Genomic DNA, 44,365 nt, shown 5'->3' with positions numbered 1-44,365 from the left:
GGCGAGGACCCCGGCCGGGGCTTCCTCCCCGCCCCCGGCACCGTCACCACCTTCGCCCCGCCGTCCGGCCCCGGCGTCCGCCTCGACGCGGGCGTGGAGTCCGGCTCGGTCATCGGCCCGGCGTGGGACTCGCTCCTGGCCAAGCTGATCGTCACGGGTGCCACCCGTGAGCAGGCGCTCCAGCGGGCCGCCCGCGCCCTCGCGGAGTTCACCGTCGAGGGCATGGCGACCGCCATCCCGTTCCACCGCGCGGTGGTGACGGACCCGGCGTTCGCCCCCGAACTGACCGGTTCCACCGACCCGTTCACGGTCCACACCCGTTGGATCGAGACCGAGTTCGTCAACGAGATCCAGCCCTTCGTCGCCCCCTCGGACATCGAGGCGGAGGAGGAGCCGGACCGCGAGACGGTTGTCGTCGAGGTCGGCGGCAAGCGTCTGGAGGTCTCGCTCCCGTCCTCGCTGGGCATGTCCCTGGCTCGCACCGGGCTCGCGGCGGGCGCCAAGCCCAAGCGCCGCGCCGCCAAGAAGTCCGGCCCGGTCGCCTCCGGCGACACCCTCGCCTCACCCATGCAGGGCACCATCGTCAAGGTCGCCGTCGAAGAGGGCCAGGAGGTCAACGAGGGCGACCTCATCGTGGTCCTCGAGGCCATGAAGATGGAACAGCCTCTCAACGCCCACCGCTCCGGGACCATCAAGGGCCTGAGCGCGGAGGTCGGCGCGTCCGTCACGTCGGGCGCCCCGATCTGCGAGATCAAGGACTGAGACTCGGTCGTACGACATCCGAGGCGCCCGACGGACTGGAGCAGTCAGTCCGCCGGGCGCTTCGTTTCCCCCGTACAGCAGGGGCACGCCGAGCGGACTCGCCCCGACGACGTGCGTCAGGCGTTCCAGCAGCACCAGCACGCCGGTGGTCGGCGTCAGCGCCGACGCATGTCCGCCACCCGCGCCCGCTCTCCCGGGGACTGCTCGCCCAGGACGGTGGCGCTGCGCAACTGCGGTCCCGCGCCGGGCACCTGGCCGCGTCGCGGACCGGGAAGCGGCGGCATGTCCCGGCGTGGCTGTTGGCGCCCCGCCGGGGCCGTATCGCCTCCCGCACCGCCTCCCGACGGCCCGGCCACCGCGATCTGCACCCCCTGGTCCGCCAGGGCCTGCAGTTCGGTGACCGCCCGGTCGTCGTGCGTGGGCGGCTCGTCCGTCACCAGGCGGGTGATCAGATCGGTCGGCACCGTCTGGAACATGGTGTCGGTGCCGAGTTTGGTGTGGTCGGCGAGGACGACGACCTCCGCGGCGGCCTGCACCAACGCGCGGTCGACGGACGCCGACAGCATGTTGGAGGTGGACAGCCCGCGCTCGGCGGTGAGCCCGCTGCCCGACAGGAAGGCCCGGGAGACCCGCAGCCCCTGGAGGGACTGCTCGGCCCCGGAGCCGACCAGGGCGTAGTTGGAACCGCGCAGGGTGCCGCCGGTCATCACGACCTCCACACGGTTGGCATGGGCCAACGCCTGGGCCACCAGCAGGGAGTTGGTGACGACGGTCAGCCCGGGTACCCGCGCGAGCCGGCGTGCCAGCTCCTGCGTGGTGGTGCCCGCCCCCACCACAATGGCCTCGCCTTCTTCGACGAGACCCGCGGCGAGATCGGCGATGGCCGTCTTCTCGGCGGTCGCGAGATGCGATTTCTGCGGAAAGCCGGACTCCCGCGTAAACCCGCCCGGCAATACCGCACCGCCGTGCCGGCGGTCGAGGAGTCCTTCTGCCTCCAGTGCGCGCACGTCCCGCCGTACGGTCACTTCGGAGGTCTGGACGACGCGGGCGAGCTCACGGAGCGACACGGCCCCGTTCGCTCGCACCATTTCGAGGATCAATTGGCGACGTTCTGCAGCGAACACGAAACTGACAGTAACCCCAACGACCGTCTGCTTTCAGCAGTTTGCGCCGAATAGCAGAAGTTGTTCGCATGGCAGCGTACGAAGTGGTATACGCGCCTACTCGCGCCGCTTATGCCGACGAATGGTCGCACGCATGGTCGGCAACTCCCCTTGACCAGCGGGAAGTCGCCGTGTGCCGTCAGCCCTCGCCCGATGTCTTCCGGGTGTGCAACTGCCGGGCGACCTCGGCGATCGAGCCCGAAAGGGAGGGGTACACGGTGAACGCGTTCGCGATCTGTTCGACCGTCAGATTGTTGTCGACCGCGATCGAGATGGGATGGATCAGTTCCGAAGCACGCGGAGCGACGACCACACCGCCCACCACGATGCCGGTGCCCGGACGGCAGAAGATCTTCACGAAGCCGTCCCGGATGCCCTGCATCTTGGCGCGCGGGTTGCGCAGCAGCGGCAGCTTGACGGCGACGGCCTCGATCTTGCCGGCATCGACGTCGGCCTGGGTGTAGCCGACGGTGGCGATCTCGGGGTCGGTGAAGACGTTCGAGGACACGGTCTTGAGGTTCAGCGGGGCCACCGCGTCACCGAGGAAGTGGTACATGGCGATGCGTCCCTGCATCGCCGCGACGGACGCGAGGGCGAAGACACCGGTCACGTCACCGGCGGCGTACACGCCGGGGGCGGTCGTCCTGGAGACCTTGTCGGTCCAGATGTGCCCGGAGTCCCTGACCTTGACCCCGGCCTCCTCCAGGCCCATCCCGCTGCTGTTCGGAATGGCGCCGACGGCCATCAGGCAGTGCGAGCCACTGATGACCCGGCCGTCGGAGAGCGCGACCTCGACCCGGTCGCCGACCCGCTTGGCGGACTCGGCGCGGGAGCGGGCCATGACGTTCATGCCACGGCGCCGGAAGACGTCCTCCAGCACCGCCGCGGCGTCCGGGTCCTCGCCGGGCAGCACGCGGTCGCGGCTGGAGACGAGGGTGACGCGCGATCCGAGCGCCTGGTAGGCCCCCGCGAACTCGGCGCCGGTGACACCGGAGCCGACGACGATGAGCTCGTCGGGCAACTCGTCGAGGTCGTACACCTGGGTCCAGTTCAGGATCCGCTCGCCGTCGGGCTGGGCGTCGGGCAGCTCACGGGGATGCCCGCCGGTCGCGATCAGCACGGCATCGGCGACGAGCGTCTCCTCGCTGCCGTCGGCGGCCCGCACGACGACCTTGCGGGACCCGTCCAGCGCCTGCATGCCCTCGAGCCGCCCACGCCCGCGCAGCACCCGCGCCCCGGCCCGGGTCACGGACGCCGTGATGTCGTGCGACTGGGCCAGCGCCAGCCGCTTCACCCGGCGGTTGACCTTGCCGAGGTCGACCCCGACGACCCGTGCGGGCGCGTCGATGTGCGGGGTGTCATCGGCGACGATGATCCCCAGCTCTTCGTACGAGGAGTCGAAGGTGGTCATCACCTCGGCCGTAGCGATAAGGGTCTTCGACGGCACGCAGTCGGTGAGCACCGACGCCCCGCCCAGACCGTCGCAGTCGACGACGGTCACCTCCGCGCCGAGCTGCGCGGCAACCAGCGCCGCCTCGTACCCGCCGGGTCCGCCACCAATGATCACGATCCGAGTCACGTACTCCATTGTCCCGCACGCTTCAAGGTGCTTCCGCCCGGGGGGCCGCGCCCCGCGTATCCGAGCTCCATCTGTTACGCGAGAGGCGTCTGTGTTCGCTGCCGTACCCTCGACCCCATGTCGCTCTACGCCGCGTACGCCGGCAATCTCGACCCGCGGCTCATGACGCGCCGCGCACCGCACTCGCCGCTGCGCGCCACCGGCTGGCTGAACGGCTGGCGGCTGACCTTCGGGGGCGAGCACATGGGCTGGGAAGGCGCGCTGGCCACCCTCGTCGAGGCGCCCCGCTCGCAGGTCTTCGTGGCGCTGTACGACGTCGCGCCCCTGGACGAGGACTCCCTGGACCGCTGGGAGGGCGTGGGCCTCGACATCTACCGCCGGATGCGGGTCCGTGTGCACACCCTCGAGGGCGAGGAGCCCGCGTGGGTCTACGTCCTGAACGGGTACGAGGGCGGACTCCCCTCCGCGCGCTACCTCGGCGAGATCGCCGACGCGGCGGAGTCGGCGGGGGCACCCCACGACTATGTGATGGAGCTCCGCAAGCGGCCTTGCTGAGGCCGGTGGTCCACCCGTTGTCGGAAACGACGGGCGGCCCCTTCGTTGGAAACGACAAGACAACGATCGCAAGACCGTGAGCTCTGTCATCTACGCGCGTAGGCCTGGACCGGCTACCCTCATGCGCGTGAACGCATCTCTTCTTCCGGACGACATCCAGGGCGACCCCCACGCCGCCGCCGACGCCGCCGCCACCCGCCTGCGGGAGCTCACGGGCGCCGAGACCCACGACGTCGCGCTCGTGATGGGCTCCGGCTGGGCACCGGCCGTGGACGCCCTCGGCTCCCCCGAGGCCGAGTTCCCGGTCACCGAGCTGCCCGGGTTCCCCCCGCCGGCGGTCGAGGGGCACGGCGGCAAGATCCGGTCGTACCGGATCGGCGACAAGCGGGCCCTGGTCTTCCTGGGCCGCACCCATTACTACGAGGGCCGCGGGGTCGCCGCCGTCGCGCACGGCGTCCGTACGGCCGTCGCGGCGGGCTGCAAGACCATCGTGCTCACCAACGGCTGCGGTGGTCTGCGCGCGGACATGCGCCCCGGTCAGCCGGTGCTGATCAGTGACCACATCAACCTGACGGCCACCTCCCCGATCGTCGGGGCGAACTTCGTCGACCTCACCGACCTGTACTCGCCGCGGCTGCGCGCCCTGTGCAAGGAGATCGACCCCAGCCTGGAGGAGGGCGTCTACGCCCAGTTCACCGGGCCGCACTACGAGACGCCGGCCGAGATCCGGATGGCTCGCGTCATCGGGGCGGATCTGGTGGGCATGTCGACGGTCCTCGAGGCGATCGCCGCGCGCGAGGCGGGGGCGGAGGTGCTCGGTATCTCCCTCGTCACCAACCTCGCCGCCGGGATGACGGGCGAGCCCCTCAACCATGAGGAGGTCCTCCAGGCGGGCCGCGACTCGGCGACCCGCATGGGCGCGCTCCTCACCCAGGTCCTGGACCGGCTGTAGGGTTCTCGCCCCCGCCGCCCCTACCCGTCCCATCCCTGGGGGCTGCCGCCCCCAGCCCCCGTTCGGACTGAACGGCCTCGTCCTCAAACGCCGGACGGGCTGAGATGCCCAGGGGCACGGGGCTGTGACATTGTGCGGCTCCGCCGCGTGGGCGCGCCCGGCCCCCACCGCCCCGCAGCCAAAGAACCACCGCCGGGGGTCTGGGGGCGCAGCCCCCAGGAACGGATGGGACGGGTAGGGGCGGCGGGGGCGAGACAACCCCCACCCCACCCCCAGGCTCACCGCAAGCCACCACCAACCAGAGAGGTTCACCCGACGTGCAGGACGAACTCATCGCACGGGCCGAGGCGTGGCTGGCCGAGGACCCCGACACGGACACCCGTGAGGAACTCGCGAGGCTCATCGACGCCAAGGACGTCACCGAGCTCGCCGCACGCTTCAGCGGCACCCTCCAGTTCGGCACCGCGGGTCTGCGCGGCGAACTCGGCGCGGGCCCGATGCGCATGAACCGCGCGGTGGTCATCCGCGCCGCCGCCGGCCTGGCCGCGTACCTGAAGAAGAAGGGCGAGACGGACGGCCTCGTCGTCATCGGCTACGACGCCCGCCACAAGTCCGCCGACTTCGCCCGCGACACGGCCGCGGTGATGACGGGCGCGGGCCTGAAGGCCGCCGTACTCCCCCGCCCCCTCCCCACTCCCGTCCTGGCCTACGCCATCAGGCACCTCGGCGCCGTCGCGGGCGTGGAGGTCACCGCCAGCCACAACCCGCCCCGCGACAACGGCTACAAGGTCTACCTCGGCGACGGCTCCCAGATCGTCCCCCCGGCCGATGCCGAGATCGCCGCGGAGATCGACGCCATCACGAGCCTCACCACCGTCCCCCGCCCGGACGACGGCTGGGAAACCCTCGACGAGGGCGTTTTGAACGCCTACCTGGCCCGCACGGACGCCGTACTCGCCAAGGACTCCCCCCGCACCGCCCGCACGGTCTACACGGCGATGCACGGCGTCGGCACGGAAACCCTGCTGGCCGCCTTCGCCCGCGCCGGCTTCCCGCAGCCCGTGCTCGTCGCCGAGCAGGCCGACCCGGACCCGGACTTCCCCACCGTCGCCTTCCCGAACCCGGAAGAGCCCGGTGCGATGGACCTCGCCTTCGCGAAGGCCCGCGAGACGAACCCGGACCTGATCATCGCCAACGACCCGGATGCCGACCGCTGCGCCGCGGCCGTCAAGGACGGCGCCGACTGGCGCATGCTCCGGGGCGACGAGGTGGGCGCGCTGCTGGCCACCCACCTGGTCCGCCGCGGAGCGCGGGGCACGTTCGCCGAGTCGATCGTCTCCTCCTCCCTCCTCGGCCGGATCGCCGAGAAGGCGGGAGTCCCGTACGAGGAGACCCTGACCGGCTTCAAGTGGATCGCCCGCGTGGAAGGCCTGCGGTACGGCTACGAGGAGGCGCTCGGTTACTGCGTCGACCCCGACGGCGTACGCGACAAGGACGGCATCACGGCGGCGCTCCTCATCACGGAGCTGGCCTCCGAGCTGAAGGCGCAGGGCCGCACGCTCCTCGACCTGCTCGACGACATCGCCGTGGAGCACGGTCTGCACGCCACGGACCAGCTCTCCGTCCGCGTGGAGGACCTCGCGCTGATCGCGAACGCGATGCGGCGCCTGCGCGAGCAGCCCCCGACCCACCTGGCGGGCCTGCCCATCACCAGCTCCGAGGACCTGACGAAGGGTACGGACAAGCTCCCGCCGACGGACGGTCTGCGCTACACGCTGGACGGCGCCCGTGTCATCGTCCGCCCCAGCGGCACGGAGCCGAAGCTGAAGTGCTACCTGGAGGTCGTGGTCCCGGTCGGCTCGCACGCCGGACTGGCCGCGGCCCACGCGAAGGCCGCCGAACTGCTGGCGGCGATCAAGCGGGACCTGTCGGCGGCGGCCGGCATCTGACACCGCCGTCGCCCCCCTTCACACCGGGCGGGATGCCGAACGGGGGCCGGGCCCGGTGGCTCAGTCCCTCAGGAGGTGGTGACCTTCGTGCCGACGGGCAGGATCGCGAACCGGTCGAAGCCACAGCAGCCGTGGCCGACGCGCACGGCGATACGCATGTCGTGTCCGTTCTCGGTGCCGCAGGCGGTGATGTTCGCCTGCGGCACCCCGTCGCACAGCGGTCGCGCGGACTGATCAGTGGGGCGGTGGGTCAGTGGGTCAGCACCACGACCGCCGCCCACGCCACCGTGCCCACCACGGCGAGCGGCCACAGCGGACGCCCGCGCTCCCGCTCACCGCTCTCGCCCGTCGGCCGCAGCAATGGGTCCTGCCACATGGCGGTGATCTCCGCCGCCGTCTTCTCGTACGGGTGGACCAGGTTCAACTTCCGCTCCAGCCAGGGCCATCGCGGGCCGTGCACCGTCCATGCGTCGAAGCTCGCGCGGTGGCTGTCCACCTTCAGCTCGGATCCCTTGCACCGGACGACCCGTATGTGGTCCCAGTCGACGTGCCGGGACCCGCGCAGCCCGTTGACCCACAGCCCGGAGCTGTCGGCGGTGACGCGCCACGCGGCCATACCGGGCAGCGACAGCACACCGACGAGGCCGACCACGACACCCAGCGGATACCGCCAGCAAGCCGCTGGACGGGCGGGCGGAGTGTGGCCCCTATTTAGACCGACCGGCAAATGGGGCGCGACGCCGCCCCCCATTTGCCGGTCGGTCTTACCCGAGAAAGCTGTGAATCCGGTCGGCGGTGCCGCCGCCACCGCACAGGTACCAGAAAAACCGTGAACACTTTCCGCGAAAGTGTTCACGGTTTCCGAGGAAGGTCCCCGGGGGGCCGGGTCAGCCCATCGCCAGCAGCACCGCGAGCAGCACCGCCCCGGCGACCGCGGCCCCCATCACCTCGTACGCCCACCGCACACTGACCTCGCCCTGCGCTCCCTCGGCGGCCCCCCGGGCCTCGGCCAGCTGACGCAGGTCCTCCATGATCTGGTCGCTTTGAGCGCGCGACGGCTCGGCCGTCGCCGGGGGCGTACGCCCGCCGCTCTTGGCCGTAACCCCCCGGGCCTGCCGCCCGGCCGCGCGCTTGCGGGCCCGCAGCGAGACGGGGATCGCCCACAGTTGGTACTTCGTGCCGGAGGTGTCGACGACCTCGTTGGAGTAACTGGACCGCAGCGTGGCGACCGTGCTCCAGGGCAGCACGATGACGCGGAACGGGTTGCGGATGCGCAGCCGGTCCTCGTTCGCGTAGACGGCGGGGCGCAGGGTGAAGGCACCCACCAGCGGCACCAGGAGCAGCAGCGCGGCGAGCGCCACCCATGGCGTGCGGCCGTGCCCTGAGATCACCGCGTCGATACCGAGCCAGCCGGCGAGGGCGAGCAGCAGTACGCCGCCCGCGATGCCTGCGGGTGACCGGTAGACCCGATCCTTCGACTCGGGTCGCGAGGCGTCCGGCACGGGTGACTGATGGTCCGGGGTCGTCATGCCCCCGATTCTGCCCGACGCCTCACGGCGGGTTCCCTCGCCCCCGCCGCCTCTACCCGTCCCATCACCCTTGGGGGCTCCGCCCTGCTCGAGCGAAGCCGAGAGCTTGGGGGAGGGTAGGGGCGGCGGGGGCGAAAAGCCTCGGCCCGCACACCCACCCCCAGGGGTGTACAGCCGCTACGCGCGTAGATATGCTCGGCTGGTGACCATGCCCACCACTGCACCCGCTGCACCCGCACTCGGCGACGTAACCGCCTCCGACAGCACGCTGCGCCGCTTCCTCCACGGGCTCCCCGGCGTAGACGCGGTCGGCCTGGAGGCGCGCGCCGCCTCGCTCGGCACCCGTTCCATCAAGACCACCGCGAAGGCGTACGCCATCGACCTCGCGATTTCGATGGTCGACCTGACGACGCTGGAAGGCGCGGACACCCCGGGCAAGGTCCGGGCGCTCGGCGCCAAGGCGGTCCACCCGGACCCGACGGACCGCACGACACCCACGACCGCCGCCGTCTGCGTCTACCCCGACATGGTGGCCACCGCAAAGGCGGCCGTCGCCGGCTCGGGCGTGAAGGTCGCCTCCGTCGCCACCGCGTTCCCCGCGGGCCGCGCCGCGCTCGACGTGAAGCTCGCCGACGTCCGCGACGCGGTCTCCGCGGGCGCCGACGAGATCGACATGGTCATCGACCGCGGCGCGTTCCTCGCGGGCAAGTACATGAAGGTGTACGACGAGATCGTCGCCGTGAAGGAGGCCTCCGGCGAGGCCCGCCTCAAGGTCATCTTCGAGACCGGCGAGCTGTCGACGTACGACAACATCCGTCGCGCGAGCTGGCTCGGCATGCTGGCCGGGGCGGACTTCATCAAGACCTCCACCGGCAAGGTCGCCGTCAACGCGACACCCGCGAACACGCTCCTCATGCTGGAAGCCGTCCGTGACTTCCGCGCCCAGACCGGCATCCAGGTCGGTGTGAAGCCCGCCGGCGGCATCCGCACCACCAAGGACGCCGTCAAGTTCCTGGTCCTGGTCAACGAGACCGCGGGCGAGGACTGGCTGGACAACCACTGGTTCCGCTTCGGCGCGTCCTCGCTCCTGAACGACCTGCTGATGCAGCGTCAGAAGCTGGCCACCGGCCGCTACTCCGGCCCCGACTACGTGACGGTGGACTGATCCATCATGGCTTTTGAGTACGCACCCGCACCGGAATCCCGCTCCGTCGTCGACATCGCGCCGTCGTACGGCCTGTTCATCGACGGCGAGTTCACCGAGGCCGCCGACGGCAAGGTCTTCAAGACCATCAGCCCCTCCACCGAAGAGGTCCTCTCCGAGGTCGCCCAGGCGGGCGCGGCAGACGTGGACCGCGCCGTGCAGGCTGCCCGTAAGGCCTTCGAGAAGTGGTCGGCACTGCCCGGCTCCGAGCGCGCCAAGTACCTGTTCCGCATCGCTCGGATCATCCAGGAGCGCTCCCGCGAGCTCGCCGTCCTCGAGACCCTCGACAACGGCAAGCCCATCAAGGAGACGAGGGACGCCGACCTCCCCCTCGTAGCCGCGCACTTCTTCTACCACGCGGGCTGGGCCGACAAGCTCGACCACGCAGGCTTCGGCGCGAACCCGCAGCCGCTGGGCGTCGCCGGCCAGGTCATCCCCTGGAACTTCCCCCTCCTGATGCTGGCGTGGAAGATCGCCCCGGCGCTGGCGACCGGCAACACGGTCGTGCTCAAGCCCGCCGAGACGACTCCCCTGTCCGCACTCTTCTTCGCGGACATCTGCCGCCAGGCGGGCCTCCCCAAGGGCGTCGTCAACATCCTTCCGGGGTACGGCGACACGGGCGCCGCGCTCGTCGCGCACCCGGACGTCAACAAGGTCGCCTTCACGGGATCGACGGCCGTCGGCAAGGAGATCGCGCGGATCGTCGCGGGCAGCCGCAAGAAGCTGACCCTCGAACTCGGCGGCAAGGGCGCGAACATCGTCTTCGACGACGCCCCCATCGACCAGGCCGTCGAGGGCATCGTCACCGGCATCTTCTTCAACCAGGGCCAGGTCTGCTGCGCGGGCAGCCGTCTCCTCGTACAGGAGTCGATCCAGGACGAGCTCCTGGACTCGCTCAAGCGGCGCCTGTCGACCCTCCGCCTCGGCGACCCCCTCGACAAGAACACGGACATCGGCGCGATCAACTCCGCCGAGCAGCTCGCACGCATCACCGCGCTCACCGAGCAGGGCGAGGCGGAGGGCGCCGAGCGCTGGTCCCCGGCCTGCGAACTCCCCTCCTCCGGCTACTGGTTCGCCCCGACGCTCTTCACGAACGTCACCCAGGCGCACACCGTCGCCCGCGACGAGATCTTCGGCCCGGTGCTGTCCGTCCTCTCCTTCCGCACCCCGGACGAGGCCGTCGCCAAGGCCAACAACTCCCAGTACGGCCTCTCGGCGGGGATCTGGACGGAGAAGGGCTCCCGGATCCTGGCCGTCGCGAGCAAGCTGCGCGCGGGCGTCATCTGGTCCAACACGTTCAACAAGTTCGACCCGACCTCGCCGTTCGGCGGGTACAAGGAGTCGGGCTTCGGCCGCGAGGGCGGCCGCCACGGCCTGGAGGCGTACCTCGATGTCTGATCGACTCTCAGTCTTCAAGACCTACAAGCTGTACGTCGGCGGGAAGTTCCCGCGTTCGGAGAGCGGCCGGGTGTACGAGGTGACCACAGCAACATCAGCCGCTGACGCGGCGGGCAAGGGCAAGTGGCTGGCGAACGCCCCCCTCTCCTCCCGCAAGGACGCCCGTGACGCCGTAGTGGCGGCCCGCAAGGCGTTCGGCGGCTGGTCCGGCGCGACGGCGTACAACCGCGGCCAGATCCTCTACCGCGTCGCGGAGATGCTGGAGGGCCGCAAGGAGCAGTTCGTACGCGAGGTCGCGGACGCGGAGGGCCTGTCAAAGTCGAAGGCGGCCACCGTCGTCGACGCGGCGATCGACCGCTGGGTCTGGTACGCGGGCTGGACCGACAAGATCGCCCAGGTGGTCGGTGGCGCCAACCCGGTGGCGGGCCCGTACTTCAACCTCTCCTCCCCGGAGCCGACGGGCGTCGTCACCGTCCTCGCCCCCCAGGAGTCGTCGTTCCTGGGCCTGGTCTCGGTGATCGCCCCGGTGATCGCGACCGGCAACACGGTCATCGTGATCGCGAGCGAGAAGTCCCCGCTCCCCGCGCTGTCGCTGGGCGAGGTGCTGGCCACCTCCGACGTCCCCGGCGGCGTGGTCAACGTCCTCTCCGGCAGGACGGCGGAGCTCGCGGCCCCGCTGGCCTCCCACCAGGACGTCAACGCGATCGACCTCGCGGGCGCGGACGACGTACTGGCGAAGGAACTGGAGATCGCGGCGGCGGACAACCTGAAGCGAGTCCTTCGTCCACAGCCTGTGGATTACTTCGCGACTCCCGGCATCGAGCGCCTGACCGCCTTCCTGGAAACGAAGACGGTCTGGCACCCGACGGGCGCACTGGGCGCGTCGGGCTCGTCGTACTGAGGTTTCGGGCTTTCGCGCCCCCGTCAACGAGAGAGCCGCGCATCCCCTCCGTCCAGGGGAAGCGCGGCTCTCTTCCCGTTCCGTCAGCGCAGGAGCCCCGTCGCCTGGCCCAGCACCGGAACGCTGCCCACCGACGGGGCCTGCGCCACCGGTCGCGTCAGGGCCTGCGACGACAGGGGCTTGAAGTCGGCGATCTGAGTGCCCACCCCGTTGTCGAGCGGGTCGGCCCCGGTGCCCGCGAGCGGGTTGGGCTTGAGGCCCTCGATCGGACCGGTGACATGTCCCACCGTGCCGGTGGGCGCCTGCCGACCCGCCTGCGGGTCGGCAGGCGCCCGGTGAATGAGGCCGGGTGCGCATCACGTCCACGGTGGGGTCCGCGTTCGCGACGGCCGGCGTGGCCGCGGCCGCCACACCGGCAGCGACCACACCGACCGCAGCGGCAATGCGCACGGTCGTACGGGTCATGGTGGTCTGCTGGGCCGGGCGTCGCGCCATCGGGTTTCCTCTTCGGAGAGCGGAGAGCAACTGATTCCGCACGCACGGTAGTTGCCCGGCTTCCGCTCCGGGCGGTCCGGGCGACGGATTCGCTCGTACGGGTCAACAGGCATGCGGACCGTAGGCCGGACAATCGTCAGGGCAACGGATGGGCAGGGGGATTCGGGCAGGAGATAATGTCCGGAGGCTTGCCGATGAACGGCGAGGCGAAATCGAGTCACAGAAGGTACAGAGAATTGGGTTCCCATCCCCCGATACCCACCCGCGTGGTGCTGCTCTGCGGCCCCTCCGGCTCTGGAAAGTCCCTTCTCGCGGCCGAATCCGGGCTTCCCGTGCTCCGCCTCGACGACTTCTACAAAGAGGGCACCGACCCGACGCTGCCCCAGGTGGCGGGCAGCTCCGACATCGACTGGGACCATCCGCAGTCGTGGGACGCGGACACCGCGGTCGCCGCGCTCGAGGAGCTGTGCCGCACGGGTCGTACGACCGTCCCCGTGTACGACATCTCCCTCAGCGCCCGTACCGGCGCGGAGGCGCTGCACATCGAGCGGACGCCGCTGTTCATCGCGGAGGGCATCTTCGCCGCCGAGATCGTCGAGCGCTGCCGCGAGCTGGGATTGCTGGCCGACGCGCTGTGTCTGAGTCGCGGCCCCGTCACGACGTTCCGCCGCCGCTTCCTGCGGGATCTGCGGGAAGGCCGCAAGTCGGTGCCGTTCCTGCTGCGCCGCGGCTGGCGCCTGATGCGTGCCGAACGCTCGATCGTCGCGCGCCAGACCGCGCTGGGCGCGCACGCGTGCGACAAGGCCGAGGCCCTGGGCCGCCTGGCCGCGGCGGCCGCGGGACGCCGCGCCACACCGCGCACGACCGCGGTGTAGCCACGGCCGCCGGCCCCCGGCCGCGTCCGCGCAACGAAACGTCCGCACAACGAAAACATCCGCACAACGAAAAGAGGCCCAGGCGGACCCCCCGTCCGCCCGGACCTTTTCTCGTTTCCCCCCGTGGTCCCCCGTGACCCCGTTCCCCCCAGACCCTCAGGCGACAAGCTCCCCGAAGGACTCCTCCTCGTCACGGCCGAAGCTGAGGACCTCGTCCTCACGCATCCGGCGCAGCGACCGCCAGATGCTCGACTTCACCGTGCCGACACTGATGTCGAGGATCTCCGCGATCTCCGGGTCCGTGCGGCCCTCGTAGTAACGAAGGACCAGCATCGTGCGCTGGAGTTCGGGCAGCCGGGCGAGCGCCTGCCACAGCACGGCGCGCAGCTCGGTGCCGCGCATCGCGTCCGTGTCACCGGCGGTCTCCGGCACTTCCTCGGTCGGGTACTCGTTCAGCTTGCGGCGGCGCCACGCGCTGATGTGCAGATTGGTCATGGTGCGGCGGAGATAACCCCCGACCGCGGCCTTGTCACTGATCCGGTCCCAGGCCCTGTACGTCGAGAACAGCGCGCTCTGCAGCAGGTCCTCGGCCTCGAAGCGGTCCCCGGTCAGGTGGTAGGCAGTTGCGTACAGGGAGGCGCGGCGCTCCTGGACGTAGGCGGTAAACGCCGCTTCGGCATCTACAGTCTCCGACACCGAGCGACGCTCCCCCGTGCCCTCCCCGTACGCGGCTCCCCCGTGAGCCTTCCCCCCGGTGTTGCTTTCCCCCGTGTTGCTTTCCCCCGTGAAAGCGTCAACCACCGTCATGTAACCGGTGTGCTGACGCCCGGTGCCGCGAGCGCACCCCCGCCCGCTCACGGCACCGGACTTCTCCGTGCCCCGGGTGACATCGTGCAGACGCGTGACAACTGCGCTAGCGCTGGTGCTGGTGCTGTGCAGCGTGTTCATCTCGCGCCCCCCGTCGTGGAGTCCCGGTTCTTCGGTTCGTTCCGTCGTGCTTCCTTGCTTGTGTCGAAAAGCTTGCCCGGGCCACTTCATGGCCGTGTCCGCCGACTGTCACAGACCTGTCACAGGGCCCCTCCGCAGGCGCGTCACAGCGTGATCACAGAGAAGGGCGGTAGCACACGCACATGCCCGTCAGGTGGCCCCTTCTGTGCGAGAGATGGATGGGAGCGCTCCAACTGTCGAAAGACTCCCCCGCCATGGGCCAGAATGACGTTCGTGCCTTCCCTGTTGCTGATCGAGGACGACGACGCCATCCGTACGGCCCTGGAGCTCTCTTTGACCCGCCAGGGACACCGTGTGGCCACCGCTGCCACCGGCGAGGACGGTCTGAAACTACTGCGTGAGCAGCGGCCGGATCTGATCGTGCTGGACGTGATGCTGCCCGGCATCGACGGGTTCGAGGTGTGCCGACGCATCCGGCGCACGGACCAACTGCCGATCATTCTGCTGACCGCGCGCAGCGACGACATCGACATCGTGGTCGGGCTCGAGTCCGGCGCCGACGACTATGTCGTGAAACCCGTGCAGGGCCGGGTGCTCGACGCCCGTATCAGGGCCGTCCTGCGACGCGGGGAACGCGAGGCCACCGACTCGGCGACCTTCGGCTCCCTCGTCATCGACCGCGCGGCGATGACGGTCACCAAGAACGGCGAGGATCTGCAACTGACGCCCACCGAGCTGCGGCTGCTCCTCGAGCTGAGCCGGCGGCCCGGACAGGCCCTGTCCCGGCAGCAGTTGCTGCGCCTGGTCTGGGAGCACGACTACCTGGGCGACTCACGCCTGGTGGACGCGTGTGTCCAGCGCCTGCGCGCGAAGATCGAGGACGTCCCCTCCTCGCCCACCCTGATCCGCACGGTCCGCGGGGTCGGCTACCGACTGGACTCTCCTCAGTGACCAAACCGCACGACAAGCTCCACGGCTGGGCCGCGGCACGCAAGGCGCTACTGGCGGGTCTGCGCTTCACCAGTCTGCGGCTGCGCCTGGTCGTGGTGTTCGGCCTCGTCGCGCTCACGGCCGCGGTATCGGCGTCGGGCATCGCCTACTGGCTCAACCGCGAGGCTGTGCTGACGCGTACGCAGGACGCGGTGCTGCGCGACTTCGAGCAGGAGATGCGCAATCACGCGAGCCTGCTGCCGGTGCACCCGGCACAGGACGAACTGCAGCGCACGGCCGGACAGATGGCGAGCAGCAGCCAGCGCTTCAGCGTGCTGCTGATCGCCGAGGACGAGAGCGGCAAGACCGTCGTCGGCAACTCCGAGTTGGACAGCTTCACGCTGGAGGACGTACCCAAGTCCCTCCAGAAGGCGGTGAACAAGAAGCAGCCGCTCACCTCGAACAACAAGTCCGCTCATCACCTGTACTGGCAGCGGATCACCGACCACGACAAGCCGTACCTCGTGGGCGGCGCGAAGGTGATCGGTGGCACGACGACCGGATACATGCTCAAGTCGCTGGAGCCCGAGGCCAAGGACCTCAACTCCCTGGCCTGGTCGCTCGGTATCGCCACCGGCCTGGCGCTGATCGGCTCGGCGCTGCTGGCCCAGGCCGCCGCGACGACGGTCCTCAAGCCGGTGCACCGCCTGGGCACCGCCGCCCGCCGCCTCGGCGAGGGCAGGCTCGACACCCGGCTGCGGGTGTCGGGGACCGATGAACTCGCCGACCTCTCCCGCACGTTCAACCGGGCGGCAGAAGCCCTGGAGAAGCGGGTGGCGGACATGAGCGCGCGGGACGAGGCCTCCCGCCGCTTCGTGGCGGACATGTCGCACGAACTCCGTACTCCCCTGACGGCGATCACCGCCGCCACCGAAATCCTCGAAGAGGAACTGGACGCGGAGACGGGCAGCATCGACCCGATGATCGAACCGGCCGTACGGATCGTCGTCAGCGCGACCCGCCGGCTGGGCGACCTCGTCGAGAACCTCATGGAGGTCACCCGCTTCGACGCGGGCACCGCCCGACTCGTCCTGGACGACGTGGACATCGCCGACCAGATCACCGCGTGCATCGACGCACGCGCCTGGCTGGACGCGGTGGAACTGGACGCGGAGCGGGGCATCATGGCGCGCCTCGACCCGCGCCGCCTGGACGTGATCCTGGCGAACCTGATCGGCAACGCGCTCAAGCACGGCGGCAGTCCGGTCCGCGTGTCGGTCCGTATGGAAACGGACGACCTGGTCATCGAGGTGCAGGACCACGGGCCCGGTATCCCCGAGGACGTCCTCCCGCACGTCTTCGACCGCTTCTACAAGGCGAGCGCGTCGCGCCCCCGCTCGGAGGGCAGCGGTCTCGGCCTGTCCATCGCGCTGGAGAACGCACACATCCACGGCGGCGAGATCACCGCGGCGAACGCGCCCAAGGGGGGCGCGGTCTTCACGCTCCGGCTCCCGCAGGACACGTCGGAGCTGCTCGCCGACGACGAGCGCGAGCGGAACGGAAACGGGACCGGGACCGGGACCGGGACCGGGACCGGGACCGCAAGCGGGACCGGGAAAGGGACCGGGAAGGGGACCGGGAAGGGGACCGGGAAGGGGACCGGGAAGGGGACCGGGAAGGGGACCGGGAAGGGGAAGGGAACGGAGGGCACCGCCGGATGACGACCGTACGACGTCCACTTTGGCCGACCGCCGCACTGCCGGTCACGGTGCCGGTCGCGCTGCTGGTCGCACTGCTCGCGGGCTGCGGCATCCGCTCCACCCAGGTCCCGACGGACTTCGGCCCGGCGCCCTCCCGGGTGCCGTGTGCCCTGTCCGGCCAGGACATCTCCACGCAGACCTCGCACGGCGTCCCGGTCCAGGTCTTCCTGCTCTGCTCCGAACAACTGGTGACGGTCGACCGGTCCGTGAGCGTTCCCGACGGTACGGCGGAGGCGGCGCGGCGTGTTCTGGTGGCACAGGGGCTCCTCGACGAGCTCGCCGAAACACCCTCCACGCCCGAGCAGCAGGCGGGCTACACGACGGACGTGCGCGGCGGCATGACGGTGAGCGGTCCCCGGCCCAAGGACCCGGAGGGCACGCTCCGGCTGAGCACCCCTCCCCAGGACCTGACGCCCGCCGCCCTCGCCCAGATCGTCTGCACCTTCTCCGACTCCGCCGCCGCCCAGGAAGACGGCTCGGTCGTCCTCGGCCCCGACACGGGCCCCCTGCGGCGCTACGAGTGCACCACCGACGTCCGCTCCGCCCCCGCGACGAAGTCCCCGCCGTCCACGACGGTCGACGGCACCTGAGGGTTCTCGCCCCCGCCGCCCCTACCCGTCCCATCCGTTCCTGGGGGCTCCGCCCCCAGACCCCCGGCGGTGGTTCTTTGACTGCGGGGCGGTGGGGGCCGGGCGCGCCCACGCGGCGGAGCCGCACCATGTCACAGCCCCGTACCCCTGGGCATCTCAGCCCGTCCGGCGTTTGAGGACGAGGCCGTTCAGTCCGAACGGGGGCTGGGGGCGGCAGCCCCCAGGGATGGGACGGGTAGGGGCGGCGGGGGCGAGCCAACCACCCCGTCCATGTGGCGCATCCCTCACCCGTCGGCCCCAAGCTCACCAACAACCCGGAACCGATCCCGCCGAACACCGCGTCTTGGGAGGCGTGCAACGTCAAGGCGAAGGCGGCGGCAGCGCCGCGATCCGCGTCCGTGCGGCAGGAGTCCTCCTCCTCGTCGCGCACCTCGCGCTCGTCGCCTGGATCACACTGCGCCCCCTGGACGTTCCCTGGGTGAGCCCCGCGAACCTGCGCCCGTTCGCCGGTATCAGAGCCGACCTCGATCTCGGCCCCGCCGAGGCCGCCCGCCGTATCGCGGAGGGCCTCGCCCTGCTCGCCCCCCTCGGCGTCCTGCTCCCGATGGCCGGCGGCAAGCTCGCCGCCTCCCCGCTCGGCTCCCTGGTCCGCACGGTCGCCGCGGGCGCCCTGCTCTCCCTGGGCATCGAGCTCCTGCAGACCGGTGTCCCCGGCCAGGTCGTGGACGTCGACTCGCTGCTGCTCAACAGCGTCGGCGTGGCCCTGGCCCACCTCGCGATCGTGCCCGCCGGCAGGGCCAGGCTCCGCCGCCGGGTCGAGACTCGACGTCGCGCGGCCCTCCCTCGGGAGGATGCGACTCAGGGTCGGACCCCGACGATTCCCAGGGTCGGGATCGCACCGTAGAGCGACGCTTCGCCCCCCTTCGTCACCATAGCGTTGAGGACGTTGAAGACAACGAAGCCGGGAAACCACATCCTCCGGCACTCAGCCACCCACGGTTCACGAAGGAGCCGCCATGTCCCGCCTCGCCCGCCCCACCAACGGCCGCATGATCGGCGGAGTGTGCGCCGCGCTGGCGCGTCGCTTCGGCACCTCCGCGACCACGATGCGCGTGATCTTCGTGCTCTCCTGCCTGCTCCCGGGCCCGCAGTTCCTGCTCTACATAGCGCTGTGGATCCTGTTCCCGTCCGAGGACAAGGCCCGCACGGCCTGGTAGTCACCGTGCCCGCCTCCCTCACCGACCAGCGCGACACGCCGGTGGGGCGCACCCCGACCAGGGTGCGCCCCACCGGCGTTCTTACAGCGGTGGACTCAGCCGAGCGGCAGCCCGTTCACCACCGGCAGGCCCTTCAGAGGCAGCCCGCCGAGCAGCCCGCCGACCGGCGCGGTCGGCCCGCCGGCGAGCCGATTGTCGGCGGCGAGCTTCTTCTCGGCGGCGAGCTTCTTCTTGGCGGCCGACTGGGCCGCCCCACCCGTGCCGCGTGTGCTCTTCCCCTTCGTCGTCGCCTTCCCCGCACCGGGGAGTGCCGACGCGGCGTTCTGCGCGGGCACCGTCCGGGTGACGGTGTCCAGCGCCTGAGAGGCGTCCGGCACGGCCGGCGCGGCGTTCGCGGTACCCGCGCCGACGGCGGCGAAGGCAGCACCGAGAGCGGCGACACCGAGGGTCTTGGCAGCAGACTGCTTCATATGGAATGCGTCCTTGGATCCGTGTGACGGGAATGCTGGCGGTCCAAAACCGTAAACACGCAAGACCCTTCTCCGCAAACATCGAAAAGCAGTCGAGTCATGAAGGAGGAACGGAGGGGGAGTGAAGAACCGGCCGGTTCCCACCCCTCCAATCAGGCCCGATCCTCCAAGGAACCGCTGGTGGAGGCGGTTTGCTGGAACAGCCATTCGGACTTCAGTTCCGCATATCCGGGCTTGATCACGTCATTGATCATGGCCAGTCTTTCATCGAAAGGAATGAATGCTGACTTCATAGCATTGACCGAGAACCACTGCATGTCGTCGAGCGAGTAACCGAACACCTCGACAAGGTGCTCGAATTCGCGACTCATGCTCGTTCCCGACATGAGCCGATTATCGGTGTTCACCGTGGCCCGGAAATGCAGCCGCCTGAGCAGTCCGATCGGGTGGTCCGCATAGGAGTCGGCGGCGCCGGTCTGGAGGTTGGAGCTGGGGCACAGCTCCAGCGGGATCCGCTTGTCGCGGACGTACGACGCGAGCCGCCCGAGCTTCACCGAGCCGTCCGCCGCCACCTGGATGTCGTCGATGATCCGGACGCCGTGGCCGAGCCGGTCGGCGCCGCACCACTGCAGCGCCTGCCAGATGGACGGAAGGCCGAAGCCCTCGCCGGCATGGATGGTGAAATGATTATTCTCCCGCTTGAGGTACTCGAACGCGTCGAGGTGCCGGGTGGGCGGGAACCCGGCCTCGGCACCGGCGATGTCGAAGCCGACGACACCCAGGTCCCGGTAGCGGTTGGCCAGTTCCGCGATCTCCAGCGCGCGGGCCGCGTGCCGCATGGCGGTCAGCAGGGCGCCCACCCGAATCCGGTGGCCGTTCTCCCGCGCGCGCCGCTCGCCCTCCCGGAAACCCTCGTTGACCGCCTCGACGACCTCTTCGAGGGTGAGCCCCGTCTCGAGGTGCTGCTCGGGCGCGTACCGCACCTCGGCGTATACGACACCGTCCTCGGCGAGGTCCTCGGCGCACTCGGCTGCGACCCGTACGAGCGCTTCACGGGTCTGCATGACGGCACAGGTGTGGGCGAAGGTCTCCAGGTACCGCTCCAGGGATCCGGAGTCGGCGGCCTCGCGGAACCACACGCCGAGTTTGTCGGGGTCGCTCTCGGGGAGGCTCGAGTAGCCCGTGGCGTGGGCGAGTTCGACGATCGTCCCGGGGCGCAGGCCCCCGTCGAGGTGATCGTGCAGCAGGACCTTGGGCGCCCGGCGGATCTGCTCCGAGCTCGGGGTGTTCCTGATCTGGCTCGTCATTTTCGCACTGTAGCCCCTACGCGCGTAGATCCCCGGTCGCGCCGATCCGTCGATATGTAACGGTGACCCTGCGGACGGGTGGCGTACACCACCACTTCTGACACTGTTCTGACATGGCAACGCAAGCGACGCCGGTTCGCAGGACACGGCTGGGGAGAGCGCTCGGCACCGAGCCGACGGCGGTCAGCGGAGTGGTTCTGCTGCTCCCCGGCGGCAACGAGATCTCCGCCCGCAGGCCCTCCCCCATGCTGGCGGCCGCCTCCGTAAGGACGTTGGGGCGCCGTCTCACGCGCGCGGGGCGCGCGGAAGGCCTGGTAGGCCACGTGGTGCACTACCGCTATCGCGGCTGGAACGGCAGCGAGGCGCATCTCGCGGGCGACGCGTCCTGGGCCGCCGACGAGGTCGTACGCCGCTATGGGGACGTCCCCGTGTGCCTCGTCGGGGTGAGCATGGGAGGCCGGGCGGCGCTGCGCGCGGCCGGGCACAGCGCCGTCAACTCGGTGCTGGCGCTCGCCCCTTGGCTGCCCGAGGCGGACGTGGCGGCGCCACCCGAACCGGTGAAGCAGCTCGCCGGGCGACGCGTGCTGATCGTGCACGGCACCAGGGACGAGCGCACCGACCCGGAGCTGTCCTTCCGGCTCGCGGCGCGCGCCAAGAAGTCCAACCGCGACATCTGCCGCTTCGAGGTCCACTCCGACGGGCACGGGCTGCACCAGTACCGGTCCGAAGTGCACGCGCTGGCCGAGGACTTCGTCATGGGTGCGCTGTTCGGGCGCGACTTCGCGCGCCCGGTCGAGGACGCGTTCGCGGCACCGCCGCCGCTGGGGTTGCGGATGCCGCTCGCCTCCGGGTTCGGGAAGGCGTTGCGTCGCTGAGTTGTGCGTCTGCTGCGGTTCGTGGGGGCTGGTCGCGCCCACGCGGCGGAGCCGCGCCCTGTCACAGCCCCGCTCCCCCGTGGGGCGTTCCCGGCGCCGTCAGTCCGGCAGCAGGTGCCCCCTTCTCGACAGCAGGAACTTCTTGAAGGCGGCCACGGGTGGTGTGTCCGGGTGGCCGTCGAGCCAGGCGACGCCGATCTCGCGCACCGCGCGCGGGGCGGTCACCGTCAGTTCGACGACTCCCGGACGGGCGACGGCCGGCGGCGGCAGAAGGGCGACCCCGAGACCGGCGGCGACCAGGCCTCGTAGCGTCTCCGCCTCCTCCCCCTCGAAGGCGATCCGCGGTTTGAAACCGGCCTCCTGGCAGAGGTCGTCGGTGATGCGGCGCATGCCGTAGCCGGGCTCGAGGGTCACGAACGTCTCGTCGGCGGCCTCGGCGAGCCGGATCCGTTTGCGGGCGGCGAGACGGTGGTCGGCCGGGACCACGAGCCGGAGCTTCTGTTCGTCGAGGCGGCGCCCCACCAGGTCGGGCGCGTCCGGTACCGGCGAGGTCAGACACAGGTCCAGCTCTCCCGAACGCAACCCCTCCAGCATCGCCTCGCCGTAGTTCTGGACGAGGCTGAAGCGGACCCGGGGGTGGTCGGCGCGGAAGGCGCGGATGAGCCCGGGGACCGTTTCCGACCCCATGGTGTGCAGGAAGCCGAACGCGACCTTGCCGGTGGCCTGGTCGGCGTCCGCGCGCACCTCGTCGGCGGCGCGCTCGATCTCGGCGAGGGCGCGTTCGACGGAGGCGAGGAACGTACGGCCCGCGGGTGTGAGGGAGACCGTACGGCCACGGCGGGCGAACAGGTCCACGCCCAGGTCCTGTTCGAGCCGGACCATGGCCCGTGACAGCGTCGACTGCGGGACCTGCATCTCCTGCGCGGCCCTTGTGACGTGCTCGGTGCGGGCGACCCCGGCGAAGTACGCAAGGCGTGGAGCAAGCACCGCGACAATGTCTTCTGTGTCACTGGACGGTGACAGGTGAGTCTGTGACCTTTGCTGATGCACCATGGGAACGATTATGGCGTTTCCATGCATTGGACGGATGAGCGGCGGGTCCTTAGGTTCGAAGCATGCCTTCCGCCAGTACCGGGGCGTCCACCACCGTGGGCGCCACCGCTTCCGTCACCGCCTCCGTCCCTGTCGTCGACTCCCGTATGACCCCGGGCGGGCCCGGCTACCGCCGGATGAGCTTCGCCCTCTTCCTCGCGGGTGTCGCGACCTTCGCGCTCCTCTACTCGACCCAGGCCCTCCTCCCGCTCGTCTCCTCGGACTTCGGGGTCACCGCGAGCGAGGCGAGCTGGACGGTGTCGGCCGCGACGGGGGCACTGGCCCTGTTCGTCCTGCCGATGAGCGCCCTTTCGGAGCGGTTCGGACGGCGTACGGTCATGACGGCGTCGCTGGCGGTCGCGGTGGGCGTCGGCATCCTTGTCCCCTTCGCCCCGTCGATCGGCGCGCTGGTGGCGCTGCGGGCGATCCAGGGCGCGGCCCTCGCCGGACTTCCGGCGTCGGCGACCGCGTATCTGGCCGAGGAGGTCCGGCCCAAGGCGCTGATCACCGCGATCGGTCTGTTCGTCGCGGGCAACAGCGTCGGCGGGATGAGCGGCCGGGTCATCACCGGCTGGGTCGCGCAGGAGTGGGGCTGGCGGGTGGCCGTCGGCACGATCGGGGCGATCGCCGTGGCCTGCGCGGTGGCCTTCCGGCTGCTGCTGCCCGCGCCGAAGCACTTCACGCCGGGTTCGCTGCGGCCGCGGGTGCTGGCCCGCACGGTCCGCGAGCACCTCGCGAACCCGCTGCTGTGCCGTCTGTACGCCATCGGCGCGCTGTTCATGACGGTCTTCGGCGGGGTCTACACGGTGATCGGCTACCGCCTGACCGACGCCCCTTTCTCCCTCCCCCAGGGCATCATCGGCTCGGTCTTCCTGGTCTATCTGGTCGGTACGGTCTCGGCGTCCACGGCGGGCGCGCTGGTCGCCCGGCTGGGCCGCCGCGGCTCCCTGTACCTGGCGGGCGGTACGACCACCGCCGGTCTGATCCTGTCGCTGGCCGACTCCCTGATGCTGGTCCTGCTCGGTCTGGTCCTGATCACCGCGGGCTTCTTCGCGGGCCACGCGGTCGCCTCGTCGTCGGTGAGCCACACCGCCACCCAGGGCCGCGCCCAGGCGTCCGCCCTCTACCAGTCCGCCTACTACATCGGCTCCAGCGCCGGCAGCACCCTCGGCGCCGTCGCCTTCCACGCGGGCGGCTGGGCCGGCACGGTGACGCTCGGACTGCTCGCGGTCCTCGGCGTCGTGTCGATCACGGTGTTCGGGTCGCACGCGGCCCGGGTGCAGGCCCGGCGGAAGCCGGCGCTGGCCCACTGAGACCTGCCCTTCGGCTCGTACGTTCCCCCTGAAGTTGCGGACCGATCGCGGCGACTTCGCCCAAGCCGTGGCCTGGGCGGCCCGGACGCTGCCCGCGCGTGGAACTGCTGGGGCCAGGGCAACGGGCGCTGCTCAGTGAGGCCCAGGCCGAATCCGGTGCCGAGCCGGGCGCAGGGCATCGGCATCTGCTCATGTCCGTGAAGCAACTGGACTGACCTGCGCTTTTTCCCACTCCGGGGGTCATTGTCAGTGGGCTGCGGTAGCTTCCGAAGTGCTGGCGCAAAGACGCGACGGCAAGGCGGTGCGACGGGAAAGCCACAGGGGTGGGTTGGCCATGAGCGACGGTACGGCGACGACGACAGACCTGGACGTCCGACTGGAGAAGCACCGGGTCGAGCTGACCGGGTACTGCTATCGGATGCTCGGCTCCTCCTTCGAGGCGGAGGACGCGGTGCAGGACACGATGGTCCGCGCCTGGCGGAGCTACGACAAGTTCGAGGGCCGCTCGTCGATCCGCTCCTGGCTGTACCGCATCGCGACGAACGTGTGCCTGGACATGCTGAACGCGGGCAACAAGAGGGCGCGCCCGATGGATCTGACCGGCCCCTCGCCGCTGGCCCAGGCGGCCCTCACCCCGCGCCCGGACAACACCTGGCTGGAGCCGATGCCCGACGCCCGCGTGCTGCCGACGGTCAGCGACCCGGCCGAGGCGGCGGTGGCCAAGGAGTCGGTGCGCCTCGCCTTCATGGCCGCCCTGCAGCAGCTGCCGCCCAAGCAGCGGGCCGTGCTCATCCTGCGCGAGGTCCTCGCGTGGAAGGCGAGCGAGGTCGCCGAGCTGCTCGGCACCTCGGTCGCCTCGGTCAACAGCGCGCTCCAGCGGGCCCGCGCGACCCTCGCGGAGAGCGAAGGCACCGAGGGCGCCGTCTCCGACCCGCTCGACGAGGAACAGCAGAAGCTCCTGGAGCGGTACGTGGCCGCGTTCGAGGGGTACGACATGGCGGCGCTGACGGCGCTGCTCCACGAGGACGCGGTCATGACGATGCCGCCGTTCGACCTGTGGCTGCGCGGCACAGCCGACATCACCGGCTTCATGACGACGCTGGGCGCCTCCTGCGCGGGCTCGCGCCTGCGGCCGGTGTCGGTGAACGGTCTGCCGGGCTTCGCGCACTACAAGCCGGACCCCGAGGAGGGCGGCTTCAGCGCCTGGGCGATTCAGGCCCTGGAGATCTCAGGCGGCCGGATCACCGGGTTCCACTGCTTCCTCGACACGAAGCGCTGGTTCCCACTCTTCGGCCTGCCCCTCCAGCTCGAAGCGGAGGCCCACCAGATCGAGTAGGGCGCGCAGGGGCGGGGCGGGGTCGCGCAGACGTATGCGGCCCCCGGCCCGCCGTGCGGCCAGCTCCATCCTGGCCAGCACGTCGACCGTGCCCAGACCGGGCGGCCCGAGCCCCGCGACATCGCAGACGACGACCCCGGCCCGGGTCGCCTCCAGCCGCGCCCGCACGTCGTCGCAGAGCCTCGGCACCTCGTCACGGGCGACGGGGCCGGGCAGCACGAGCACGGCGGGTTCCTTGGCGTCCACGGTCAGTAGACCGACCGGGGGCGCGGAACTCATCGGAGGGGGGTGGCATCCGCCGCGTGCCTCAGCCTGTGGGGAACACGCTGGTGTCGAGCTTGAGTTCGAAGGGCTTCGGCAAGGTGATCACGTCGCCGAACTTTCCTGCTTGCAGGACACGGTAGACGTCGCCCTTCGACTCGCCGTAGAGGGTGACCGTGGGGCCGCCGGGGGCCCAGCTGTCGATCAGCAGATACAGCGGGACACCGGCCTTGGCATAGCCGGCGAGCTTCTTGATTCGGTCATTGCTCGCGTTCGACTTCGAGGTGATCTCCACGACGAGCTCAGCCGCTGCCGCGGGGACGCAGTTGCCCTCGTGCTCCACCACGAGGGCCTTCGGCGCCACCGCGATGTCGGGAATATAGAGGCCGTTGCGGGACGGTACGGCCGTGCCCAGCATCTGATAGATGCCCCAGTCCTCGGGAATCACCTGGTACAGACGGCGGTGCACGCTGTCCGCGATGTCATTGTGGACGTTGGACGGCGGTGGTGCCACGGTGACGATCCCCTCGATGATCTCCACCTTGCAGCCCTCGGGTGCGTCCGTCTCTTCCCAGATCCGGACAAGGCCGTCCCACTCGTGGCCGCTGGCCGTCGAGTGGTCGACGGTGAGTGCGCTCATGGCGGTCTCCAATCGGTGCGTCACCGAGTCCAGCATGCCGAACGGGACCGGCGGAGGTCCACCGATCCCGTTCACCCGTACGAGGAAACCGCAGCTCAGGCAATACGTTCCAGCACGACCGGCGTGGCCGTGAAGGCCGTGCCCGGGGCCGCGATGTCGTACGAGCCGTCCACCGACTCGAGGGCGTACTCGAAGCGCTCCGGGGTGTCCGTGTGCAGGGTCAGGAGGGGCTGGCCCGCGGTGACGGTGTCGCCCGGCTTGGCGTGCAGCTCGACGCCCGCGGCGGCCTGCACCGGGTCCTCCTTGCGGGCGCGTCCGGCACCCAGGCGCCAGGCGGCGATGCCGATGTCGTACGCGTCGAGGCGGGTCAGGACACCGGAGGACGGGGCCGTCACCACGTGCTGCTCGCGGGACGTGGGCAGCACGGCGTCCGGGTCGCCGCCCTGGGCCGCGATCATCCGGCGCCAGACGTCCATCGCGGAACCGTCGGCCAGCGCCTTCGCCGGGTCGGCGTCCTTCACGCCCGCCGCGTCCAGCATCTCGCGGGCCAGGGCGATGGTGAGGTCGACGACGTCGGCCGGGCCACCGCCCGCCAGGACCTCCACCGACTCGCGGACCTCCAGGGCGTTGCCCGCCGTCAGGCCCAGCGGGGTCGACATGTCGGTCAGGAGCGCGACCGTCTTGACGCCATGGTCGGTGCCGAGGCCGACCATCGTGGAGGCGAGTTCACGGGCGTCCTCGATGGTCTTCATGAAGGCGCCGGTGCCGACCTTCACGTCCAGGACCAGCGAGCCGGTGCCCTCGGCGATCTTCTTGGACATGATGGAGGACGCGATGAGAGGGATCGCCTCCACCGTTCCCGTCACGTCGCGCAGCGCGTACAGCTTCTTGTCCGCGGGAGCCAGGCCGTCGCCCGCGGCGCAGATCACCGCGCCGGTGGTGTCGAGGACGTGCAGCATCTCCTCGTTCGACAGCAGCGCGCGCCAGCCGGGGATCGACTCCAACTTGTCGAGCGTGCCGCCGGTGTGGCCGAGGCCGCGCCCGGACAGCTGCGGGACCGCCGCGCCACACGCCGCCACCAAGGGCGCGAGCGGGAGCGTGATCTTGTCGCCGACGCCGCCCGTGGAGTGCTTGTCGGCGGTCGGGCGGGACAGCGAGGAGAACTCCATGCGCTCACCCGAGGCGATCATGGCGGCGGTCCAGCGGGCGATCTCACGGCGGTTCATGCCGTTGAGCAGGATCGCCATGTTGAGGGCGGCCATCTGGTAGTCGGCGACCTCGCCGCGGGTGTACGCGTCGATGACCCAGTCGATCTGCGCGTCGCTGAGCTCACCGCGGTCCCGCTTGGTGCGGATGACGGAGACGGCGTCCATGGCCATGGCTTTCCTTCCGAAGACTTCCGAAAATGCGCGGCCCCTCCGAGCCGATCGACAGTCGACAGCTGACAGTCGTCGGTTGTCGGTCGCCAGTCGTAAGGAGGGGCCGCACGGGAGTTACTGGGTCAGATGCTCCGGCCCGAAGGCCTGCGGCAGCATCTCGGAGAGCGGCAGGATTCCGGCCGGGGTCTCCAGGAGCAGTTCGGGCCCGCCGAACTCGAAGAGCAGCTGACGGCAGCGCCCGCACGGCACGAGGATCTCGCCCCGCCCGTCGACGCAGGTGAAGTGCGTCAGCCTGCCGCCCCCGGTGTTCTGCAACTGGGAGACCAGACCGCACTCGGCGCACAGCCCGAGCCCGTACGAGGCGTTCTCGACGTTGCAGCCGGAGACGGTCCGGCCGTCGTCGACGAGCGCCGCGACACCGACCGGGTAGCCCGAGTACGGGGCGTACGCACGGGACATGGCGTCCCGCGCGAGCTCCCGCAGGACGTCCCAGTCGACGGCGGTGCGGCCCTCGTCGGCGGAGGTCACTTGCCCTGTCCCTTCCGGTACGGCAGACCGTCCGCCTTGGGCATCCGCAGACGCTGCGCGGACAGCGAGAGGACGAGCAGCGTGATGACGTACGGCGTGGCGGAGACGACCTGGTTGGGGACCTCGTTGGTGAGGGCGTACCAGAGGAACACCAGCACGCCGATGACCAGGGTGATCACGGCGGGCACGTACTTCTTCCGGATCACCAGCCAGACCGCGCCGATGACCAGCAGGATGGCGCCGAGCAGCAGCAGTGCGTGGACGTTCTCGGAGCCGCCGCGCAGGTTGAGGCTGTCGGTGTAGCCGAACAGGCCGGCACCGATGGCGAGCCCGCCCGGCATCCAGTTGCCGAAGATCATCGCGGCGAGGCCGATGTAGCCGCGTCCGCTGGTCTGGCCCTCCAGGTAGAAGGGGTTGGCGACGATGGAGAGGAAGACGCCGCCGAGGCCGGCCAGACCGCCGGAGATGATCACGGCCAGGTACTTGTACTTGTAGACGTTGACGCCGAGCGACTCGGCGGCGACCGGGTTCTCGCCGCAGGACCGCAGCCGCAGGCCGAACGCGGTGCGCCACAGGATCCACCAGGTGGCGGGGATCAGTGCGACGGCGATGAGGGTCAGCCAGGAGACGTTGGTGACCAGGCCGCCGAGCAGGCCCGCGATGTCCGAGAGGAAGAACCAGCCCTTTGCGTTGAGGGTGGTGAGCCAGTCGGACAGTCCTGGCACCGTGAAGTGGCCGAGCGAGTCGACCGGCGGGGACTGCTTGGCCGAGCCGCCCTGGACGCCTTCGAAGGCGAGCGGCGCGAGGTAGCGGGTGGCGCCGAGCGCGAGGATGTTGATGGCCACACCGGAGACGATGTGGTTGACGTTGAAGGTGACGGTGACGATCGCGTGCAGCAGACCGCCGATGCAGCCGCCGATGATGCCGATGAGGATGCCGGTCCACGGGCCCCACTGGTAGCCGGCCCAGGCGCCGAACCAGGTGCCGAGGATCATCATGCCTTCGAGGCCGATGTTGACGACGCCCGCGCGTTCGGCCCACAGACCGCCGAGACCGGCCAGGCCGATCGGGACGGCCAGCTGGAGCGCGGTGGACATCTGGCTGACGTTGGTGATGCCGTCGGCGCCGGTGATGATGCGGACGAGGGAGGTCAGCGCCAGACCGCCGGCGATGACCAGCAGGAGGACGGGGAGCGTCAGCCGGCGGCCGCCGGGTGCCGCGGATCGCAGTTTGGGCTGCTTGACGTCGGTCGCGGTGGTCATCGGCCCGCCACCTCCTTCTCGGTGTTGTTGTCAGAGGAGGCGCCGAGGACGTGGCCCGCGGCCAGCTCCGCGCCGACCCGGCGCTGCTGGCGGCGCAGACCCCACTCGCGTACGGCCTCGTACGAGACGACGACCGCGATCACGATCAGGCCCTGCATGATGACCGCGATCTCTTTGTCGTAGCCCTGGTAGTCGAGGTCCTGGGACGCCTTGTCGAGCCAGGCCCACAGCAGGGCCGCGAAGGCGATGCCCGTGGGGCTGTTGCGGCCGAGCAGGGCGATGCCGATGCCCAGGAAGCCGATGCCGGTCGGGAAGTTCAGGTTGTACGTGTGCGAGTCGCCGAGCAGGATCGGCAGGCCCGCGAGGCCGGCCAGGCCGCCGGAGACCAGCATGGCGGTGAGCACCATGCGCTTGGGGTTCACACCGCTGGCCGCGGCGGCGGTCTCCGAGGCGCCCGAGGCGCGCAGGTCGAAGCCGAAGCGGGTGCGGTTGAGGACGACCCAGTAGCCGATGCCGAGCAGCGCCGCGAGGACGACGAGGCCGTAGATCTCGCCGGCCTCACCCATGTCGAAGCCGGGCACCCAGCCGGACTCGTGCATCTCGCCGGTGGTGTTGTTGTTGCCGACCTTGACGCCGAAGACGTCGGGCAGCCACAGGTAGGCGATGAGGGAGGTCGCGATCGCGTTCAGCATGATCGTCGCGACGACCTCGCTGACGCCGCGGGTGACCTTGAGGAGACCGGCGATGCCGGCCCAGAACGCGCCGGTGAGGACCGCGGTCAGGATCAGCAGCGGGACCTGGAGAACCGCCGGCAGCGCGGCATGGGCGCCGACGACCGCGGCCATCATGGCGGCGAGCTGGTACTGCCCGTCCACACCGATGTTGAACAGGTTCATCCGGAAGCCGATGGCCACCGCGAGCGCCGCGATGTAGTACATCGAGGCCTGGTTGATGATCAGGACCTGGATGTCGGAGAACGTGGCCTGCTCGAACATGATCGTGTACGGCTCGATCGGGTTCTTGCCCGAGGCGATCAGCACGACCGAGGTCAGCGCCACGGCCACGACGAGCGCGATGACCGGCCCGGCCACCGCGAGGAGCAGGCGCTCCTTGTCGAACTTCTTCATCAGCGGGCCTCGTCTTCCGGGGCATCCGGGGCGTCGGGGGTTTCGGGGGTTTCGGGGGTTTCGGCTTGCTCTTCGAGCTCCACCTGTTCGGCGAGCTCTTCGTTCTCCAGGTGTCCGGTGGCGGCGCCGGTCATGGCCGAGCCGAGCTCCTCCGGAGTGATGGTGGCGGGGTCGGCGTCCGCGACCAGCTTGCCGTTGTAGATCACCCGCAGGGTGTCGGACAGCCCGATCAGCTCGTCCAGGTCGGCGGAGATCAGCAGGACGGCGAGACCCTCGCGGCGGGCCTCCCGGATCTGGTCCCAGATCTGGGCCTGTGCGCCGACGTCCACACCGCGGGTGGGGTGGGCGGCGATCAGGAAGCGCGGCTTGTGGCTCATCTCCCGGCCGACGATCAGCTTCTGCTGGTTGCCGCCGGACAGGGAGGCCGCGGTGACGTCGATGCCGGGGGTGCGGACGTCGTACTCCTTGACGATCCGCTTGGTGTCCTCCTGGGCGCCCTTGATGTCGAGCCAGACGCCCTTCGCGTTGGGCTTCTCGGTGACGTGGCCGAGGATGCGGTTCTCCCAGAGGGGGGCCTCCAGGAGCAGGCCGTGGCGGTGGCGGTCCTCGGGGATGTAGCCGATGCCGCCCTCGCGGCGCTTGCGGGTGGACCAGGCGGTGATGTCCTCGCCGAGGAAGGAGACGGAGCCGGTGTCGGCACGCTTGAGGCCGATCAGCGCGTCGATGAGCTCGGTCTGGCCGTTGCCCTCGACGCCGGCGATGCCCATGACCTCGCCCGCGTGGATGGTGAAGGTGACGTCGTCGAGGACGCGCCGCACCGCGGCGGCGGTCTCGGCCGTGTCCTCCGTGACCAGGCCGCTGTCCGCCGTCGGCTCGGCGAGCTCGCCGAGGGAGGCGTGGCCGCTGGCGAAGGCCGTGAGGCGCTCGACCTCGATGACCGGCTTGTCGGTGACGGTGGACTCGGCGGTCTCCGGGGTGGGCAGCTCGCTGCCCACCATCAGCTCGGCGAGCTGACGCGGGGTGGTCTCGGACGGAACGGCCGTGCCGACCGTCGTACCGCGGCGTATGACCGTGATGTCGTCGGCGACCGACAGGACCTCGCCCAGCTTGTGCGAGATGAAGATGACCGACAGGCCCTCGGCCTTGAGCTCACGCAGGTTGTCGAAGAGCGCGTCGACCTCCTGCGGCACGAGTACGGCGGTGGGCTCGTCAAGGATCAGGATGCGGGCGCCGCGGTAGAGGACCTTGAGGATCTCCACGCGCTGCCGTTCGGCGACGCCGAGGTCCTCGACCAGGACGTCGGGGCGGACGCCGAGGCCGTAACGCTGGGAGATCTCCATGATCTTGCGGCGGGCCTTGGCGCCGATGCCGTACAGCTTCTCGCTGCCCAGGACGACGTTCTCCAGGACGGTGAGGTTGTCGGCGAGCATGAAGTGCTGGTGGACCATGCCGATGCCGCGTGCGATGGCGTCGGCGGGCGACGAGAAGGTGATCTGCTCGCCGCCGACGGCGATGGTGCCCTCGTCCGGCTTCTGCATGCCGTAGAGAATCTTCATCAGCGTCGACTTGCCGGCACCGTTCTCGCCGACGAGGGCGTGGACGGTGCCCTGGCGGACGCTGAGGTGGATGTCGTGGTTGGCCACGACGCCGGGGAATCGCTTGGTGATCCCGGCGAGTTCGACTGCGGTCACCTGACCGTTGACCGCGCCGGCCGGAGGGCTGCTGGACGCGTTGATGGCGCACTCTCCTGAAGGGAAAGGGGGTCGTCTACGCGCGTAGCGCCCCTACGGCAACATAAGGGGCGACGCGCCGCGAGAACGGGATACGGAGAGCCAGGCTCCTCGTATCCCGTTGAGCGGACGTAACCCCGCGGTTACTAAGCGGCTCCGGGGAAGAGCGGGCGGCCCCGAAGGACCCACCTGAACTTCCCCGGAGCCGCTCAGCGGTCCTGAGGTCTTGCTCGTCAGCTGGACTTGACCTTGATCTCGCCGCTGATGATCTTCTCCCTGGCGGCCTCGACGGCCTCCTGGATAGCAGTGTCGCTCTTGAACTTCGGGTTGGAGTCGGCGAGGCCGACCTCACCGGACTTCAGGTCGCCCCGAACGATACCGGTCTCGGGATTGCCGTCCTCGACCGACTTCGCAAGGTTGTAGACCGCCTTGGCGACGTCCTTTGTCGCGGAGGTCAGGATGGAGTCCTTGTACGCGGCCAGCGCTTCCTGCTTGTACTGGTCGGAGTCGACGCCGATCGCCCACACCTTCTCGGCTTCCGCGGCCTCGATGACACCCTGACCGGACAGACCGGCCGCCGCGTAGACGACGTCGGCCTTCTTCTCGATCTGGCCCTCGGCGGCCGTCTTGCCCTTGTCGGGGCTGGAGAAGCCACCCTCGTCGGCGGTCTGCGTCAGGTACTGCGACAGAACCTTGACCTTGGGGTTCGTGTCCTTGACGCCCTGCTCGAAGCCCGCCCCGAACTTGTGGATCAGCGGAACGTCCACACCGCCCACGAAGCCGACCGTGTTCGTCTTGGTGGCCTTGGCCGCGGCGACACCGGCGAGGTACGAGGCCTCCTCCTCGGAGAAGACGAGGTCCGCGACGTTCGCCGACTCGACCGTGGAGTCGTCGACGATGCCGAAGGTGGTGTCGGGGTACTTCTCCGCGGCCTCCTTGATGGCCGGCGCGTAGGCGTAGCCGATGCCGATGACCGGGTTGTAGCCCTTCTTGGCCAGCGAGATCAGGCGCTGCGTCTTGTCCGCGTCCGTCTCGCCGTCCGTGGGCTCCACGTCGGCGGTCTTGTAGCCGAACTCCTTCTGCGCCTTCTCCAGGCCCGCGTACGCCGCGTCGTTGAAGGACTGGTCGCCCTTGCCGCCGACGTCGTACGCGATGGCGAGACCCAGGTCCTCCTTCGAGTCCGACGAGCCGGCGGAGGTCGAGGTGCCGCCACAGGCGGACAGAACGAGGGCGAGAGACGCGGTCGCGGCGCCTGCGAGCGCGATGCGGGGAACCCGGCGCATGTGTTGTGCTCCTGTCGTACAAGCGCCTGACGGTACGATTTCGGCGCTGGCTTCGCCGCAGATTAACGCGCGTAGACCAACTAGAAAACCCCTTCTGTCCACCTTGTTATGCGGCTGTGCCCGACGACACGCGCCCGCCGGACGAAGGCTTGCCGACCGCAAAGATCCGGTGGCTGTGGGTGACCTGCTCAGGGGGCACGGAAGCGGGCGGGCACGGAAGCGGGCGGGCACCTTGGGTACCCGCCCGCTCCGCGTGACTGCGTTCGCCGCTCGACTACTCGGTCTTGACCTTGATCGTGCCGTCGATGATGGACGCCTTGGCCTTGGCCACGGCGTCGGTGAGGCCGGAGATCTCCGCCATCTTCGGGTTGCTGTCGGCGAGACCGACGCCGTCCACCTTCAGGTCGAAGGTCTGCGTACCGGTCAGCGGCTTGCCGTCCTTGACGGACTTGGCGAGCGAGTACACGGCGCCACCGACGTCCTTGAGCGCGGAGGTCAGGATGTAGTCCTTGTAGGCGGCCAGCGCCTCCTGCTTGTACTGGTCGGAGTCGACACCGATCGCCCAGACCTTCGCCTTGGCGGCGGCCTCGATCACACCCTGGCCCGACAGACCGGCGGCCTGGTAGACGACGTCGGCCTTCTTCTCGATCTGGCCCTCGGCCGCGGCCTTGCCCTTGTCGGGGCTGGAGAAGCCACCCTCCTCGGCGGTCTGCGTCAGGTACTGCGACAGAACCTTGACCTTGGAGTTGGTGTCCGCGACACCCTGCTTGTAGCCCGCCTCGAACTTGTGGATGAGCGGGATGTCCACACCGCCCACGAAGCCGACGGTGTTGGTCTTGGTGGCCTTGGCCGCGGCGACACCGGCGAGGTACGAGGCCTCCTGCTCGGCGAAGACCAGGGACACCACGTTGTCGCCCTCGACCACGGAGTCCACGATGCCGAAGGTGGTGTCCGGGTACTTGCTGACGACCGCCTCCAGCGCGGGGCCGTAGGCGAACCCGATGCCGATGACCGGGTTGTAGCCCTGCTTGGCCAGCGAGGAGAGACGCAGCTCCTTGTCGGCGCTGGTCTCGCCGTCGGTGGGCTCGATGTCGGCGGTGTCGTAACCGAACTCCGTCTTCGCCTTCTCCAGGCCCGCGTACGCCGCGTCGTTGAAGGACTGGTCGCCCTTGCCGCCGATGTCGTACGCGATGGCGAGACCCTTGCTCGCGCTGCTCGCGCTGCTGCTGTCGTCGCCCGCCTCGTCGCTGGTGCCGCCGCAGGCCGTGGCCGCGAGTGCAAGCGACGCGACCCCCACCGCGACGCGTGTCAGTCTGGATATCCGACGCATCTGAAGGTTCCCCATTCTCCAAAGCCCCGCAGTGGGTGCTGAGTTCGGCGCACATTAACGCGCGTAGACAGTTCAGGGAACGGGGTTTCGCCTGGCCGTTATCCATTCGTGCCGATGGCCGGTTACGTCCCGGTGAACCATGGGGCCGAAAGGCGCATGCGCGGACAGAACTCCTGCTGTGGCGGTGACGATCCGTGTGCGCAGGGGACGGTATACGTGACGGGGTGAGCGGCGGAGGGAGGCCCGCCCGCCGCCGCCCGTCCGGCCCTCACACGTCGGCGTCGAGCAGGGCCGCGGCGGTGAAGAGTTCCACGCCCACCGTGATCGCCGACTCGTCCGCGTCGAAGCCGCCCTGGTGCAGGTCGCGGGGAACGCGCTCACCGGGCGTGCGCACGCCGAGCCGGGCCATCGCGCCGGGCACGTGCTCCAGGTACCAGGAGAAGTCCTCGCCGCCCAGGCTCTGCTCGGTGTCCTCGATGGAGTGCGCCCCGCGCCGGGCGGTCATGGCATCGCGCAGCAGATCGGTGACGGCCGGGTCGTTGACGACCGGCGGGACGCCCCGGATGTAGTTGATCTCGGACTTGGCCCGGTACAGGTTCGCGATCTCGTCGATGGCCGCGTGCACGAGGTCGGGCGCGGCCCGCCAGGCAGCGAGGTCCAGGCAGCGCACGGTCCCGGAGAGCTCGGCGTGGTTCGGGATCACGTTGCAGGCGTGCCCGGATTCGATGCGCCCCCAGGTCACGGCCAGCCCACTGCGCGCATCGGTGCGGCGGGCGACCAGTGCGGGGACGTCGATGGCGACGCGGGCGGCGGCGGTGACGAGGTCAGTGGTGAGGTGGGGGCGCGCGGTGTGGCCGCCGGCGCCGTCGAGGGCGACTTCGAGCCGGTCGCATGCGGAGGTGATGGCGCCGTAGCGCAAGCCGATGCGCCCCGCGTCGACCTTCGGGTCGCAGTGCACGCCGATGATCCGTCCGACGCCCTCGAGAACGCCCGACTCGATCGCGTCGGAGGCGCCGCCGGGCAGTACCTCCTCCGCGGGCTGGAAGATCAGCCGCACGGGGCGCGGCAGTCGGCCCTGCCGGTGCAGTTCGGCGAGCACGAGCCCGGCGCCGAGCACGACGGTCGTATGCACGTCGTGCCCACACGCGTGGGCGCGGTCGGGCACGGTCGAGCGGTACGCGCAGTCACTTTTCGTGTCCGGGATGGGCAGGGCGTCGATGTCGGCGCGCAGAGCGAGCATGGGGCGGCCGCCGACCCGCTCAAGGCCGCCTCGCGGGCCGCCCTCCCCTGTGTCGCTGTCCCGCGCGTCGCCGGCCCACTCGCTGCCGTCGAGCCCGATGTCGCACATGAGCCCCGTCCCGGTGTCGAGCACCCGCGGCTCGAGGCCGGCCTGCTCGAGGCGCGCCTTGAGCGCCGCGGTGGTGCGGAACTCCTGGTTGCCGAGCTCCGGGTGCATGTGCAAGTCGCGCCGGAATGCGACGAGTTCGCCGCGCAGCGACTCGGGCAGCGTGCCGGGGAGCGGCGCTTCCCCGGGGAGGTCGGCCTCGGGCTCTCGGGACATCAATTGGTTCACCCTTTGAAGGGTAGGGCGACGGGTCGGCCGACTGACCCACGATCAACAAAAGTTCAGCCCGTTAGGGGAAGATAATCTGGCCGCGCGACGCATAGCTATGGGTGGAGATGGGTACACTCGCCTGTCTTTCCTGGCGATTAGATCTTGGTCCGGCCGTGGTCAGCCCCTGGTCCGGGCTGTCGGGCGGCGCTCGATCCCATCCGCCGGGGCTGCCCGCGGATTCCCACCGGGGAACCCTCGGGGTGTCCGAGCCCGTTCCCGTACTCCACGGTCCCACAGATCACGCCAAGATCACGCGTACCGATCCGAGGACACCACCCTCGGTCGACCACCACTCCAGAGGCCGGCGGGGGTGGGCTACGCCGAAGTCACCCCTGACAGCCGGTGTACGTCCCGGGCCGTTCCCGTGACACCGGACAGGAATCCCTGGGCCCTCGGCGAGGCGTTCTCCGTCAGCCAGCTGGGGTCGATGTCGCAGACGGCGACACGGACCTCGGTTCCGGCCAGGGCCAACGGCAGCGTGTGCACGACCGTCGACGGGAAGCTCAGGATCGTGCGGCCGATGGGGCCACGGCGGGCGATCAGTTCGAGGGGGAGGTCGGGGCGGACGATCTCCAGCCCCGTTTCCACGGCCAGGCGGTGGAGCTTGTCGGTGGCCTCGCGGCGGTGGGCGAAGTAGCGGGTCGCGCCATGGGTCTTGGCGAGTGCGCGGACCGCCTCCAGGTAGCGGTCCGCGTCGACCACTCCCGTCTCGACGAGGGACGTGCCGACCAGGTCCGCGCCCTTGGTGAGGCGCGGCGGGCCGAAGCGGGCCCGGGTCCAGGAGAAGTCGTTGGCGGTGATGCGGACGCCGTCCGGTGCCGATTCGATGGGCATGGAGGAGAAGACCTGGACCGTACGGGACCGGGTCGGGGTGAGACGGCGGCGGGCCGAGGCCGAGACCGGGGCGAAGAGCACGTCGCGGGGTCCGGGTCGGCCGCCGCGCCGGTGCCAGCGCACCAGGCGTTCACCCTGGGCGAGTTGGGCGACGAACTCCATCGTCGCCGTGCCGTCGTCGACGACGACCAGGTCGCGGGCGCGGGTGATGGTCAGAAGCAGCTGTACGTAACGGGAGAACGGGTCTCCCATCACAATGCGGTGGGCCTTGCGCAGCAGCGGGGCGAGGCCGCCGATCGTGTGGAAGGGCGCCGTGGTGCCGCCGCGCGCCTCCTCCCAGCGGACCTCGTAGCCCTCGTCGCGGGCCAGTTCGGCCATTCGGCGCAGTTGGCCGCGGGTCATCGGGTCGATGGGAGAGAGGACGACAAGGGTGAGCCCCGCGCCGGTCGCCTCGGCACTCCCGGCGCCCGGCGGTCCGGCGGCCGCTGCCGCCGGGCCCGCGTCGGGCGCGGGAGCACTGTCCTGCTCGGGCCGGCGGACATGGACGTGTGCCCACTCCAGCACGTTCAGGAGTTGTACCGGACTCTCGACGAAGGCGAGAGTGTGGGGGCCGGTGGAACCGGCGCGGGGGCTCATCGGCGTTTGACCGTCCCGTGTCGACGTATGACCGATTCGTAAGGTGTTCAGACCGATGTTCAGACCGAGAGCGGTTCGCCGGCGGCCGCGGCGATCTCCGCCTCCGCGACGACGCCGGTGACGCGGCGCAGCTTCTTCATCGGGCCGAGCTCGGACTCGTAGACCTTCTTGACGCCGTCACCGAGGGAGGCCTCGATGGTGCGGATGTCGCGGACGAGGCGCGTGAGGCCCTGCGGCTCGACGGAGGCGGCCTGGTCCGAGCCCCACATGGCGCGGTCGAGGGTGATGTGACGCTCGACGAAGGTGGCGCCGAGGGCGACCGCGGCAAGCGTGGTCTGCAGGCCCGTCTCGTGACCGGAGTAGCCGATCGGGACGTTCGGGTACTCGGCCTGGAGGGTGTTGATGACGCGGAGGTTGAGCTCCTCGGCCTTGGCCGGGTACGTCGACGTGGCGTGGCAGAGCAGGATGTTGTCCGAGCCGAGGACCTCGACCGCGTGACGGATCTGCTTCGGGCTGGACATGCCGGTGGAGAGGATGACCGTACGGCCGGTGGCGCGCAGGGCGCGCAGCAGCTCGTCGTCGGTCAGCGACGCGGAGGCGACCTTGTGGGCCGGGACGTCGAACTTCTCGAGGAAGGCGACGGCCTCGGTGTCCCACGGGGAGGCGAACCAGTCGATGTTCTTGCTCTTGGCGTACTCGTCGATCTGACGGTACTCGTCCTCACCGAACTCCACGCGGTGGCGGTAGTCGATGTAGGTCATGCGGCCCCAGGGGGTGTCGCGCTCGATGTCCCACTGGTCACGCGGGGTGCAGATCTCCGGGGTGCGCTTCTGGAACTTGACGGCGTCACAGCCGGCCTCGGCGGCCGCGTCGATCAGCTTGAAGGCGTTCTCGAGCTCGCCGTTGTGGTTGATGCCGATCTCGCCGACGACGTAGACCGGGTGGCCGGGGCCCGCGGTCTTCGAACCGAAGGTGCGCAGACGGGAGTTGGTGCTCATGGTGGAACGTTCCTTACTTGTCGAGGGAGTCGAGAGAGGGGCCGAGGATCCAGCTGGCGATCTCTCGGATCGCGCCGTCGCCACCGGAAAGGGTGGTGACCGCGCGTGCGGAGCCGCGCACGACGTCGTGGGCGCTCGCGACCGCCACCGGCCAGCCGACGAGGGCGAAGCACGGGAGGTCGTTGACGTCGTTGCCGACGTAGAGCACGCGCTCAGGCGCGATGCCCTGCTCCTCGCACCACTGCTTCAGTGCGAGGTCTTTCCGGTCGATGCCGTGCAGCACCGGGAGCTTGAGCTTCCGGGCGCGGGCGGCCACCACCGGGTTCTGCTCCGTGGAAAGGATCAGCATCTTCAGGCGGCTGTTGCGCAGGGCCGCGATGCCGAGGCCGTCTCCGCGGTGCACGGAGACGAACTCCTTTCCGTCGGAGTCGATCAGCACCCTGTCGTCGGTCTGGGTGCCGTCGAAGTCGAGGACGACCGCGTCGATGTCGTCGGCGGTCGGGAGGGCGCCGGGCCGGTCCGCGTCGAAGAGCGGCGCGAGGGCCCGGGCGCGGGCGAGGTCGTGCGGGTCGTCGATCTCCAGCACCCGGGCCGGGTCGGTGCGCACCGGCTCGGTACGGCCGAAGAAGCGGTGCTGGTGCTCGCGGAAGCCCGCCGCGTCCATCGCGTAGGCGGCGCCGGTCTCCAGGAGGTCCTGGGGGCGGTCCTGGCGGCGCGGGCGGAAGGACTTGTCGTGGTTGACGCCGTAGCCGCCCGCCGTGACGCCGGCATTGGCGGCGGCGACCGCTTCGCCCACGGCCGCGGTGGTCTGGGCGTCCACGACCGCCGGAGCGTCGGCCGCGTCCCGCCAGATGAAGCCGTGGAAGGGCGCCACGGCCACCGCGGTGTCGGCGCCGTTCTCGACGACCGCGGCCGCGACCGCGTCGATGTCCTCGCGGACGATGAACGGGCTGGTGCACTGCACGAGCAGGACCACGTCGACCGGCGCGCCGTGCAGGGCCTCGTGGGCGCTCATGGCGTGCAGGACGGCGGCCTCGGAGGTGGCGGTGTCACCGGCGATGGCGGCGGGTCGCAGCACGATCTCGGCGCCGGCCTGGCGGGCGGCGGCCGCGATGGCCTGGTCGTCGGTGGACACCACGACGTCCGTCACCAGCCGGGAGGCGCGGCACTCGCGCACGGCGCGCACCACCAGCGGGACGCCGCCGACGGGCGCGAGGTTCTTCGCGGGCACGCCCTTGGAGCCGCCGCGCGCGGGGATCACCGCGAGCACCCGGCGCACCGAAGCGCCTTGACCCGCTTGCGGGTTGGACATGTTCTGGGCTCCTTGCGAGGGATTCGGGGCGTTCACAGCTCCCCCATCCGCCGGATCACGGGGGCCACGCGCTGCACGCCGTGGCGGTAGGCGCCGCGGGCCGCACGGCGCACGATCTGGCGCACCGGGCCCGGCTCCTTGTCGGCGGCGGGCGCTCCGGGCAGCGGTATGCCGTCCGGGGCGAGGTGGTGGCGGGCGAGGATGCCGGGCAGATAGCCCGGGGCGGTCACGGTCGTGTAGTACGGAGTGAGGGGCGGCATCCCCCCGGACCGGGCCAGCAGCTTGGTGATCCGCTCCCGCGCCGCGTCGAAGGCGGTCTCGTACGCCCCGTCCGCCGCGACTCCCTGCCGGGCCACCCATTCCGCGTCAGGCGCCGGCCGGTGGCCCGCGTCGAGCTGGTCCCAGGAGGCGAGGCAGCCGGAGCCCACGAAGTGGTGGTTGCCGAGCACCTCGCGCACACCCAGGTCGGTCAGGACGACCGTGGGGATACGGCGGTGCAGCGCCTCCAGCGCGGCCGTCGAGCTGACGGTCACCAGCAGGTCGGTGCGGTCGAGCACCTCGCCCATGTGGCCGTACACGAGCCGGAAGTTGTCCGGCACGTCCTTGCCCTGCACCAGTTTCTGGTACGGCGATTCCTCGATGTGCGTGGTGTGCTCGCCCGGCTTGGAGCGGAGCTTCAGCAGCACCTCGCGTTCGGGGTGCTTGCGTGCGTGCTGAATCAGCCGGTTCAGCAGGTACGTACGGTCCTTGCGGCTCTCGGGGACCGAGGGCTGCACGGCGAAGACGACCGTGTACGGGTCGTTCTCGCCGGAGTAGGGCTTGCCGCCGAGGAACGGCAGCGCCACCTCGGTGACCGCCGAGGCGTCGGCGCCGACCCCCTCGTACACGGCGCGGAAACGGTCGGCGTCCTGGCGCGAGTTGGCGAGGACGAGGTCCGCGCCGTGCCGCAGCAGCAGACCGTCGGCGAGCTTCTCGTAGACGACGCCGACATAGCCGGTGACGACGACGGGACGCTTCTGAAGACCCTCCCAGACCCGGCCGAGGCCGTGCAGCATCGCCTGGACGCCGCCGCCGACGAGGGCGAGGACGACGATGTCGTACGACTCCTGCTCCATGGCGCGCAGGAACTCGACGGCCGTGACCTCCCGCAGGGAGTCGGCGCGCACGCCCACTTCCGCCAGTTGGCGGGCCGTGGGTGTGGACCGTCCGCGCAGCAGGAACCCATCCAGGGCCGGGGCCATGGGGGCAACTTGCGTGTCGCCCCGCGGTCCGGCTTCGATGGACGGGCCCGGAGCGATCCGGGCCGCGGTCAGGGCACCCCATTTCCAGCGGGTGTCCGAGTCCGCGAGTACCGCGATCCGCGGGAGCTTCGTTGTACTTAGTGGCACGACACAGACGCTAGGAAGGAATTTCTAGTTGTGGCCCAACCGCATCTCAACGGAAAGTTAACAGAACATCACCGGAAGCCGAACTGGCTCGTCAAAGCCTAGAAAGTACACGGGATGCACCGTTCCGACACATCGAGTTCACCCTCCGTACAGCCATCGGCAAGTTCCGCTGCGGGGCCACCTCTTAGGGTTTCGCAGGTGCCAAAGATTTCCGTGATCGTGCCGTTCTACAACGTGCAGCAATACGCCCCGGACAACATCAGAAGTCTTCGCCTGAACGCGCGGCGCGACATCGAATTCGTCCTGGTGGACGATTATTCAAAAGATGAAACGCCCGCCATTCTCGAACGCGCGGCCGACGAACTGTCGGATGTCGCTCAGGTGCGTTACATCCGTCGCGAGGAGAACGGCGGGCTCGCCACCGCGCGCAACACCGGCCTCGACGCGGCGACGGGCGAGTACCTGACCTTCCTCGACGGCGACGACTGGCTCGCTCCGGGGTACATCGGTGAGCTGGTGGCGGCCATCGAGGAGCTGGGCTGCGACTTCGTCCGCACCGACCATGTACAGGCCACCGCCCGCGCCCGTTCCGTGCACCGGGCCCCGCACGGACGGCGAGGCGAGGTGATGAACCCGCGCGACGCCATCCTGCCCGCCGACCGCACGACCTCGGTGGACTACGCCTACGCCTGGGCCGGCGTCTACCACCGCCGGCTGCTCGACCGGGGTCTGCTGCACTTCACCGACGGACTGCGCACGGCCGAGGACCGGCCGTGGATCTGGAAGCTGCACCGCGAGGCGGAGTCGTTCGCCGTGGTGAACCTCCTCGGCGTCTTCTACCGGCGTGGAGTCGCCTCCTCCCTCACGCAGATCGGCGACGTCCGCCAGCTCGACTTCATCCGCGCCTTCGACCAGGTCGTCGAGGAGACCGCCAAGGACGCCGACACCGACCGGCTGCTGCCGAAGGCGGTACGGACGTACTGCGCGATCATCGCCCACCACCTCTCGGAGATCGACAAGTTCGAGCCGGACGTGGCCAAGCGGCTGCGGGTGATGAGCTCGGCGGCCATAAAGCGCATGCCGCAGGACGCACTCGGCGACGTACTCGACACCATGGACCTGACCCGTGCCTCCAAGCTGCGGCGGCTGCGGCGCCGGGTCACCACAGCGAAGGCGGCCGCCTGATGCCCCGTACCACCCAGATCTTCTGCGCCTCCACGCTGTACGGCGCCGCCACCCTGGCCGCCGCCCTCGAGTCCGACTGCTTCGCCGAGGCGGACCGCCGTCTGCTGCTGGTGTTCAACAACTCCGCGACGCCCGAGACCACGCCCGCCGTCGACGAGATGCCGGGCTTCGCGACGCTGCGCGAGCACTTCGACGGGGTGCTGTCCTTCAACGAGGCCATCCACCCCTTCCACCCGGGGGCCTGGGTCCCGCGCCCCGACGACCTTCCTCTTTTCGAGCGCTATCTGCGGATGCTGTGGGATCTGGGCGACGACCGGGTGGAGCTGGTCATGGAGTCCATCCAGGTCAGCCCGGCGCTGACGCTGGCCCAGATGTTCCTCGGGGCTCCCATCGACGTCTACGCCGACGGGCTGATGAGCTACGGCCCCACCCGCAACAAGATCGACCCGCTGGTCGGCACGCGCGTGCGGCGGCTGCTGCACCTGGACCTGGTGCCCGGTCTGACGCCGATGCTGCTGACCGAGTTCGACGCGCCCGCGCACGTGGTCCCGACGGACGCGTTCCTGAAGGTGCTGAGCCGGCTCGGCGGCACCGTCGCGGAGTTGCCGGCCCTGCCCGACAACGCGGCGCTGCTGCTCGGCCAGTATCTGTCCGCGCTGAACATCCTCTCCGCCCAGGAGGAGGAGGACCTGCATCTGCGGATGCTGCGGGGGGCGGTCGCCCGCGGGCACCGTTCCATCGTCTTCAAGCCGCACCCGACCGCGCCGGCCCGCTACAGCCGCGCCCTGGAGACCGAGGCCGCCGCACTCGGCGTGGACTTCACCCTCCTGGACACGCCGGTGCTCGCCGAGGTGCTGTACGAGAAGGCCCCGCCCGCACTGGTGGTCGGCTGCTTCTCGACCGCGCTGTTCACGGCCTCCGTCTTCTACGAGCTGCCGGTCGCCCGTATCGGCACCGAGCCGCTGCTGGAGCGGCTGTCGCCCTACCAGAACAGCAACCGCGTCCCCGTCGTCCTGGCCGACGCGCTGCTGCCGGACCTGGACACCGAGAAGAAGCGCGACACCCTCGCCGCGGACACGCTGACCGATCTGATCACCACGGTCGGCTTCACCCAGCAGCCGCAGATCTACTGGGCCCTGCGCCCGGCCGCGGAGCGCTATCTCTCCGACTACTACGGCCCGCGTATCCAACGCTATTTCAAGCGCAAGCGGCTCACCTCGCTCGGACTGCCCGGCGGCATCCCGGAGCGGCTGGCCTTCCTGCCCCGCAACTCCACGGCGCGACGGGTGGTGCGGCAGGCGCGTGCGCTCCGCAAGGCGGTACGCCGCTGAGCGCGAGCGCCGGAAAGCGGCGCACCGGCCCTTGAGCGGGTGGATCCCCCAACGATCCACCCGCTTTTGCCGTATGCGCCCACTCTTGCCGTACGCCCGAAATCCCGCGCCAGGGCTACCCGATTCGCCCGGATCCAGCAAAGCGCAGGTGAACAACCGGGAACGGGTAATAAAACACCGGCACGTCGTCGAGTTGATCCGCTGATTCCCTGGTGGGGCGGCATTCATGCCGCCTAGTACTCCAGCTGTAGATCGTGATCTTGCTGGCCCCGTGCCAGATCTCGGGCCGAACTGATCCCCGTCTCGATTGGTCCGGTCCGATGCGC

Annotated in this window: 41 protein-coding genes and 2 pseudogenes; 19 read left to right on the top strand and 24 right to left on the bottom strand. The window is 70.2% G+C overall.

Translation table 11 applies throughout. The features are described 5' to 3' along the window. Window positions 1-762: biotin/lipoyl-containing protein (locus tag AB0D57_RS34775; RefSeq protein WP_362082459.1), on the top strand; the 762-nt coding region annotated here is incomplete at its 5' end. Window positions 763-917: 155 nt separating this feature from the next. On the opposite strand, the gene AB0D57_RS34770 is transcribed toward AB0D57_RS34775, so the two are convergent. Then, window positions 918-1,886, bottom strand: coding sequence for a DeoR/GlpR family DNA-binding transcription regulator (locus AB0D57_RS34770; protein WP_362082456.1), 969 nt, complete (start codon window positions 1,884-1,886; stop codon window positions 918-920). A gap of 178 nt (window positions 1,887-2,064) precedes the next feature. Then, complete coding sequence (locus tag AB0D57_RS34765) at window positions 2,065-3,513, bottom strand: NAD(P)H-quinone dehydrogenase (protein ID WP_362082453.1); 1,449 nt, start codon at window positions 3,511-3,513, stop codon at window positions 2,065-2,067. A gap of 108 nt (window positions 3,514-3,621) precedes the next feature. On the opposite strand from AB0D57_RS34765, the gene AB0D57_RS34760 reads away from it, so the two are divergent. The 3 genes and pseudogenes from AB0D57_RS34760 (at window position 3,622) to AB0D57_RS34750 (ending at window position 6,960) form a co-directional block, all read left to right on the top strand. Next, a complete protein-coding gene (locus tag AB0D57_RS34760; protein WP_362082450.1) occupies window positions 3,622-4,059 on the top strand; it encodes a gamma-glutamylcyclotransferase in 438 nt (145 codons plus the stop codon). 127 nt (window positions 4,060-4,186) lie between these two features. Next, complete coding sequence (locus tag AB0D57_RS34755; protein WP_362082447.1) at window positions 4,187-5,011, top strand: purine-nucleoside phosphorylase; 825 nt, start codon at window positions 4,187-4,189, stop codon at window positions 5,009-5,011. A gap of 225 nt (window positions 5,012-5,236) precedes the next feature. Further along, window positions 5,237-6,960: pseudogene (locus AB0D57_RS34750) on the top strand (phospho-sugar mutase). A gap of 68 nt (window positions 6,961-7,028) precedes the next feature. Here AB0D57_RS34750 and AB0D57_RS34745 read toward each other — a convergent pair. From AB0D57_RS34745 to AB0D57_RS34735, 3 genes are all read right to left on the bottom strand, one after another. After that, window positions 7,029-7,166, bottom strand: a complete 138-nt coding sequence (locus tag AB0D57_RS34745) for a hypothetical protein (RefSeq protein WP_362082444.1) — start codon at window positions 7,164-7,166, stop codon at window positions 7,029-7,031. Between the two features lie 44 nt (window positions 7,167-7,210). Continuing rightward, a complete protein-coding gene (locus AB0D57_RS34740; protein WP_362082441.1) occupies window positions 7,211-7,612 on the bottom strand; it encodes a PH domain-containing protein in 402 nt (133 codons plus the stop codon). A gap of 235 nt (window positions 7,613-7,847) precedes the next feature. After that, the gene (locus AB0D57_RS34735) at window positions 7,848-8,489 is read right to left on the bottom strand and encodes a PH domain-containing protein (protein WP_362082437.1); all 642 of its coding nucleotides are present in this window, start codon (window positions 8,487-8,489) and stop codon (window positions 7,848-7,850) included. Between the two features lie 208 nt (window positions 8,490-8,697). Here AB0D57_RS34735 and deoC point away from each other — a divergent pair, with 208 nt between their 5' ends. Genes deoC through AB0D57_RS34720 form a run of 3 tightly spaced genes read left to right on the top strand, consistent with a single transcriptional unit; the run spans window position 8,698 to window position 11,992 of the window. Then, window positions 8,698-9,654, top strand: a complete 957-nt coding sequence (gene deoC / locus AB0D57_RS34730; protein ID WP_362082434.1) for a deoxyribose-phosphate aldolase — start codon at window positions 8,698-8,700, stop codon at window positions 9,652-9,654. Between the two features lie 6 nt (window positions 9,655-9,660). Then, window positions 9,661-11,091: an aldehyde dehydrogenase family protein gene (locus AB0D57_RS34725; protein ID WP_362082431.1), complete on the top strand. Its 1,431-nt coding sequence runs from the start codon at window positions 9,661-9,663 to the stop codon at window positions 11,089-11,091. Next, the gene (locus AB0D57_RS34720) at window positions 11,084-11,992 is read left to right on the top strand and encodes an aldehyde dehydrogenase family protein (protein WP_362082428.1); all 909 of its coding nucleotides are present in this window, start codon (window positions 11,084-11,086) and stop codon (window positions 11,990-11,992) included. The genes AB0D57_RS34725 and AB0D57_RS34720 overlap by 8 nt, the downstream gene beginning before the upstream one ends. Before the next feature lie 83 nt (window positions 11,993-12,075). Here AB0D57_RS34720 and AB0D57_RS34715 read toward each other — a convergent pair. Next, window positions 12,076-12,403: pseudogene (locus AB0D57_RS34715) on the bottom strand (hypothetical protein). Here AB0D57_RS34715 and AB0D57_RS34710 point away from each other — a divergent pair. Both AB0D57_RS34710 and AB0D57_RS34705 read left to right on the top strand, forming a co-directional pair. Further along, the gene (locus AB0D57_RS34710; RefSeq protein WP_362082462.1) at window positions 12,342-12,521 is read left to right on the top strand and encodes a hypothetical protein; all 180 of its coding nucleotides are present in this window, start codon (window positions 12,342-12,344) and stop codon (window positions 12,519-12,521) included. The pseudogene AB0D57_RS34715 and the gene AB0D57_RS34710 overlap by 62 nt on opposite strands. Window positions 12,522-12,723: 202 nt before the next feature. Then, window positions 12,724-13,362, top strand: coding sequence for a uridine kinase (locus AB0D57_RS34705; RefSeq protein WP_362082425.1), 639 nt, complete (start codon window positions 12,724-12,726; stop codon window positions 13,360-13,362). A gap of 156 nt (window positions 13,363-13,518) precedes the next feature. On the opposite strand, the gene AB0D57_RS34700 is transcribed toward AB0D57_RS34705, so the two are convergent. Next, window positions 13,519-14,310 (bottom strand): SigE family RNA polymerase sigma factor, encoded by a 792-nt coding sequence (locus AB0D57_RS34700; RefSeq protein WP_362082422.1) that lies wholly within the window; start codon window positions 14,308-14,310, stop codon window positions 13,519-13,521. Between the two features lie 273 nt (window positions 14,311-14,583). Between AB0D57_RS34700 and afsQ1 the strand changes: the two genes are divergently transcribed. From afsQ1 to AB0D57_RS34675, 5 genes are all read left to right on the top strand, one after another. After that, window positions 14,584-15,261, top strand: a complete 678-nt coding sequence (gene afsQ1, locus AB0D57_RS34695; RefSeq protein WP_362082419.1) for a two-component system response regulator AfsQ1 — start codon at window positions 14,584-14,586, stop codon at window positions 15,259-15,261. Then, the gene (locus AB0D57_RS34690) at window positions 15,258-16,961 is read left to right on the top strand and encodes a HAMP domain-containing sensor histidine kinase (RefSeq protein WP_362082416.1); all 1,704 of its coding nucleotides are present in this window, start codon (window positions 15,258-15,260) and stop codon (window positions 16,959-16,961) included. The genes afsQ1 and AB0D57_RS34690 overlap by 4 nt, the downstream gene beginning before the upstream one ends. Further along, window positions 16,958-17,590, top strand: coding sequence for a hypothetical protein (locus tag AB0D57_RS34685; RefSeq protein ID WP_362082413.1), 633 nt, complete (start codon window positions 16,958-16,960; stop codon window positions 17,588-17,590). The genes AB0D57_RS34690 and AB0D57_RS34685 overlap by 4 nt, the downstream gene beginning before the upstream one ends. A 352-nt stretch (window positions 17,591-17,942) precedes the next feature. Then, entirely contained in the window at window positions 17,943-18,494 is a 552-nt protein-coding gene (locus AB0D57_RS34680; protein ID WP_362082410.1) for a VanZ family protein, read from the top strand. Window positions 18,495-18,606: 112 nt separating this feature from the next. Next, window positions 18,607-18,807 (top strand): PspC domain-containing protein, encoded by a 201-nt coding sequence (locus AB0D57_RS34675; RefSeq protein WP_362082406.1) that lies wholly within the window; start codon window positions 18,607-18,609, stop codon window positions 18,805-18,807. Between the two features lie 95 nt (window positions 18,808-18,902). Here the strand turns inward: AB0D57_RS34675 and AB0D57_RS34670 are convergent, their stop codons facing one another. Continuing rightward, window positions 18,903-19,277 carry an ATP-binding protein gene (locus tag AB0D57_RS34670; RefSeq protein WP_362082403.1) on the bottom strand — a complete coding sequence of 125 codons (375 nt, stop codon included), beginning with the start codon at window positions 19,275-19,277 and terminating at the stop codon, window positions 18,903-18,905. Window positions 19,278-19,429: 152 nt separating this feature from the next. Continuing rightward, window positions 19,430-20,584: an adenosine deaminase gene (locus AB0D57_RS34665; RefSeq protein ID WP_362082400.1), complete on the bottom strand. Its 1,155-nt coding sequence runs from the start codon at window positions 20,582-20,584 to the stop codon at window positions 19,430-19,432. A gap of 113 nt (window positions 20,585-20,697) precedes the next feature. Here AB0D57_RS34665 and AB0D57_RS34660 point away from each other — a divergent pair, with 113 nt between their 5' ends. Further along, window positions 20,698-21,459: an alpha/beta hydrolase gene (locus tag AB0D57_RS34660; protein ID WP_362082397.1), complete on the top strand. Its 762-nt coding sequence runs from the start codon at window positions 20,698-20,700 to the stop codon at window positions 21,457-21,459. Window positions 21,460-21,558: 99 nt separating this feature from the next. Here AB0D57_RS34660 and AB0D57_RS34655 read toward each other — a convergent pair whose 3' ends face one another. Beyond that, a complete protein-coding gene (locus AB0D57_RS34655) occupies window positions 21,559-22,512 on the bottom strand; it encodes a LysR substrate-binding domain-containing protein (protein ID WP_362082394.1) in 954 nt (317 codons plus the stop codon). Window positions 22,513-22,574: 62 nt separating this feature from the next. Between AB0D57_RS34655 and AB0D57_RS34650 the strand changes: the two genes are divergently transcribed. Both AB0D57_RS34650 and AB0D57_RS34645 read left to right on the top strand, forming a co-directional pair. After that, window positions 22,575-23,864: an MFS transporter gene (locus tag AB0D57_RS34650; protein WP_362082391.1), complete on the top strand. Its 1,290-nt coding sequence runs from the start codon at window positions 22,575-22,577 to the stop codon at window positions 23,862-23,864. A 334-nt stretch (window positions 23,865-24,198) separates the two neighbouring features. Continuing rightward, window positions 24,199-25,200: a sigma-70 family RNA polymerase sigma factor gene (locus AB0D57_RS34645; RefSeq protein ID WP_362082388.1), complete on the top strand. Its 1,002-nt coding sequence runs from the start codon at window positions 24,199-24,201 to the stop codon at window positions 25,198-25,200. Here AB0D57_RS34645 and AB0D57_RS34640 read toward each other — a convergent pair. The 14 genes from AB0D57_RS34640 to AB0D57_RS34575 form a co-directional block, all read right to left on the bottom strand. Next, window positions 25,093-25,479, bottom strand: coding sequence for an STAS domain-containing protein (locus AB0D57_RS34640; protein WP_362082385.1), 387 nt, complete (start codon window positions 25,477-25,479; stop codon window positions 25,093-25,095). The genes AB0D57_RS34645 and AB0D57_RS34640 overlap by 108 nt on opposite strands. A gap of 28 nt (window positions 25,480-25,507) precedes the next feature. Next, window positions 25,508-26,101, bottom strand: a complete 594-nt coding sequence (locus AB0D57_RS34635; protein ID WP_362082382.1) for a Uma2 family endonuclease — start codon at window positions 26,099-26,101, stop codon at window positions 25,508-25,510. 95 nt (window positions 26,102-26,196) lie between these two features. Next, window positions 26,197-27,480, bottom strand: coding sequence for a thymidine phosphorylase (locus AB0D57_RS34630; RefSeq protein ID WP_362082379.1), 1,284 nt, complete (start codon window positions 27,478-27,480; stop codon window positions 26,197-26,199). Window positions 27,481-27,594: 114 nt separating this feature from the next. Next, a complete protein-coding gene (locus AB0D57_RS34625; protein ID WP_362082376.1) occupies window positions 27,595-28,008 on the bottom strand; it encodes a cytidine deaminase in 414 nt (137 codons plus the stop codon). Then, complete coding sequence (locus AB0D57_RS34620) at window positions 28,005-29,270, bottom strand: ABC transporter permease (protein ID WP_362082373.1); 1,266 nt, start codon at window positions 29,268-29,270, stop codon at window positions 28,005-28,007. The genes AB0D57_RS34625 and AB0D57_RS34620 overlap by 4 nt, the downstream gene beginning before the upstream one ends. Further along, window positions 29,267-30,397 carry an ABC transporter permease gene (locus tag AB0D57_RS34615; protein WP_362082370.1) on the bottom strand — a complete coding sequence of 377 codons (1,131 nt, stop codon included), beginning with the start codon at window positions 30,395-30,397 and terminating at the stop codon, window positions 29,267-29,269. Before AB0D57_RS34615 ends, AB0D57_RS34620 begins: the two co-directional genes overlap by 4 nt. Beyond that, the gene (locus tag AB0D57_RS34610) at window positions 30,397-32,088 is read right to left on the bottom strand and encodes an ABC transporter ATP-binding protein (protein ID WP_362082367.1); all 1,692 of its coding nucleotides are present in this window, start codon (window positions 32,086-32,088) and stop codon (window positions 30,397-30,399) included. Before AB0D57_RS34610 ends, AB0D57_RS34615 begins: the two co-directional genes overlap by 1 nt. Before the next feature lie 272 nt (window positions 32,089-32,360). Next, window positions 32,361-33,410, bottom strand: a complete 1,050-nt coding sequence (locus AB0D57_RS34605) for a BMP family ABC transporter substrate-binding protein (RefSeq protein WP_362082364.1) — start codon at window positions 33,408-33,410, stop codon at window positions 32,361-32,363. Window positions 33,411-33,684: 274 nt separating this feature from the next. After that, window positions 33,685-34,740 carry a BMP family ABC transporter substrate-binding protein gene (locus AB0D57_RS34600; protein WP_362082361.1) on the bottom strand — a complete coding sequence of 352 codons (1,056 nt, stop codon included), beginning with the start codon at window positions 34,738-34,740 and terminating at the stop codon, window positions 33,685-33,687. Window positions 34,741-35,008: 268 nt separating this feature from the next. Then, window positions 35,009-36,301 (bottom strand): amidohydrolase, encoded by a 1,293-nt coding sequence (locus AB0D57_RS34595; RefSeq protein ID WP_362082359.1) that lies wholly within the window; start codon window positions 36,299-36,301, stop codon window positions 35,009-35,011. A gap of 369 nt (window positions 36,302-36,670) precedes the next feature. Continuing rightward, window positions 36,671-37,825, bottom strand: coding sequence for a hypothetical protein (locus AB0D57_RS34590; RefSeq protein ID WP_362082356.1), 1,155 nt, complete (start codon window positions 37,823-37,825; stop codon window positions 36,671-36,673). 59 nt (window positions 37,826-37,884) lie between these two features. Beyond that, window positions 37,885-38,823 carry an N-acetylneuraminate synthase family protein gene (locus AB0D57_RS34585; RefSeq protein WP_362082353.1) on the bottom strand — a complete coding sequence of 313 codons (939 nt, stop codon included), beginning with the start codon at window positions 38,821-38,823 and terminating at the stop codon, window positions 37,885-37,887. A 13-nt stretch (window positions 38,824-38,836) separates the two neighbouring features. Then, window positions 38,837-40,135, bottom strand: a complete 1,299-nt coding sequence (locus AB0D57_RS34580; RefSeq protein ID WP_362082350.1) for an acylneuraminate cytidylyltransferase — start codon at window positions 40,133-40,135, stop codon at window positions 38,837-38,839. A 32-nt stretch (window positions 40,136-40,167) separates the two neighbouring features. Continuing rightward, complete coding sequence (locus AB0D57_RS34575; protein ID WP_362082347.1) at window positions 40,168-41,523, bottom strand: DUF6716 putative glycosyltransferase; 1,356 nt, start codon at window positions 41,521-41,523, stop codon at window positions 40,168-40,170. Window positions 41,524-41,721: 198 nt separating this feature from the next. Here AB0D57_RS34575 and AB0D57_RS34570 point away from each other — a divergent pair, with 198 nt between their 5' ends. Further along, complete coding sequence (locus tag AB0D57_RS34570; RefSeq protein ID WP_362082344.1) at window positions 41,722-42,708, top strand: glycosyltransferase family 2 protein; 987 nt, start codon at window positions 41,722-41,724, stop codon at window positions 42,706-42,708. Further along, window positions 42,708-44,039, top strand: a complete 1,332-nt coding sequence (locus tag AB0D57_RS34565; RefSeq protein ID WP_362082341.1) for an alpha-2,8-polysialyltransferase family protein — start codon at window positions 42,708-42,710, stop codon at window positions 44,037-44,039. Before AB0D57_RS34570 ends, AB0D57_RS34565 begins: the two co-directional genes overlap by 1 nt. Window positions 44,040-44,365: the final 326 nt, after the last annotated feature.

The organism is Streptomyces sp. NPDC048275 (genome assembly GCF_040652275.1).
Classification (GTDB): Bacteria; Actinomycetota; Actinomycetes; order Streptomycetales; family Streptomycetaceae; genus Streptomyces.
The sequence above is the reverse complement of the archived record's forward strand: the minus strand, read 5'-3'. Positions and strand labels throughout refer to the sequence as shown.

What these genes read in the sequence shown, in the direction of transcription:
- AB0D57_RS34765 (WP_362082453.1), bottom strand. Translation starts at nt 3,513, where the DNA reads ATGGAGTACGTGACTCGGATCGTGATCATTGGTGGCGGACCCGGCGGG.
- AB0D57_RS34760 (WP_362082450.1), top strand. Translation starts at nt 3,622, where the DNA reads ATGTCGCTCTACGCCGCGTACGCCGGCAATCTCGACCCGCGGCTCATG.
- AB0D57_RS34735 (WP_362082437.1), bottom strand. Translation starts at nt 8,489, where the DNA reads ATGACGACCCCGGACCATCAGTCACCCGTGCCGGACGCCTCGCGACCC.
- deoC (WP_362082434.1), top strand. Translation starts at nt 8,698, where the DNA reads ATGCCCACCACTGCACCCGCTGCACCCGCACTCGGCGACGTAACCGCC.
- AB0D57_RS34725 (WP_362082431.1), top strand. Translation starts at nt 9,661, where the DNA reads ATGGCTTTTGAGTACGCACCCGCACCGGAATCCCGCTCCGTCGTCGAC.
- AB0D57_RS34720 (WP_362082428.1), top strand. Translation starts at nt 11,084, where the DNA reads ATGTCTGATCGACTCTCAGTCTTCAAGACCTACAAGCTGTACGTCGGC.
- AB0D57_RS34700 (WP_362082422.1), bottom strand. Translation starts at nt 14,310, where the DNA reads ATGAACACGCTGCACAGCACCAGCACCAGCGCTAGCGCAGTTGTCACG.
- AB0D57_RS34685 (WP_362082413.1), top strand. Translation starts at nt 16,958, where the DNA reads ATGACGACCGTACGACGTCCACTTTGGCCGACCGCCGCACTGCCGGTC.
- AB0D57_RS34675 (WP_362082406.1), top strand. Translation starts at nt 18,607, where the DNA reads ATGTCCCGCCTCGCCCGCCCCACCAACGGCCGCATGATCGGCGGAGTG.
- AB0D57_RS34670 (WP_362082403.1), bottom strand. Translation starts at nt 19,277, where the DNA reads ATGAAGCAGTCTGCTGCCAAGACCCTCGGTGTCGCCGCTCTCGGTGCT.
- AB0D57_RS34665 (WP_362082400.1), bottom strand. Translation starts at nt 20,584, where the DNA reads ATGACGAGCCAGATCAGGAACACCCCGAGCTCGGAGCAGATCCGCCGG.
- AB0D57_RS34660 (WP_362082397.1), top strand. Translation starts at nt 20,698, where the DNA reads ATGGCAACGCAAGCGACGCCGGTTCGCAGGACACGGCTGGGGAGAGCG.
- AB0D57_RS34655 (WP_362082394.1), bottom strand. Translation starts at nt 22,512, where the DNA reads ATGGTGCATCAGCAAAGGTCACAGACTCACCTGTCACCGTCCAGTGAC.
- AB0D57_RS34650 (WP_362082391.1), top strand. Translation starts at nt 22,575, where the DNA reads ATGCCTTCCGCCAGTACCGGGGCGTCCACCACCGTGGGCGCCACCGCT.
- AB0D57_RS34645 (WP_362082388.1), top strand. Translation starts at nt 24,199, where the DNA reads ATGAGCGACGGTACGGCGACGACGACAGACCTGGACGTCCGACTGGAG.
- AB0D57_RS34640 (WP_362082385.1), bottom strand. Translation starts at nt 25,479, where the DNA reads ATGAGTTCCGCGCCCCCGGTCGGTCTACTGACCGTGGACGCCAAGGAA.
- AB0D57_RS34635 (WP_362082382.1), bottom strand. Translation starts at nt 26,101, where the DNA reads ATGAGCGCACTCACCGTCGACCACTCGACGGCCAGCGGCCACGAGTGG.
- AB0D57_RS34630 (WP_362082379.1), bottom strand. Translation starts at nt 27,480, where the DNA reads ATGGCCATGGACGCCGTCTCCGTCATCCGCACCAAGCGGGACCGCGGT.
- AB0D57_RS34620 (WP_362082373.1), bottom strand. Translation starts at nt 29,270, where the DNA reads ATGACCACCGCGACCGACGTCAAGCAGCCCAAACTGCGATCCGCGGCA.
- AB0D57_RS34615 (WP_362082370.1), bottom strand. Translation starts at nt 30,397, where the DNA reads ATGAAGAAGTTCGACAAGGAGCGCCTGCTCCTCGCGGTGGCCGGGCCG.
- AB0D57_RS34605 (WP_362082364.1), bottom strand. Translation starts at nt 33,410, where the DNA reads ATGCGCCGGGTTCCCCGCATCGCGCTCGCAGGCGCCGCGACCGCGTCT.
- AB0D57_RS34600 (WP_362082361.1), bottom strand. Translation starts at nt 34,740, where the DNA reads ATGCGTCGGATATCCAGACTGACACGCGTCGCGGTGGGGGTCGCGTCG.
- AB0D57_RS34595 (WP_362082359.1), bottom strand. Translation starts at nt 36,301, where the DNA reads ATGTCCCGAGAGCCCGAGGCCGACCTCCCCGGGGAAGCGCCGCTCCCC.
- AB0D57_RS34590 (WP_362082356.1), bottom strand. Translation starts at nt 37,825, where the DNA reads ATGAGCCCCCGCGCCGGTTCCACCGGCCCCCACACTCTCGCCTTCGTC.
- AB0D57_RS34585 (WP_362082353.1), bottom strand. Translation starts at nt 38,823, where the DNA reads ATGAGCACCAACTCCCGTCTGCGCACCTTCGGTTCGAAGACCGCGGGC.
- AB0D57_RS34580 (WP_362082350.1), bottom strand. Translation starts at nt 40,135, where the DNA reads ATGTCCAACCCGCAAGCGGGTCAAGGCGCTTCGGTGCGCCGGGTGCTC.
- AB0D57_RS34565 (WP_362082341.1), top strand. Translation starts at nt 42,708, where the DNA reads ATGCCCCGTACCACCCAGATCTTCTGCGCCTCCACGCTGTACGGCGCC.